The following is a 55,701-nucleotide window of genomic DNA, read 5'->3' as shown; positions in this document are numbered from 1 at the left end:
CGTAGGTTGGGGGTTCGATTCCCTCCTGACCTGCCATTCACCTCAGTGTGATTGGCTTTCTTCTTACAGGATCCTCCCCGATGACTCCCAAAACTGAAGCCCAAGAAACGCGTTTTGATCTGTTCAAGTGGCTGGCTGTAGTGGCTTTGGTTGTTGTTGGTGTCGTGGGTAATCAATATTACTCCGCCTCTCCAATCCTGTACCGCGTTCTCGCACTTCTCGCCCTGGCTGCTGTCGCTGGCTTCGTAGCTCTGCAGACTGCGAAGGGTAAGTCGTTCTTTGCGCTGGCGAAGGAAGCTCGTACTGAGATCCGTAAAGTCGTGTGGCCGACCCGCCAGGAAACCACCCAGACCACGCTGATTGTCGTGGCTGTCGTGCTGGTTATGGCACTGCTGTTGTGGGGTCTTGATTCCCTGCTCGGCTGGGCGGTCTCCCTGATCGTTGGCTAAAGGTGTCCCGTGGCTAAGCGTTGGTATGTTGTGCATGCTTACTCGGGTTACGAGAAGCATGTTATGCGCTCCCTGGTAGAGCGCGTCAAGCTGGCAGGCATGGAAGACGGTTTCGGCGAGATCCTGGTCCCGACCGAAGAAGTCGTTGAAATGCGTAACGGCCAGAAGCGCAAAAGTGAGCGCAAATTCTTCCCTGGCTATGTTCTGGTCCAGATGGAGATGAACGAAGGGACTTGGCACTTGGTCAAGGATACCCCTCGTGTGATGGGCTTTATTGGTGGTACCGCCGACAAGCCGGCGCCGATTACCGATAAAGAAGCTGAAGCTATCCTGCGTCGCGTTGCCGACGGTAGCGACAAGCCGAAGCCGAAGACGCTGTTCGAGCCAGGTGAAGTGGTTCGAGTCATTGACGGTCCGTTCGCTGACTTCAATGGTAGTGTCGAAGAGGTTAACTACGAAAAGAGTCGCCTCCAGGTGGCGGTGCTCATTTTCGGTCGCTCTACTCCGGTAGAGCTCGAGTTCAGCCAGGTCGAAAAGGTCTAGGCGGACGAAGCATCCCATACCCCGCAGCCCTGTGTGCTGCGGGGTTTTGTCGTCACTGGGATAAAACGCAAGTCATCCGGGGAGCCTTCAGGCGTTTGTACCCGATATTGGAGTAGCTCATGGCTAAGAAGATTCAGGCTTACATCAAGCTGCAAGTTAAGGCCGGCCAGGCCAACCCAAGCCCACCCGTTGGTCCAGCACTGGGCCAACACGGTGTGAACATCATGGAATTCTGCAAGGCCTTCAACGCCCGTACTCAGGGTCAAGAAGCCGGCCTGCCGACTCCTGTGATCATCACTGTTTACAGTGACCGTAGCTTCACTTTCGAAACCAAGAGCACCCCTGCCTCGGTTCTGCTGAAGAAAGCTGCTGGCCTGACCAGTGGTTCGGCTCGCCCGAACACCGTCAAAGTCGGTACCGTGACCCGTGCTCAGCTGGAAGATATCGCCAAGGCTAAACAGGCTGATCTGACTGCTGCTGACCTGGACGCTGCTGTACGCACCATCGCTGGCTCTGCCCGCAGCATGGGCCTGAACGTGGAGGGTGTGTAATGGCTAAGCTGACCAAGCGCCAAAAGGCTATTGCTTCGAAAATCGAAGCTGGCAAAGTTTACAACTTCGAAGACGCAGCTGCGCTGCTGGCCGAACTGTCCACCGTGAAGTTCAGCGAATCCTTCGACGTTGCCGTCAACCTCGGCGTTGACCCGCGTAAATCCGACCAGGTCGTTCGTAGCGCTACCGTGCTGCCACACGGCACTGGCAAGACCGTACGCGTTGCTGTCTTCACCCAGGGTCCAGCTGCTGAGGCCGCTCTGGCTGCCGGCGCTGACCGTGTAGGTATGGACGATCTGGCTGCCGAAATGAAAGGCGGCGACCTGAACTATGACGTCGTCATCGCATCGCCTGATGCCATGCGCGTTGTAGGCCAGCTGGGTCAGGTTCTGGGTCCTCGCGGCCTGATGCCTAACCCGAAAGTCGGTACCGTTACCCCAGACGTGGCCACGGCTGTCAAGAACGCCAAGGCTGGTCAGGTTCGCTATCGTACCGACAAAAACGGTATCATCCACACCTCCGTAGGCAAAGTCGGCTTCGAAGCTGGCAAGCTGAAAGAAAACGTTGAAGCCCTGATCGCTGATCTGAAGCGTATCAAGCCGGCTTCCTCGAAAGGTATCTATGTCAAGCGCGTTACCCTGAGCACCACCATGGGCCCAGGTCTGGTCATCGATCAGAGCTCGCTGAGCGCGTAAGACCGCGGCGGCGCGACTTGTCGCGCCCTTCGCAAAAATTGGGGTCCCTGCCTGGCGGGGGCTATCCAAGACCGTAGGCGGCGCAAGCCTTAAACCACAAGCCTACGCAGATGGTGCTCCCGATTCGTTACCGAATCAGACACCAAAACGACATCCGGCCTCGGCCAGATGAAACGGTAAAAACCAGGAGTAAACCCGTGGCAATTAAACTCGAAGACAAGAAGGCCATCGTCGCTGAAGTCAACGAGGCTGCCAAAGTCGCTCTGTCCGCTGTCGTGGCTGATGCCCGTGGTGTGACTGTAGGCGCAATGACCGGACTCCGTAAAGAGGCTCGTGAAGCTGGCGTTTACGTACGTGTCGTACGTAACACCCTGCTCAAGCGCGCCGTTGCTGACACTGAATTCAGTGTCCTCAACGACGTGTTCACTGGCCCGACCCTGATCGCTTTCTCCAACGAACACCCGGGCGCTGCTGCTCGTCTGTTCAAAGAGTTCGCCAAGGGTCAGGACAAGTTCGAGATCAAGGCAGCTGCGTTTGACGGCAATTTCATTGCCGCCAACCAGATCGATGTACTGGCTACCTTGCCGACCCGTGACGAAGCTATCGCACGTCTGATGAGCGTTATTCAAGGCGCTACCAGCAAGCTGGCTCGTACTCTGGCGGCCGTTCGCGACCAGAAAGAAGCTGCTGCTGCCTAAGGCCGCGTAACCTCTTTCAAAATCATATGTTTAATTTGATGGCTGCGTAGGCTGTCACCCCAATACAGGATTTAAGTCATGTCCCTGACTAACGAGCAAATCATCGAAGCAATCGGCCAGAAAACCGTTCTGGAAGTTGTTGAGCTGATCAAAGCAATGGAAGAAACCTTCGGCGTTACCGCTGCTGTTGCCGCTGCTGGCCCAGCTGCTGCTGCTGCCGTTGTTGAAGAGCAGACCGAGTTCAACGTTGTTCTGGTTGAAGCTGGCGAGAAGAAAGTGAACGTGATTAAAGCCGTTCGCGAACTGACCGGTCTGGGCCTGAAAGAAGCCAAAGAGAAAGTCGACGGCGCTCCTCAGGTTGTAGCTGAAGGCGTTTCGAAAGAAGCCGCTGAAGACGCTAAGAAGAAGCTGGAAGAAGCAGGCGCTAAAGTCGAGCTGAAGTAATCTCGACCTTGCGACGCCAGCCGGCGCGTTGAGCGAAGGCTGATGGCTGGTGGCTTATGCCACCGGCCTTTTTCCGTTATTGGTGGCCGATCAGGTCGGCCCCGATAACAAGCTGCAAGACACCCATGTGGGTGCGCAAACCAAGGGGTTTGCACGATTTTCTGGCTGCTCCCGCCGGGAGAAGCCAAACAAGCAGGTGACCAAGCTGGGGAACGCTGATGGCTTACTCATACACTGAGAAAAAACGTATCCGCAAGGACTTTAGCAAGTTGCCGGACGTCATGGATGTGCCTTACCTCCTGGCCATCCAGCTGGATTCGTATCGCGAATTCCTGCAAGCGGGAGCATCCAAGGATCAGTTCCGCGACGTCGGCCTGCACGCGGCCTTCAAATCGGTATTCCCGATCATCAGCTACTCCGGCAATGCTGCCCTGGAGTACGTAGGCTATCGCCTGGGCGAACCCGCCTTCGATGTGAAGGAATGTGTCCTGCGTGGCGTGACCTTCGCGGTCCCACTGCGGGTCAAGGTGCGCCTGATCATCTTCGACAAGGAATCGTCGAACAAAGCGATCAAGGACATCAAAGAGCAAGAAGTCTACATGGGTGAAATCCCCCTGATGACTGAGAACGGTACCTTCGTTATCAACGGTACCGAGCGTGTGATCGTTTCCCAGCTGCACCGTTCGCCTGGTGTGTTCTTCGACCACGACCGTGGCAAGACGCACAGCTCCGGCAAGCTGCTGTACTCCGCTCGCATCATTCCTTACCGCGGCTCCTGGCTGGACTTCGAGTTCGACCCGAAGGACTGCGTGTTCGTCCGTATCGACCGTCGCCGCAAACTGCCGGCCTCGGTACTGCTGCGCGCCCTGGGTTACAGCACCGAAGAGGTTCTGAACACCTTCTACACCACCAACGTGTTCCACATTTCCGGCGAGAAACTCAGCCTGGAACTGGTACCTCAGCGTCTGCGTGGTGAAGTGGCGGTCATGGATATCCATGACGAAACCGGCAAAGTCATCGTCGAGCAAGGCCGCCGTATTACCGCGCGCCACGTCAACCAGCTCGAGAAGGCCGGTGTCAACCAGCTGGACGTTCCAATGGAATACGTCCTGGGTCGCACCACCGCCAAGGCCATCGTGCATCCGGCTACCGGCGAGATCCTGGCCGAGTGCAACACCGAGCTGACCACCGAGCTGCTGATCAAGATCGCCAAGGCTCAGGTTGTCCGCATCGAGACCCTGTACACCAACGACATCGACTGCGGTCCGTTCATCTCGGATACCCTGAAGATCGACACCACCAGCAACCAACTGGAAGCGCTGGTCGAGATCTACCGCATGATGCGTCCAGGCGAGCCGCCAACCAAGGACGCTGCCGAGACCCTGTTCAACAACCTGTTCTTCAGCGCCGAGCGTTACGACCTGTCGGCCGTGGGCCGCATGAAGTTCAACCGTCGTATCGGTCGCACCGAGATCGAAGGTTCGGGCGTGCTGAGCAAGGAAGACATCGTCGAGGTTCTCAAGACCCTGGTCGATATCCGTAACGGCAAAGGCATCGTCGACGACATCGACCACCTCGGTAACCGTCGCGTACGTTGCGTCGGCGAGATGGCCGAGAACCAGTTCCGTGTTGGCCTGGTGCGTGTTGAGCGCGCGGTCAAGGAACGTCTGTCGATGGCTGAAAGCGAAGGCCTGATGCCGCAGGACCTGATCAACGCCAAGCCGGTTGCGGCGGCGGTGAAAGAGTTCTTCGGTTCCAGCCAGCTCTCGCAGTTCATGGACCAGAACAACCCGCTCTCCGAGATCACCCACAAGCGCCGTGTTTCCGCACTTGGCCCGGGCGGTCTGACCCGTGAGCGCGCAGGCTTCGAAGTCCGTGACGTACACCCGACCCACTATGGCCGCGTGTGCCCGATCGAGACCCCTGAAGGTCCGAACATCGGTCTGATCAACTCCCTGGCAGCCTATGCCCGCACCAACCAGTACGGCTTCCTGGAAAGCCCGTACCGCGTGGTGAAGGAAGGCGTGGTCAGCGACGACATCGTGTTCCTGTCGGCGATCGAAGAAGCTGATCACGTCATCGCTCAGGCTTCGGCCGCGATGAACGAGAAGAAGCAACTGATCGACGAGCTGGTAGCTGTTCGTCACCTGAACGAATTCACCGTCAAGGCGCCGGAAGACGTCACCCTGATGGACGTTTCGCCGAAGCAGGTTGTTTCCGTTGCCGCCTCGCTGATTCCGTTCCTCGAGCACGACGACGCCAACCGTGCACTCATGGGTTCGAACATGCAGCGTCAGGCTGTACCCACCCTGCGCGCTGACAAGCCGCTGGTCGGTACCGGCATGGAGCGCAACGTTGCCCGTGACTCCGGTGTCTGCGTGGTTGCTCGCCGCGGTGGTGTGATCGACTCGGTCGACGCCAGCCGTATCGTCGTTCGCGTTGCTGACGACGAAGTCGAGACCGGTGAAGCAGGTGTAGATATCTACAACCTGACCAAGTACACCCGCTCCAACCAGAACACCTGCATCAACCAGCGTCCGCTGGTCAGCAAAGGTGATGTGGTCAAGCGTCACGACATCATGGCCGACGGCCCGTCCACCGACATGGGTGAACTGGCACTGGGCCAGAACATGCGCATCGCGTTCATGGCGTGGAACGGCTTCAACTTCGAAGACTCCATCTGCCTGTCCGAGCGTGTGGTTCAGGAAGATCGCTTCACCACCATCCACATTCAGGAACTGACCTGTGTGGCGCGTGACACCAAGCTTGGCCCAGAGGAAATCACTGCGGACATCCCGAACGTGGGTGAAGCCGCTCTGAACAAGCTGGACGAAGCCGGTATCGTGTACGTAGGTGCTGAAGTAGGCGCAGGCGACATCCTGGTTGGCAAGGTCACTCCGAAAGGCGAGACCCAGCTGACCCCGGAAGAAAAACTGCTGCGTGCGATCTTCGGTGAGAAGGCCAGCGACGTTAAGGACACCTCCCTGCGCGTGCCAACCGGCACCAAGGGTACCGTCATCGACGTACAGGTCTTCACCCGTGATGGCGTCGAGCGCGACAGCCGTGCCCTGGCCATCGAGAAGATGCAGCTGGACGAGATCCGCAAGGACCTCAACGAAGAGTTCCGCATCGTCGAAGGTGCAACCTTCGAACGTCTGCGTTCTGCCCTGAACGGCCAGGTGGTCGACGGTGGCGCGGGCCTGAAGAAAGGCACCGTGATCTCCGACGAAGTACTGGACGGTCTGGAGCACGGCCAGTGGTTCAAACTGCGCATGGCTGAAGATGCACTGAACGAGCAGCTGGAAAAGGCTCAGCAGTACATCGTCGATCGCCGTCGCCTGCTGGACGACAAGTTCGAAGACAAGAAGCGCAAGCTGCAGCAGGGCGATGACCTGGCACCGGGCGTACTGAAGATCGTCAAGGTCTACCTGGCAATCCGCCGTCGCATCCAGCCGGGTGACAAGATGGCCGGTCGTCACGGTAACAAGGGTGTCGTCTCGGTGATCATGCCGGTCGAAGACATGCCGCACGACGCGAACGGTACTCCGGTCGACGTCGTACTGAACCCGCTGGGCGTACCTTCGCGTATGAACGTCGGTCAGATCCTGGAAACCCACCTGGGCCTCGCGGCCAAGGGCCTGGGCGAGAAGATCGACCGCATGATCGAAGAGCAGCGTAAAGCCGCTGAACTGCGCGGTTTCCTGACCGAGATCTACAACGAGATCGGCGGTCGTCAGGAAAGCCTGGACGAGTTCACCGATGCAGAGATCCTCGCTCTGGCGCACAACCTGAAGAAGGGCGTGCCAATGGCTACCCCGGTATTCGACGGTGCCAAGGAAAGCGAGATCAAGGCCATGCTGAAGCTGGCTGACCTGCCGGAAAGCGGCCAGATGGTGCTGTTCGACGGCCGTACCGGCAACAAGTTCGAGCGCCCTGTGACCGTTGGTTACATGTACATGCTCAAGCTGAACCACTTGGTGGACGACAAGATGCACGCGCGTTCCACTGGTTCCTACAGCCTGGTTACCCAGCAGCCGCTGGGTGGTAAGGCGCAGTTCGGTGGTCAGCGTTTCGGGGAGATGGAAGTGTGGGCGCTGGAAGCATACGGCGCGGCATACACCCTGCAAGAAATGCTCACAGTGAAGTCGGACGACGTGAACGGCCGTACCAAGATGTACAAGAACATCGTGGATGGCGATCACCGTATGGAGCCGGGCATGCCCGAGTCCTTCAACGTGTTGATCAAAGAGATCCGTTCGCTCGGTATCGATATCGATCTGGAAACCGAATAACACGTGACGCGAAGGGGGGCGGGGCTGGTATAGCCCGCTTCCTGCTCCGCCAGGAGGAAAGGCCTTGAAAGACCTACTGAATTTGCTGAAAAACCAGGGTCAAGTCGAAGAGTTCGACGCCATCCGCATCGGTCTGGCGTCGCCTGAAATGATCCGTTCGTGGTCGTTCGGTGAAGTTAAGAAGCCGGAAACCATCAACTACCGTACGTTCAAGCCTGAGCGTGACGGCCTGTTCTGCGCCAAGATCTTTGGCCCAGTCAAGGACTACGAGTGCCTGTGCGGCAAGTACAAGCGCCTCAAGCACCGCGGCGTGATCTGCGAGAAGTGCGGCGTTGAAGTTGCCCTGGCCAAGGTTCGTCGTGAGCGCATGGCGCACATCGAACTGGCCTCGCCGGTTGCCCACATCTGGTTCCTGAAGTCGCTGCCGTCCCGTATCGGCCTGCTGATGGACATGACCCTGCGTGATATCGAGCGCGTGCTCTACTTCGAGAGCTACGTCGTTATCGACCCGGGCATGACCACCCTCGAGAAGGGTCAGCTGCTGAACGACGAGCAGTATTTCGAAGCGCTGGAAGAGTTCGGTGACGACTTCGACGCCCGCATGGGTGCCGAGGCTGTTCGCGAGCTGCTGCACGCTATCGACCTGGAGCACGAGATCGGCCGCCTGCGCGAAGAAATTCCGCAGACCAACTCGGAAACCAAGATCAAGAAGCTGTCCAAGCGCCTGAAGCTGATGGAAGCTTTCCAGGGCTCGGGCAACCTGCCTGAGTGGATGGTCCTGACCGTCCTGCCAGTACTGCCGCCGGACCTGCGTCCGCTGGTACCGCTGGATGGCGGCCGCTTCGCGACCTCCGACCTGAACGACCTGTATCGTCGGGTGATCAACCGTAACAACCGTCTGAAGCGCCTGCTCGATCTGTCCGCGCCGGACATCATCGTGCGCAACGAAAAGCGCATGCTGCAGGAAGCGGTCGACGCCCTGCTGGACAACGGCCGTCGCGGTCGCGCCATCACTGGCTCGAACAAGCGTCCGCTGAAGTCCCTGGCCGACATGATCAAAGGTAAGCAAGGTCGCTTCCGTCAGAACTTGCTCGGTAAGCGTGTTGACTACTCCGGTCGTTCGGTAATTACCGTAGGCCCGACCCTGCGTCTGCACCAGTGCGGTCTGCCGAAGAAGATGGCCCTCGAGCTGTTCAAGCCGTTCATTTTCGGCAAGCTGGAAATGCGTGGTCTGGCGACCACCATCAAAGCTGCCAAGAAGATGGTCGAGCGCGAGCTGCCAGAGGTGTGGGACGTTCTCGCCGAAGTGATTCGCGAACACCCCGTACTGCTCAACCGTGCACCGACCCTTCACCGTCTGGGTATCCAGGCGTTCGAGCCTGTGCTCATCGAAGGTAAGGCCATCCAGCTGCACCCGCTGGTCTGTGCCGCGTACAACGCCGACTTCGACGGTGACCAGATGGCCGTTCACGTGCCGCTGACCCTGGAAGCTCAGCTGGAAGCGCGCGCGCTGATGATGTCGACCAACAACATTCTGTCGCCAGCCAACGGTGAGCCAATCATCGTTCCGTCGCAGGACGTTGTACTGGGTCTGTACTACATGACCCGTGAAGCCATCAACGCCAAGGGCGAAGGTCGCGTATTCGCCGACCTGCAGGAAGTCGACCGCGTATTCCGCGCCGGCGAAGCTGCCCTGCACGCGAAAATCAAGGTCCGTATCAACGAGACCGTGAACGACCGTGATGGCACCAGCACCAAGAACACCCGTATCGTCGACACCACTGTCGGCCGTGCGCTGCTGTTCCAGGTTGTACCGGCAGGCCTGCCGTACGATGTCGTCAACCAGCCGATGAAGAAAAAGGCGATCTCCAAGCTGATCAACCAGTGCTACCGCGTGGTTGGTCTGAAAGAGACCGTTATCTTCGCCGACCAGCTGATGTACACCGGTTTCGCTTACTCCACCATCTCTGGCGTGTCCATTGGTGTGAACGACTTTGTCATCCCGGATGAGAAAGCGCGCATCATCAACAGCGCTACCGATGAAGTGAAGGAAATCGAGAGCCAGTACGCCTCCGGCCTGGTAACCCAGGGCGAGAAGTACAACAAGGTCATCGACTTGTGGTCGAAGGCGAACGACGAAGTGTCCAAGGCGATGATGGCCAACCTCTCGAAAGAGAAGGTCATCGACCGCGAAGGCAAAGAAGTCGAGCAAGAGTCCTTCAACTCGATGTACATGATGGCTGACTCCGGCGCGCGGGGTTCCGCAGCCCAGATCCGTCAGCTGGCAGGTATGCGTGGCCTGATGGCCAAGCCGGACGGCTCGATCATCGAGACGCCGATCACCGCGAACTTCCGTGAAGGTCTGAGCGTACTGCAGTACTTCATCTCGACTCACGGTGCTCGTAAGGGTCTGGCGGATACCGCCTTGAAGACCGCTAACTCCGGTTACCTGACCCGTCGTCTGGTGGACGTCGCGCAAGACCTGGTTGTGACCGAGATCGACTGCGGCACCGACCAGGGCCTGCTGATGACGCCGCACATTGAAGGCGGTGACGTTGTAGAGCCGCTGGGTGAGCGTGTACTGGGCCGTGTCATCGCCCGTGACGTGTTCAAGCCAGGCACCGAGGACGTCATCGTTCCGGCTGGTACTCTGGTAGACGAGCAGTGGGTTGAGTTCATCGAGCTGAACAGCATCGACGAAGTGATCGTGCGTTCGCCGATCAACTGCGAAACCCGCTTCGGTATCTGCGCCAAGTGCTACGGTCGTGACCTGGCACGTGGTCACCAGGTGAACATCGGTGAAGCTGTCGGCGTAATCGCTGCACAGTCGATCGGTGAGCCGGGTACCCAGCTGACCATGCGTACGTTCCACATCGGTGGTGCTGCAAGCCGTACTTCGGCTGCCGACAGCGTCCAGGTGAAGAACGGCGGTATGGTCCGTCTGCACAACCTGAAGCAGGTCGAGCGTGCTGACGGCAACCTGGTTGCGGTATCGCGTTCGGGCGAGCTAGCCATTGCCGACGAGTTCGGTCGTGAGCGTGAGCGTTACAAGCTGCCTTACGGTGCTGTGATTTCGGTCAAGGAAGGTGACAAGGTCGAAGCTGGCGCCATCGTCGCCAAGTGGGACCCGCACACCCACCCGATCGTGACCGAGCTGAAAGGTACCGTGACCTTCGTGGGCATGGAAGAAAACATCACGATCAAGCGCCAGACCGACGAACTGACCGGCCTGACCAACATCGAAGTTCTGGACGTCAAGGATCGCCCTGCCGCTGGCAAGGAAATCCGTCCGGCAATCAAGATGGTCGACGCCAATGGCAAGGACCTGTACCTGCCAGGTACCGACGTACCGGCTCAGTACTTCCTGCCGGCAAACGCCCTGGTGGGTGTTGCTGACGGTGCACAGATCGGTGTTGGTGACGTTATCGCGCGTATCCCGCAAGAAACGTCCAAGACCCGTGACATCACCGGTGGTCTGCCACGCGTTGCCGACCTGTTCGAAGCGCGCCGTCCGAAAGAAGCCTCGATTCTGGCTGAAGTCAGCGGCACCATCGCATTCGGTAAGGAAACCAAAGGCAAGCGTCGCCTGGTCATTACTCCGACCGACGGTAGCGATCCGTACGAAGAGCTGATTCCGAAGTGGCGTCACCTGAACGTCTTCGAAGGCGAACAGGTAAACCGCGGCGAAGTTATCTCCGATGGCCCGAGCGATCCGCACGACATCCTGCGTCTGCTGGGTGTGAGCGCACTGGCGAAGTACATCGTCAACGAGATCCAGGACGTTTACCGTCTGCAAGGCGTTAAGATCAACGACAAGCACATCGAGACCATCCTGCGTCAGATGCTGCGCAAGGTCGAGATCTCCGAGTCGGGCGATTCCAGCTTCATCAAGGGCGACCAGATGGAACTGACTCACGTACTGGTCGAGAACGAGCGTCTCGCCGGCGAAGACAAGTTCATCTCGAAGTTCACCCGTGTGCTGCTGGGTATCACCAAGGCCTCGCTGTCGACCGAGTCGTTCATCTCCGCGGCTTCCTTCCAGGAAACCACCCGCGTACTGACCGAAGCGGCCGTAACCGGCAAGCGCGATTACCTGCGCGGCCTGAAAGAAAACGTCGTCGTGGGTCGTCTGATCCCGGCCGGTACCGGTCTGGCCTACCACAGCGAGCGCAAGCGTCGCCGTGATGCCGACAAACCGCTGCGTGTAAGCGCCAGTGAGGTGGAAGCCGCACTGACCGAAGCGCTGAATTCCAGCGGTAACTAAGTACAGGGCAGGGCCCCGGCAAGCCCCGAACGGCCATCGATGACATGAATTGTTGCCGATGACCGGGCGGGGAGGGCCGGGGCCTCGTCTTGACTGGGTGCAAGATCCTCCGTAGACTTTTGTACCCTTAAATTTGGTGAGGCTCCGTCTCGCCAATTTTTGGCTTTCTTGCAAGACAATAGAGTCGCAAGACAATCAGTGGAGCTAGTAGATGGCAACTATCAACCAGCTGGTACGTCAGCCGCGTAAGCGTTCGGTCGAGAAGTCCGACGTTCCTGCGCTGCAGAACTGCCCGCAACGTCGTGGCGTGTGCACCCGCGTGTACACCACCACGCCGAAAAAACCTAACTCGGCACTGCGTAAAGTATGCCGTGTGCGTCTGACCAACGGTTTCGAGGTTTCCTCGTACATCGGCGGTGAAGGCCACAACCTGCAAGAGCACAGCGTCGTCCTGATCCGTGGCGGCCGTGTAAAAGACTTGCCAGGTGTTCGTTACCACACCGTTCGCGGCTCTCTGGATACTTCGGGCGTCAAAGGCCGTAACCAGGGTCGTTCGAAGTACGGTACCAAGCGTCCGAAGTAATCGGCCGTTTGCACACATCCATTTTTTTGAGTCGATAAGAGTAAGGTCGGGCAGGGGTCGAAGACCCACGTCCCGGGCTAACCTGAAGACCGTTTGAGGGCTTATCATGCCAAGACGTCGTGTAGCAGCAAAACGTGAGATTCTGGACGATCCTAAATACGGATCCCAAATCCTCGCCAAGTTCATGAACCACGTGATGGAAAGCGGCAAGAAGGCTGTAGCCGAGCGCATCGTTTACGGTGCCCTGGATACCGTCAAAGCCCGCAAGAACAGCGACCCCCTGGAAATCTTCGAGAAAGCTCTCGACGCCATCGCTCCGCTGGTCGAAGTAAAGTCCCGCCGTGTCGGCGGTGCCACTTACCAGGTCCCGGTTGAAGTTCGTCCATCCCGTCGTAATGCTCTGGCAATGCGCTGGCTCGTAGACTACGCCCGCAAGCGCGGCGAGAAGTCGATGGCTCTGCGCCTGGCTGGCGAACTGCTGGATGCTGCCGAAGGCAAGGGTGCTGCAGTCAAGAAGCGTGAAGACGTTCACCGTATGGCCGAAGCCAACAAAGCGTTCTCGCACTACCGCTTCTAATTCAAGCATCAATCATTTTGCGAGGGCTTTATGGCTCGTACTACAGCTATTAACCGCTACCGTAACATTGGTATCTGTGCCCACGTTGACGCGGGCAAGACCACCACTACCGAGCGGATCCTGTTCTACACAGGTCTGAGCCACAAGATGGGCGAGGTGCATGACGGCGCCGCGACCACCGACTGGATGGTGCAGGAGCAGGAGCGGGGTATCACCATTACCTCCGCTGCCGTTACCACCTTCTGGAAAGGTTCTGTTGGTCAGTATGACAACTACCGTGTAAACGTCATCGATACCCCCGGCCACGTTGACTTCACCATTGAAGTAGAGCGTTCGCTGCGTGTACTCGACGGCGCGGTCGTTGTGTTCTGCGGTACCTCCGGCGTTGAGCCTCAGTCCGAAACCGTATGGCGTCAAGCCAACAAGTACGGCGTTCCACGTGTTGTCTACGTGAACAAGATGGACCGTGCCGGTGCAAACTTCCTGCGCGTCGTAGGTCAGATCAAGAACCGTCTGGGTCACACCCCGGTTCCGGTTCAGCTGGCCATCGGTTCGGAAGATAACTTCCAGGGTCAGGTTGACCTGATCAAGATGAAGGCTATCTACTGGAACGACGACGACAAAGGCACCACTTATCGCGAGGAAGAAATTCCTGCCGATATGCTGGAGCTGGCTCAAGAGTGGCGCTCCAACATGGTTGAAGCGGCTGCCGAGTCCAGCGAAGAGCTGATGAACAAGTACCTGGAAGGCGAAGAGCTGACCGTCGAAGAGATCAAAGCCGGTCTGCGTGCTCGCACCCTGGCCAGCGAAATCGTACCGGCCGTCTGCGGTTCGTCGTTCAAGAACAAGGGCGTTCCCCTGGTTCTCGACGCCGTCATCGACTACCTGCCTGCTCCGACCGAGATTCCTGCCATCCAGGGTATCAACCCGGATGACAAGGAGCTGGACAAAGAAGATCCGGCTGTTCGCAAGGACGAGCGTCACGCAGACGACAACGAGCCGTTCTCGGCTCTGGCCTTCAAGATCGCGACCGACCCGTTCGTAGGTACTCTGACCTTCGTTCGCGTCTACTCGGGTGTTCTGAAGTCCGGTGACTCCGTGATCAACTCGGTCAAGGGCAAGAAAGAACGCGTTGGTCGTATGGTGCAGATGCACGCCAACCAGCGTGAAGAGATCAAGGAAGTGCTCGCTGGCGACATCGCGGCGCTGATCGGCATGAAAGATGTGACCACCGGCGAAACCCTGTGCGACATCGACAAGCCAATCATCCTTGAGCGTATGGACTTCCCTGAGCCGGTTATTTCGCTCTCCGTCGAGCCGAAAACCAAGGCTGACCAGGAGAAGATGGGTATCGCTCTGGGCAAGCTGGCCCAGGAAGACCCGTCGTTCCGCGTCAAGACCGACGAAGAGACTGGCCAGACCATCATCTCGGGCATGGGTGAGCTGCACCTGGACATCCTCGTTGACCGCATGAAGCGCGAGTTCAACGTCGAAGCCAACATCGGTAAGCCTCAGGTTTCGTACCGCGAGAAGATCACCAAGTCCAACGTCGAGATCGAAGGCAAGTTCGTTCGTCAGTCGGGTGGTCGTGGTCAGTTCGGTCACTGCTGGATCCGCTTCTCGGAGCCAGATCAGGACGAGAAAGGCAACATCACCGAAGGTCTGGTGTTCTCCAACGAAGTCGTTGGTGGCGTGATTCCTAAGGAATTCATCGCACCGATCCAGAAGGGTATCGAAGAGCAGATGAAGAACGGCGTTGTTGCCGGCTATCCTCTGATCGGCCTGAAGGCCGCGGTATTCGACGGTTCGTACCACGACGTCGACTCCAACGAAATGGCGTTCAAAATCGCTGCTTCGATGGCAACCAAGCAACTGGCCCAGAAGGGCGGTGGCGTGGTCCTCGAGCCGATCATGAAGGTCGAAGTTGTAACCCCGGAAGACTACCTGGGTGACGTGATGGGTGACCTGAACCGTCGTCGTGGTCTGGTCCAGGGTATGGATGAGTCGGTCTCCGGCCGCGTCGTCCGTGCTGAAGTACCGCTCGGAGAGATGTTCGGTTATGCGACCGACGTTCGTTCCATGTCTCAGGGTCGCGCAAGCTACTCCATGGAATTCTCCAAATACGCCGAAGCTCCGTCGAACATCGTCGAAGCACTCGTTAAAAAACAAGGCTAATCCCCTTTAGGCAAGAGGTTCACTGTCGTGGCTAAAGAAAAATTTGATCGTTCCCTTCCCCACGTTAACGTCGGCACTATCGGCCACGTTGACCACGGTAAGACCACTCTGACCGCAGCTCTGACTCGCGTTTGCTCCGAAGTTTTCGGTTCGGCAATCGTTGAGTTCGACAAGATCGACTCGGCTCCGGAAGAAAAAGCGCGCGGTATCACCATCAACACCGCTCACGTTGAGTACAACTCGACCATTCGTCACTACGCTCACGTTGACTGCCCAGGTCACGCTGACTACGTGAAGAACATGATCACCGGTGCTGCCCAGATGGACGGCGCGATCCTGGTTTGCTCGGCCGCCGATGGTCCGATGCCACAAACCCGTGAGCACATCCTGCTGTCCCGTCAGGTAGGCGTTCCGTACATCGTGGTCTTCCTGAACAAGGCTGACCTGGTAGACGACGCTGAGCTGCTGGAACTGGTCGAGATGGAAGTTCGCGACCTGCTGTCCACCTACGACTTCCCAGGCGACGACACTCCGATCATCATCGGTTCCGCTCGTATGGCCCTGGAAGGCAAAGACGACAACGAAATGGGCACTACCGCTGTCAAGAAGCTGGTAGAGACTCTGGACAGCTACATTCCTGAGCCAGTTCGTGCCATCGACCAGCCGTTCCTGATGCCGATCGAAGACGTGTTCTCGATTTCGGGTCGTGGTACCGTTGTTACCGGCCGTATCGAGCGTGGTATCGTCCGCGTTCAAGACGCCCTGGAAATCGTTGGTCTGCGTGACACCACCACCACCACCTGCACCGGTGTTGAGATGTTCCGCAAGCTGCTGGACGAAGGCCGTGCTGGCGAGAACTGCGGCGTTCTGCTGCGTGGTACCAAGCGTGACGACGTTGAGCGTGGCCAGGTTCTGGTCAAGCCAGGTTCGGTCAAGCCGCACACCAAGTTCACCGCAGAAGTCTACGTTCTGTCGAAGGAAGAAGGCGGCCGTCACACTCCGTTCTTCAAAGGCTACCGTCCTCAGTTCTACTTCCGTACCACTGACGTGACCGGTAACTGCGAACTGCCGGAAGGCGTTGAAATGGTAATGCCAGGTGACAACATTCAGATGACTGTTACCCTGATCAAGACCATCGCAATGGAAGACGGTCTGCGCTTCGCTATCCGTGAAGGCGGTCGTACCGTCGGCGCCGGCGTCGTAGCCAAAATCATCGAGTAATCACTCGACCGATTGAAAAAACCCCCGCTCAGCGGGGGTTTTTTTTATTGGGTTGACACTAAATTGGGGCGTCTATAGAATCACGCCTCCTTTTAGCGGGCGTAGTGCGTCCGTTGGGAACAGCCTGGAGTCTGAAATCCAATGCAAAATCAGCAAATCCGTATCAGGTTGAAGGCTTTCGACCATCGCCTGATCGACCAATCCACCCAGGAAATCGTGGAAACCGCGAAACGTACTGGTGCACAAGTGCGTGGTCCAATTCCACTGCCTACCCGCAAAGAGCGTTTCACCGTTCTGGTTTCCCCGCACGTCAACAAAGACGCGCGTGACCAGTACGAGATCCGCACTCATAAGCGTGTTCTGGACATCGTCCAGCCAACGGATAAAACCGTTGACGCGCTGATGAAGCTTGATCTGGCGGCAGGTGTGGAAGTGCAGATCAGCCTCGGCTAAGACTTCGGTCTTAACCGTGTAACGCTCTGAAATGGGCGGCCATAGCGGGTGAAAGCCCCGTACACTCATGAGGTTACAACATGACTATTGGTGTAGTCGGTCGCAAGTGCGGTATGACCCGCATTTTCACCGAAGAAGGTGTCTCCATTCCGGTCACGGTCATTGAGATCGAGCCGAATCGTGTCACCCAGTTCAAAACCGAAGAAACCGATGGCTACCGTGCAGTGCAAGTCACTGTCGGCGAGCGTCGTGCTTCGCGTGTGACTGCCGCTCAGGCAGGTCACTTCGCCAAGGCCAACGTTGCCGCTGGTCGCGGTGTCTGGGAGTTCCGTCTTGAAGAAGGCGAGTTCCAGGCTGGCGACTCGATCAAAGCTGAACTCTTCACTGCAGGCCAGCTGGTAGACGTTACTGGTCAGTCCAAAGGTAAAGGCTTCGCCGGTACCATCAAGCGCTGGAACTTCCGTGGCCAGGACAACACCCACGGTAACTCCGTGTCGCACCGTGTCCCAGGCTCCATCGGCCAGTGCCAGACTCCTGGTCGTGTGTTCAAGGGCAAGAAAATGTCCGGTCACATGGGCGCCGAGCGCGTGACTGTTCAGTCCCTGGAAGTAGTTCGCGTAGACGCTGAGCGCAACCTGCTGCTCGTCAAGGGTGCCGTTCCTGGCGCTACTGGCGGCGACGTGGTTGTACGTCCGGCTGTCAAGGCTCGCGGTTAAGGGGAAACTGACATGCAACTTAATGTAAATGACGCTCAGGCGATCGAAGTTTCCGAACTGACTTTCGGTGGCGAATTCAACGAGACGCTGGTACACCAAGCAGTCGTGGCCTACATGGCCGGCGGCCGTCAGGGCACCAAGCAGCAAAAGACCCGTTCCGACGTGGCTGGTGGCGGTAAGCGCCCATGGCGTCAGAAGGGTACTGGCCGTGCTCGTGCTGGTACCACTCGTGGTCCGATCTGGCGTGGCGGTGGTGTAACCTTCGCAGCTCGTCCTCAAGATCACTCGCAGAAGCTCAACAAGAAGATGTACCGCGCAGCCCTGCGCTCCATCCTCGCTGAGCTGGTGCGTAGCGACCGTCTGGTCGTGGTTCAGGACTTCGCTGTTGAAGCACCGAAAACCAAAGATCTGCTGAACAAGCTGAACGGCATGGGTCTGACCGACGTTCTGATCGTTTCGGACGCAGTTGATCAGAACCTGTACCTGGCTGCTCGTAACCTGCCGCACGTCGATGTACGTGACGTTCAAGGTTCCGACCCGGTCAGTCTGATCGCATACGAGAAAGTGTTGATCACTGTCTCGGCCGTGAAGAAATTCGAGGAGCTGCTGGGATGAACCAGGAACGCGTATTCAAAGTCCTCCTTGGCCCGCACGTTTCCGAGAAGGCTACCGTTCTGGCTGAGAAAAAAGGCCAGTTCGTATTCAAGGTTGCTACTGATGCAACCAAGCTGGAAATCAAGAAAGCTGTCGAAGGCCTGTTCAACGTAAAAGTTGAAAACGTGTCGACCGTTAACGTTCTGGGTAAAACCAAGCGTACCGCACGTGGTCTGGGCAAGCGTAATGACTGGAAGAAGGCGATCGTCTCCCTTCAGCCAGGCCAAGATCTCGATTTCAGCAGCAGTGCTGAGTAAGGAAGGGGTGCATCATGGCAATCGTTAAATGCAAACCGACTTCCCCTGGCCGCCGTTTCGTGGTCAAGGTGGTCAACCAGGAGCTGCACAAAGGCGCTCCTCACGCACCGCTGCTCGAGAAGAAATCGAAGTCTGGTGGTCGTAACAACAATGGCCGCATTACCACTCGTCACGTTGGTGGTGGTCATAAGCAGCATTACCGTCTGGTCGACTTCCGTCGCAACGACAAAGATGGCATCCCAGCCACTGTCGAGCGTATCGAATACGATCCAAACCGTACTGCTCACATCGCCCTGCTGTGCTACGCAGACGGTGAGCGTCGCTACATCATCGCCCCTAAAGGCGTGAGCGCTGGCGACCAGCTGATCGCAGGTGCTCTGGCCCCAATCAAGGCCGGTAACTCCCTGCAGCTGCGCAACATCCCAGTAGGTAGCACCATTCACGGCGTCGAACTGAAGCCGGGTAAAGGTGCTCAGATCGCTCGTTCCGCTGGTGCTTCGGCTCAGCTGATCGCTCGTGACGGCGTCTACGTGACTCTGCGTCTGCGCTCCGGTGAGATGCGTAAAGTACTGGCTGAGTGCCGTGCGACCCTGGGCGAAGTCTCGAACTCCGAGCACAGCCTGCGCTCGCTGGGTAAAGCGGGTGCCAAACGCTGGCGCGGCGTTCGCCCAACCGTTCGTGGTGTTGCCATGAACCCGGTTGACCACCCGCATGGTGGTGGTGAAGGTCGTACCTCCGGTGGTCGTCATCCGGTATCGCCATGGGGCTTCCCAACCAAGGGTGCTAAAACCCGCGGTAATAAGCGTACCGACAACATGATCGTCCGTCGTCGCAAGTAACTAGAGGGATACGACAGTGCCACGTTCTCTGAAAAAAGGTCCTTTTATCGATCTTCACCTGTTGAAGAAGGTCGAAGTGGCGGTGGAGAAGAACGATCGCAAACCAGTTAAAACCTGGTCGCGTCGCTCGATGATCCTGCCACAAATGGTCGGTCTGACCATCGCGGTTCACAACGGTCGCCAGCATGTCCCAGTTCTCGTGAACGAAGACATGGTCGGCCACAAACTGGGCGAGTTCGCCGGTACCCGCACCTATCGCGGGCACGTGGCTGACAAGAAAGCCAAGCGTTAAGGGGTAAGGAAATGGAAGTAGCCGCTAAGTTGTCGGGCGCTCGCATCTCCGCCCAGAAAGCCCGCTTGGTCGCCGACCAGATCCGCGGGAAGAAGGTGGGCGAAGCGCTCAACCTGTTGGCCTTCAGCAGCAAAAAAGCCGCTGAAATCATGAAGAAAGTCCTCGAGTCGGCCGTTGCCAACGCCGAACACAACGAAGGCGCAGACGTTGATGACCTGAAGGTCTCCACCGTCTTCGTCAACGAAGGGCGTTCGCTGAAGCGCATCATGCCACGTGCCAAAGGCCGTGCTGATCGCATCGTCAAGCGGTCTTGCCATATCACTGTCAAGGTTGCGGACAAGTAACGGAGTCGATCAGATGGGTCAGAAAGTACATCCCACTGGCATTCGCCTGGGAATCGTCAAGGAGCACACCTCCGTCTGGTACGCAGACGGTGCTACTTACGCAGATTACCTGTTGAAGGATCTGAAAACGCGTGAGTACCTCCAAGACAAACTAAAAAGCGCGTCCGTAAGCCGTATCGATATTCATCGTCCGGCTCAAACTGCACGCATCACCATCCACACCGCTCGTCCCGGTATCGTTATCGGTAAGAAAGGTGAAGATGTCGAGAAGCTGCGTCAGGACCTGACCAAGCAGATGGGTGTGCCTGTGCACATCAACATCGAAGAGATCCGCAAGCCGGAACTCGACGCCATGCTGGTTGCGCAGAGCGTAGCTCAGCAGCTGGAACGCCGCGTAATGTTCCGTCGCGCCATGAAGCGCGCCGTACAGAACGCCATGCGTATTGGTGCCAAGGGCATCAAGATCCAGGTGAGCGGTCGTCTCGGCGGTGCTGAGATTGCTCGTACCGAGTGGTATCGCGAAGGTCGTGTGCCCCTGCACACCCTGCGTGCCGATATCGACTACAACACCTACGAAGCTCACACCACTTATGGTGTGATCGGTGTGAAGGTTTGGATCTTCAAAGGCGAAGTTATTGGTGGTCGCCAAGAAGAACTGAAACCACAAGCACCAGCGCCTCGTAAAAAAGCTGCTAAGTAAGGGGTACGCCAAATGTTGCAACCAAAGCGTACAAAATTCCGCAAGCAGATGACTGGCCACAACCGTGGTCTGGCACTGCGCGGTAGCAAAGTCAGCTTCGGCGAATTCGCCCTGAAAGCTGTTGCTCGCGGTCGACTCACCGCCCGCCAGATCGAGTCGGCGCGTCGTGCTCTGACTCGTCACGTAAAACGTGGCGGCAAGATCTGGATCCGTGTCTTCCCGGACAAGCCGATCTCCAAGAAACCTCTCGAGGTTCGTATGGGTAAAGGTAAGGGCTCCGTGGAATACTGGGTTGCCCAGATCCAGCCAGGCAAAGTCCTGTACGAGATCGAGGGTGTTTCTGAAGAGCTGGCGCGCGAAGCTTTCGCCCTGGCTGCTGCAAAGCTGCCTCTCGCCACCTCCTTTGTTAAGCGGACGGTGATGTGATGAAAGCGAATGAACTTCGTGAAAAATCTGCACAGCAACTGAATGAGCAACTGCTCGGCTTGCTGCGCGACCAGTTCAATCTGCGTATGCAGAAAGCAACTGGCCAGTTGGGGCAGTCGCACCTGCTCTCGCAAGTTAAGCGTGACATCGCTCGCGTGAAAACTGTGCTTAACCAGCAGGCAGGTAAGTGATCATGGCTGAAGCTGAAAAAACCGTCCGTACGCTGACTGGCCGTGTCGTCAGCGACAAAATGGACAAGACCATCACCGTTCTGATCGAGCGTCGCGTAAAGCACCCGATCTACGGTAAATACGTTAAGCGTTCGACTAAGCTGCACGCGCACGACGAATCCAACCAGTGCAAAATCGGCGACAAGGTTTCCATCCGTGAAACCCGTCCGCTGGCCAAGACCAAGTCCTGGGCACTGGTTGAAGTCCTCGAACGCGCTGTTGAAGTCTAAGGGCTAGGGGTCGGAGAAATTTTATGATTCAGACTCAATCCATGCTCGATGTGGCCGATAACAGCGGCGCTCGTCGCGTCATGTGCATCAAGGTGCTCGGCGGTTCGCACCGCCGTTACGCCGGCATCGGTGACATCATCAAAGTAACCGTCAAGGAAGCAATTCCGCGCGGTAAGGTCAAAAAAGGCCAGGTGATGACTGCTGTTGTCGTCCGTACCCGTCACGGTGTACGTCGCGCTGACGGTTCCATCATTCGTTTCGACGGCAACGCTGCTGTTCTGCTGAACACCAAGCAAGAGCCGATCGGCACTCGCATCTTCGGGCCAGTGACCCGTGAACTTCGTACTGAGAAGTTCATGAAGATCGTCTCGCTCGCCCCTGAAGTGCTGTAAGGAGATCCGACATGCAAAAGATTCGTCGTGACGACGAGATCATCGTGATCGCCGGCAAAGACAAAGGTAAGCGCGGTAAGGTGCTGAAGGTTCTCGCTGACGACCGTCTGGTCATCGGTGGTGTGAACCTGGTCAAGCGTCATACCAAGCCTAACCCGATGGCGGGCGTTCAGGGCGGTATCGTCGAAAAAGAAGCGCCTCTGCACGCTTCCAACGTTGCCATTTTCAACGGCGAAACCAACAAGGCTGACCGCGTTGGTTTCAAAGTAGAAGACGGTAAGAAAATTCGTGTCTTCAAGTCGACCCAAAAAGCGGTTGATGCTTGAACACTGCTAGGTAGAAGACCATGGCACGACTGAAAGAGATTTACCGGAACGAAATCGCTCCTAAGCTTAAGGAAGAACTTAAGCTGTCGAACGTGATGGAAGTTCCGCGCGTTACCAAGATCACCCTGAACATGGGTCTGGGCGAAGCGATCGGCGACAAGAAAGTCATCGAGCACGCTGTTGCTGACCTGGAAAAGATCACCGGTCAAAAGCCGGTTGTGACTTTCGCTCGTAAATCCATCGCGGGCTTCAAAGTCCGTGAAGGATGGCCGATCGGCGTCAAGGTGACCCTGCGTCGCGAAAAAATGTACGAGTTCCTGGACCGCCTGCTGGCGATCTCCCTGCCTCGGGTCCGCGACTTCCGCGGCCTGAATGCCAAGTCCTTCGATGGTCGTGGCAACTACAGCATGGGCGTGAAAGAGCAGATCATCTTCCCGGAAATCGATTACGACAAGATCGATGCTCTGCGCGGTTTGGACATCACCCTGACCACCACTGCTCGTTCGGATGACGAAGGCCGCGCTCTGCTGCGTGCATTCAAATTCCCGTTCCGCAACTGATTGGAGTAGGAAAATGGCCAAGAAGAGCATGAAAAACCGCGAGCTGAAGCGTCAGCTCACGGTCGCCAAGTTCGCCAAAAAGCGTGCTGAGCTGAAAGCGACCATCGTCAACGTGAACGCCTCTCCTGAAGAGCGTTTCGCTGCCGTTGTCGCTCTGCAGAAGCAGCCACGTGATGCCAGCGCTGCGCGTCTGCGCAACCGTTGCCGCCTGACCGGTCGTCCTCACGGTGTATACCGTAAGTTCGGCCTGGGCCGTAACATGCTGCGTCAAGCGGCAATGCGTGGCGACGTACCAGGTCTGGTCAAGGCCTCCTGGTAATCGCTGCCGGTGTGATCCCGGTGGAAGGGGAGCAATCTTCCGACCGCCGGTGACCTCGCCAACAAACAAGCCCCTATATGGGGCTTGTTTCGTTTCTACCTTGTGTCTAGAATGACCGGCTCACCCGAGCCTGGGTTTTTTTCCCTGCCTGCTTTGGTGGTTGTGATAGCCGCAAGGCTAATAATTCTTGTATCAGGAGCATCTAGCCCATGAGTATGCAGGACCCGTTAGCGGACATGCTAACTCGCATCCGTAATGCCCAGATGGCTGAAAAGTCCGTCGTAAGCATGCCTTCCTCCACGCTGAAGGTCGCGGTTGCCAAAGTTCTGAAAGACGAAGGTTACATCGCTGGCTACCAGGTTACTGGTGAAGCCAAGCCGTCCCTGTCGATCGAACTCAAGTACTTCGAAGGCCGTCCGGTCATCGAGGAACTGAAGCGTTCCAGCCGTCCTGGCCTGCGCCAGTACAAGTCCGTCACAGACCTGCCGAAAGTTCGTGGCGGCCTGGGCGTGTCTATCGTCTCCACCAACAAAGGTGTGATGACTGACCGCGCTGCGCGCGCTGCCGGTGTCGGCGGCGAAGTTCTGTGCACAGTGTTCTAAGGGGAGATAGGCATGTCTCGCGTCGCTAAGAACCCCGTTAAGCTGCCAGCTGGTGTCGAAGTCAAATTCGCCGGCCAACAGCTTTCGGTGAAGGGTGCCAAAGGCACTCTCGAACTGAACGTTCACTCGTCTGTTGAAGTTACCGAAGAGTCCGGCGAACTGCGTTTCGTCGCCCGCAACGGTGATCAGCAAGCTCGCGCCATGGCCGGTACTACCCGTGCTCTGGTCAACAACATGGTCCAAGGCGTAAGCCAAGGCTTCGAGCGCAAGCTCCAGCTGGTCGGTGTTGGTTACAAGGCACAGGCCAAAGGCACCGTCCTGAACCTGGCTCTGGGCTTCTCGCATCCAGTGGACTACGAACTGCCAGCCGGCATCACTGCTGAAACTCCCAGCCAAACCGACATCCTGATCAAGGGTATCGACAAGCAGCTGGTAGGTCAGGTGGCCGCTGAAATCCGCGACTTCCGTCCGCCAGAGCCTTACAAAGGTAAAGGTGTGCGTTACGCGGACGAAGTAGTCCGTCGTAAAGAAGCCAAGAAGAAGTAGGGCCTAGCAAATGACCGACAAAAAAGTTACTCGACTGCGTCGCGCTCGCAAAGCACGTCTCAAGATGCACGAACTCGAAGTCGTGCGCCTGTGCGTGTTCCGCTCCTCGCAGCACATCTACGCCCAGGTCATTTCGGCCGACGGCAGCAAGGTTCTGGCAAGCGCCTCGACCTTGGACAAAGACCTGCGTGATGGCGCCACCGGCAACATCGACGCGGCCACTAAGGTTGGCAAGCTGGTAGCTGAGCGTGCGAAAGCCGCCGGTGTATCTCAAGTTGCCTTTGACCGTTCCGGCTTCAAGTACCATGGCCGCGTCAAAGCGCTGGCTGATGCTGCTCGTGAAGGCGGGCTGGAGTTCTAAGTTATGGCAAATAACGATCAAAAGCGCGACGAAGGCTACATCGAGAAGCTGGTTCAAGTTAACCGCGTAGCTAAAACCGTTAAAGGCGGCCGTATCTTCACCTTCACCGCGTTGACCGTGGTTGGTGATGGTAAGGGTCGTGTCGGCTTCGGCCGTGGCAAATCGCGCGAAGTACCTGCCGCGATCCAGAAAGCCATGGAAGCTGCTCGTCGCAACATGATCCAGGTTGACCTGAAGGGCACCACCCTGCAGTACGCCACCAAGGCTGCCCACGGCGCCTCGAAGGTTTACATGCAGCCTGCCTCGGAAGGTACCGGTATCATCGCCGGCGGCGCTATGCGTGCTGTCCTGGAAGTTGCTGGTGTTCAGAACGTCCTGGCCAAGTGCTACGGTTCGACCAACCCAGTGAACGTGGTTTACGCCACCTTCAAGGGTCTGAAAGCCATGCAATCTCCTGAGTCCATTGCTGCCAAGCGCGGCAAGAGCGTTGAGGAGATCTTCTGATCATGGCAACCGTAAAAGTAACGCTGATCAAGAGCGTCTCGGGCCGTATTCCTAACCACAAACTGTGCGTTAAAGGTCTGGGTCTGCGTCGCATCGGTCACACTGTAGAAGTCCAGGATACTCCCGAGAATCGCGGGATGATCAACAAGGCTTACTACATGCTGCGCGTCGAGGGTTAATCGATGAAACTCAATGATCTGAGTCCAGCGCCGGGTTCCCGTCGCGAAAAGCATCGTCCGGGTCGTGGTATCGGTAGCGGTCTGGGTAAGACCGGCGGCCGTGGCCACAAAGGTCAGACTTCCCGTTCGGGTGGTTCGATCGCTCCGGGCTTCGAAGGCGGTCAACAGCCGCTGCACCGTCGCCTGCCGAAATTCGGCTTCGTTTCCCTGAAGGCCATGGACCGCGCAGAAGTGCGTCTGTCCGAGCTGGCTAAAGTGGAAGGCGACGTGATCTCCGTGCAATCCCTGAAGGATGCCAACGTGATCAACCAGCACATTCAGCGTGTGAAAATCATGCTGTCTGGCGAAGTTACTCGCGCAGTCACCATCAAGGGCATCGCAGCCACCAAGGGTGCGCGTGCGGCTATCGAAGCAGCTGGCGGCAAATTCGAGGAATAAATGGCTAAGCAAGGTGCTCTCTCTTCGCTCGGTAAGGGCGGGATGTCGGAACTCTGGGCTCGTCTGCGCTTTCTGTTCATGGCGATCATCGTCTATCGGATAGGTGCGCATATCCCGGTTCCCGGCATCAATCCGGACCGTCTGGCGGATCTGTTTCGGCAGAATGAGGGGACCATTCTTAGCTTGTTCAACATGTTTTCCGGTGGCGCGCTCGAACGCATGAGCATCTTTGCACTGGGGATCATGCCGTACATCTCGGCATCGATCATCATGCAGCTGATGACAGCGGTCAGCCCGCAACTGGAGCAGTTGAAGAAGGAAGGTGAAGCTGGCCGTCGCAAGATCAGCCAGTACACCCGCTACGGCACCGTTATCCTGGCGCTGGTCCAAGCCATTGGCATGTCCATTGGCCTGGCCAACCAGGGCGTGGCGTTTTCTGCAGGCCTCGGCTTCCATGTCGTCGCCGTCTCCACCTTTGTGGCAGGCGCGATGTTCATGATGTGGCTGGGCGAGCAGATCACCGAGCGCGGTGTGGGCAACGGTATCTCGATGTTGATCTTCGCAGGTATCGTTGCCGGTCTTCCGAGAGCAATCGGGCAGTCTTTCGAGTCTGCGCGCACAGGCGATATCAACATTTTCGCCCTGGTCGCTATCGGTTTGCTGGCAGTAGCGATTATCGGTTTCGTGGTGTTCATTGAGCGTGGTCAGCGTCGTATCGCCGTTCACTACGCCAAGCGTCAGCAGGGCCGCAAGGTCTTCGCTGCGCAGACCAGCCACTTGCCGCTGAAAGTGAACATGGCGGGGGTTATCCCGGCCATTTTCGCGAGCAGCATTCTGCTGTTCCCGGCTTCGTTGGGTGCCTGGTTCGGTCAGTCCGAAGGTATGGGCTGGCTGCAGGACATCTCGCAGTCGATCGCTCCTGGTCAGCCGTTGAACATTCTGCTGTTTAGTGCAGGGATCATTTTCTTCTGCTTCTTCTACACAGCGTTGATGTTCAACCCGAAAGACGTAGCGGAAAACCTGAAGAAGTCCGGTGCCTTTATTCCGGGTATCCGTCCTGGTGAGCAGTCGGCGCGCTACATTGATGGCGTTCTGACCCGTTTGACCATGTTCGGTGCTCTATACATGATGGCCGTATGCCTTCTGCCCCAGTTCCTGGTGGTGGCAGCAAATGTGCCGTTCTACCTTGGCGGGACCTCGTTGCTGATTGTGGTAGTGGTTGTGATGGACTTCATGTCCCAAGTACAATCGCACCTCGTTTCGCACCAGTACGAATCCCTGATGAAGAAAGCCAACCTGAAAGGCTACGGTGGCAGCGGTCTGCTGCGCTGATACGCCCCTAAGGTTCGAGGAGTCGGTAATGAAAGTTCGTGCATCGGTGAAAAAGCTGTGCCGTAACTGCAAGATCATCCGTCGCGAAGGCGTCGTACGAGTGATCTGCAGCGCGGAACCGCGTCACAAACAGCGCCAAGGCTGAGTGTGATCTGCGTTTCAAACCCAGCAGCTAGTGTGCTGCTGGGTTGATTATTCGTTTCTACAGCGATATTATCTCGCGCCCTATTTCTTGGCTTCCGGGGCGTAGGTAGCTGTCAATTGGAGTCCCACTGAATGGCCCGTATTGCAGGCGTCAACATTCCAGATAACAAGCATACTGTTATCTCGCTGACCTACATCTATGGTGTCGGTCGCACAACTGCACAGAAGATCTGTGCAGACGCTGGCGTAAATCCAGCCGCAAAGATCAAGGATCTGAGCGACGAGCAAATCGAAACCCTGCGTGGCGAAGTTGCGAAGTTCACCACCGAAGGTGACCTGCGTCGTGACATCAACATGAAGATCAAGCGCTTGATGGACCTGGGTTGCTACCGCGGCCTGCGTCATCGTAAAGGTCTGCCGGTTCGCGGTCAGCGCACCAAGACCAACGCACGCACCCGTAAGGGCCCGCGTAAGCCGATCCGCAAGTAATCGCCCAGGAATATAGACATGGCAAAACCTGCTGCTCGTCCTCGTAAGAAAGTCAAAAAGACAGTGGTTGATGGCATCGCCCACATCCACGCTTCTTTCAACAACACCATCGTGACCATCACCGACCGTCAGGGCAATGCTTTGTCCTGGGCGACCTCCGGTGGTTCGGGTTTCCGTGGTTCGCGCAAATCCACCCCGTTCGCAGCACAGATCGCTGCTGAGCGTGCTGGTCAAGCTGCGCTGGAATACGGTCTGAAAAACCTCGACGTTAACGTCAAGGGTCCAGGTCCAGGTCGTGAGTCCGCCGTTCGTGCATTGAACAGCTGCGGGTACAAGATCGCCAGCATCACCGACGTGACGCCAATCCCGCATAACGGGTGCCGTCCGCCGAAGAAGCGCCGCGTGTAATCAGGAGACAGAAGAATGGCACGTTACATTGGTCCAAAATGCAAACTGTCTCGTCGTGAAGGCACTGACCTGTTCCTGAAGAGCGGCGTTCGCGCTCTGGAATCGAAGTGCAACATCGAAGCAGCCCCAGGTATCCACGGCCAGCGCCGTGGCCGTCAGTCCGACTACGGTACCCAGCTGCGCGAGAAACAAAAAGTCCGTCGTATCTACGGTGTTCTGGAGCGTCAGTTCCGCGGTTACTACCAAGCTGCTGCCTCGAAAAAAGGCGCAACCGGTGAGAACCTGCTGCAACTGCTCGAGTGCCGTCTGGATAACGTCGTTTACCGTATGGGCTTCGGCTCGACTCGTTCCGAGTCCCGTCAGCTGGTTTCGCACAAAGCGATCAGCGTCAACGGTAAGACTGTAAACATTCCATCCTACCAAGTTCGTCCGGGTGACGTGGTCGCGGTTCGCGAGAAGTCGCTGAGCCAGCTGCGCATTGTTCAAGCCCTTGAACTGTGCGCCCAGCGTGGCCGCGTTGAGTGGGTAGACGTTGATACTGCCAAGAAGTCGGGCGTTTTCAAGAACGTTCCTGCTCGTGGCGACCTGTCTGCCGACATCAACGAAAACCTGATTGTCGAGCTCTACTCCAAGTAAGGGCTAGAAAATAGGTGCATCCATGCAGATTTCGGTAAATGAGTTCCTGACTCCCCGCCACATTGATGTGCAGGTAGTCAGTCCGACCCGCGCCAAGATCACGCTCGAGCCTCTCGAGCGTGGCTTCGGCCATACCCTGGGCAACGCGCTGCGCCGCATCCTGTTGTCCTCCATGCCTGGCTGTGCAGTAGTCGAGGCCGAGATCGATGGCGTACTCCATGAGTACTCCGCGATCGAAGGTGTACAGGAAGACGTAATTGAAATCCTGTTGAACCTGAAAGGCCTGGCTATCAAGCTGCACGGTCGTGACGAAGTTACGCTGACCTTGTCGAAAAAGGGTTCGGGGGTGGTTACCGCTGCCGATATTCAGCTGGATCACGATGTCGAGATCGTCAACCCCGATCACGTAATCGCGAACCTGGCGTCGAATGGCGCCCTGAACATGAAGCTCACTGTAGCTCGTGGTCGCGGTTACGAGCCGGCTGACTCCCGTCAAACCGACGAAGACGAAAGCCGTAGCATTGGCCGTCTGCAGTTGGACGCTTCGTTCAGCCCTGTGCGTCGTATCGCCTATGTGGTCGAAAACGCCCGTGTTGAACAGCGTACCAACTTGGACAAGCTGGTCATTGATCTGGAAACCAACGGCACCCTGGATCCTGAAGAGGCAATCCGTCGCGCTGCGACCATCCTGCAACAGCAGCTGGCCGCGTTCGTCGACCTCAAAGGTGACAGTGAGCCTGTCGTAGTCGAGCAGGAAGACGAGATCGATCCGATCCTGCTGCGTCCGGTTGACGACCTGGAACTGACTGTACGTTCGGCCAACTGCCTCAAGGCGGAGAACATCTACTACATCGGCGACCTGATTCAGCGTACCGAAGTAGAGCTGTTGAAGACTCCTAACCTGGGTAAGAAGTCCCTGACTGAAATCAAGGACGTCCTGGCCTCTCGTGGTCTGTCTCTCGGCATGCGCCTCGACAACTGGCCGCCTGCAAGTCTTAAGAAAGACGACAAGGCGACCGCCTGATCGTCGTAATCACCGAACGTAGTGTTTGGTAAGGAATGAATCATGCGTCATCGTAAAAGTGGACGTCACCTGAGCCGTACCAGCTCTCACCGCAAAGCTATGTTCCAGAACATGGCTGTGTCGTTGATCGAGCACGAGCTGATCAAAACCACCCTGCCGAAAGCCAAGGAACTGCGCCGCGTTGCCGAGCCGCTGATCACCCTGGCCAAGGAAGACAGCGTTGCTAACCGTCGTCTGGCCTTCGACCGTACCCGTTCGAAGACCGCTGTTGGCAAACTGTTCAACGATCTGGGCAAGCGCTACGCCACCCGTCAGGGCGGCTACCTGCGCATCCTGAAGTGCGGTTTCCGCGCTGGCGACAACGCGCCTATGGCGTACGTCGAGCTGGTTGATCGTCCAGTCGGTGGTGCTGTAGAAGCTGCCGAGTAAGACGTTCTGTCTGCTACAGAAAACCGGGCCTAGTGCCCGGTTTTTTGTGTCTGCAGGTATTGTTTATTTCTATTGATACAACTCATGTAATGAATTTGTTCTGAAACGACCGCTCGTCAATACTCCTGTCCAAGCCGATTTAGCCGGCAGTTCAAGACCGATAAGGAGAGCCCATGAGCAAGATTCTCACCACCGCCAGCGGTGCCCCAGTAGCTGACAACCAGAATTCCCGCTCTGCCGGCCCACGCGGCCCGCTGCTACTCGACGATTTCCACCTGATCGAGAAGCTCGCCCACTTCAATCGCGAGAACATTCCCGAGCGTCGCGTTCACGCCAAGGGTTCAGGCGCCTATGGCACCTTTACCGTTACTCGCGACATCACTCAATACACCAGTGCCAAGCTGTTCGAACAGATCGGCAAGCAAACCGAAACGTTCCTGCGGTTCTCTACCGTCGGTGGCGAGCGCGGTTCGGCTGATACCGAACGGGACCCTCGCGGCTTTGCGGTCAAGTTCTACACAGAAGAAGGCAACTGGGACATCGTGGGCAACAACACCCCGGTGTTCTTTATCCGTGACCCGCTCAAGTTCCCGGACTTTATCCACACCCAGAAGCGCCACCCGCAGTCCAACCTGAAGAGCGCACAGATGATGTGGGACTTCTGGTCGCATTCGCCCGAGGCGCTGCACCAGGTCACCATCCTGTTTTCTGATCGTGGCATCCCGGACGGCTACCGTCACATGCACGGTTTCGGCAGCCACACCTACAGCCTGATCAGCGCTGCTGGCGAGCGTACTTGGGTCAAATGGCACTTCAAGACCCAGCAGGGCATCAAGAACCTGGCGCCTGCCGATGCCGCACGCCTGGCCGGTACTGACCCGGACTACGCCCAGCGTGACCTGTTCGAGGCCATCGAGCGCGGCGATTACCCACGTTGGACCGTGTGCATTCAGGTAATGAGCGAGGCCGAGGCGGCGAGCCGCGACGAAAACCCGTTCGATGTCACCAAAACCTGGTCGCAGAAAGACTACCCCCTGATCGAAGTAGGCGTGCTGGAACTCAACCGTAACCCGCTCAACTATTTCGCAGAGGTCGAGCAGGCTGCATTCGGGCCGAGCAACATGGTGCCGGGCGTGGGCCTGTCGCCCGACCGTATGTTGCAAGGCCGTGTGTTTGCCTATGCCGATGCGCACCGCTACCGCGTGGGTACCAACCACCAGCAGCTGCCGGTCAATGCGCCGCGTTGCCCGGTGAACAGCTACCAGCGGGACGGTTCGATGGCGGTGGGCAGCTACGGCAGTGCGCCCAACTATGAACCCAACAGCTATGGCGATGCGCCAAAGCAGTCGCCACGCCACGCGGAACCTGCGCTGGCCCTGAACGGTTCTGCGGATCGCTATGATCACCGCGAGGACAACGACTACTACAGCCACGCCGGTGCGCTGTTCCGCCTGATGAGTGACGAACAACAGGCACTGCTGATCAGCAACATTGCAGGGACCATGGCAGGCGTCAGCGAAGACGTCATCCAGCGGCAATTGCAATACTTCTTCAAGGCCGACCCGGCCTACGGAGAAGGGATCGCGAAGGCCTTGGGTGTGAATCTCGCCTGACTCGAAGTGATAAGAAGAACCGCCCTCATTTGGGCGGTTTTTCAATGAATATCACTACTGTTTAACCGATTTTTTGCTTCTAATTGCGCGGTTTTCAGTGACCGCCAGCAATTCCTGGTTCACACTATGTTCCCTATAGACGTATCCACAGGGAGAAGCAGGGCGATGCAAGGTCACCCGGACGTAATCAATTACCTCGTCATGTTGCTGAAGGGCGAACTGGCAGCACGCGACCAATACTTCATTCACTCGCGCATGTACGAAGACTGGGGCCTGGCCAAGCTCTACGAACGTATCAACCACGAGATGGAAGAAGAGACTCAGCACGCCGACGCGCTGATGCGCCGTATCCTGATGCTCGAAGGCACCCCCGACATGCGCGCGGATGACCTGGAAGTAGGCAGCACCGTGCCGGAAATGATCGAGGCCGACCTCAAGCTTGAGTACAAGGTCCGCGCTGCATTGTGCAAAGGCATCGAGCTGTGCGAGTTGCACAAGGATTACATCAGCCGCGACATCCTGCGCGCGCAATTGGCCGATACCGAAGAAGATCACACCTACTGGCTGGAGAAGCAGCAGGGCCTGATCAAGGCCATCGGCCTGGAAAACTACCTGCAATCGCAGATGTAAGTTATCCACAGCCCACGAAAAAGCCCCTGGCACCATCGGTACCAGGGGCTTTTTCATGCACAGGCTTTTCAGGCCCGGTCACGCTCCAGCAGTGGTTTGAGGTAATGCCCTGTATAGGACTGCTTCATCTTGGCCAGTTCCTCCGGGGTGCCACTGGCAATGATCTGCCCACCCTTGGAGCCCCCCTCCGGTCCCAGGTCCACCAACCAGTCGGCTGTCTTGATCACGTCCAGGTTGTGCTCGATCACCACCACGGTGTTGCCGTGATCGCGCAGGCGGTGCAGGACATCGAGCAACTGCTGAATATCGGCGAAGTGCAGGCCTGTGGTCGGCTCGTCGAGGATGTACAGGGTCTTGCCGGTGTCGCGCTTGGACAGCTCGCGGGACAACTTGACGCGCTGCGCCTCACCGCCGGACAAGGTTGTCGCCGACTGCCCCAGCTTGATGTACGACAGGCCGACGTCCATCAGCGTCTGCAGCTTGCGCGCCAACGCTGGCACCGCGTCGAAGAACTCGCGGGCATCCTCGATGGTCATTTCCAGCACCTCGTGGATGTTCTTGCCCTTGTACTTGATCTCCAGGGTTTCGCGGTTGTAGCGCTTGCTCTTGCACACATCGCACGGCACGTAGATATCCGGCAGGAAGTGCATTTCGACCTTGATCAGGCCGTCGCCCTGGCAAGCCTCGCAACGCCCACCTTTGACGTTGAAGGAAAAACGGCCTGGGCCGTAGCCGCGTGAGCGCGACTCCGGCACACCGGAGAACAGCTCGCGGATGGGCGTGAAGATGCCGGTATAGGTCGCCGGGTTCGAGCGCGGGGTGCGGCCGATCGGGCTCTGGTCGATATCGACCACCTTGTCCAGGTGCTGCAGGCCATCCATGTTGGTGTGTGGCGCGGCTTCCAGGCTGCTTGCGCCGTTCAGGGCGGTGGCGGCGAGGGGGTAAAGCGTGTTGTTGATCAGCGTCGATTTGCCGGAGCCCGATACACCCGTCACGCATGTCAGCAGGCCGATCGGGATTTCCAGGTCGACGTTCTGCAGGTTGTTGCCGCGGGCACCCTTGAGCTTCAGCGACAGCTTCTTGTTACGCGGTGTACGTTTGGCCGGCACGGCGATCTTCTTGCGACCGGATAGGTATTTGCCGGTCAGCGAGTCAGGATGGTCCATGACCTCCTGCGGTGTCCCCTCAGCGACGATCTGGCCACCATGCACACCGGCACCCGGGCCGATGTCCACAACGTAGTCAGCCAGGCGGATGGCGTCTTCATCGTGCTCGACCACGATCACCGTGTTACCCAGATCGCGCAGGTGGTTGAGGGTGGCGAGCAGGCGGTCGTTGTCCCGTTGATGAAGACCGATGGACGGTTCATCAAGGATGTACATCACGCCGACCAGGCCTGCGCCGATCTGGCTGGCAAGGCGGATCCGCTGTGCTTCGCCGCCCGACAGCGTGTCGGCACTGCGGTCGAGGGTGAGGTAATCCAGGCCCACGTTGACCAGGAACTGCAGGCGTTCGCAGATTTCCTTGAGAATCTTCGAGGCGATTTCGCCCCGACGCCCGGTCAGTGTCAGTTCGCCGAAATAATTGCTGGCTTCGCCAATTGGCAGGTTGGTTACCGCCGGCAGGGTCTTCTCGCCAACCCAGACGTGACGCGCTTCACGGCGCAGGCGGGTGCCGCGGCAGTCGGGGCAGGGCTGGGTGCCGAGGAACTTGGCCAGCTCCTCACGCACGGTGGCCGACTCGGTCTCGCGGTAGCGTCGCTCCAGGTTTGGCACGATGCCTTCGAACGGGTGCGTGCGTTTGACGATGTCGCCACGGTCGTTGAGGTACTTGAAGTCGACGCTCTGCTTGCCGCTGCCTTGCAAAATCACCTTCTGGTGGTCGGCAGGCAGCTCGCCGAACGGTTCTTCCAGGCTGAAGCCGTAATGCGCGGCCAGCGAGCCGAGCATCTGGAAGTAATAGACGTTGCGCCTGTCCCAGCCGCGGATCGCCCCTTCGGCCAGGGTCAGCTCAGTGTTGACCAGTCGCTTGGTGTCGAAGAACTGCTTCACCCCCAGGCCATCGCAGGTCGGGCAGGCGCCGGCGGGGTTGTTGAAGGAGAACAGCTTGGGCTCCAGCTCACTGATCGCGTGGCCGCAGACCGGGCAGGCGAAGCGGGCGGAGAAGATCGTCTCTTCGCCTTCCTCGTCGTCCATCGGTGCCACCAGGGCAATACCGTCGGCCAGCTTGAGCGCGGTCTCGAACGACTCGGCCAGGCGCTGCTGCAGGTCGGCGCGCACCTTGAAGCGGTCCACCACCACATCGATGCTGTGCTTCTTCTGCTTGTCCAGCTTGGGCAGTTCGTCGAGCTCGTACAGCTTGCCGTTGACCCGTGCGCGCACGAAGCCCTGGGCGCGCAGCTCGTCGAACACCGCCAGGTGCTCACCTTTGCGCTCGCGGATAACCGGCGCCAGCAGCATCAGCTTGCTGCCCTCGGGCCGCTCCAGCACCAGGTCGACCATCTGGCTGATGGTTTGCGCTTCCAGCGGAATATCGTGGTCTGGGCAACGCGGGGTACCCACGCGGGCATACAGCAGGCGCAGGTAGTCGTAGATCTCGGTGATGGTGCCGACGGTGGAACGCGGGTTGTGCGAAGTCGACTTCTGCTCGATGGAAATGGCCGGCGACAAGCCTTCGATGGTGTCGACGTCGGGCTTTTCCATCATCGACAGGAACTGCCGGGCGTAGGCCGACAGCGATTCCACATAGCGGCGCTGGCCTTCGGCGTACAACGTATCGAACGCCAGGGACGACTTGCCGGAACCGGACAAACCGGTGATCACGATCAGCTTGTCCCGCGGCAGGGTCAGGTCGATGTTCTTCAGGTTGTGGGTACGTGCCCCACGAATCAGGATCTTGTCCACTGCGGCCTCGCTCGGCGGGCATAAACAAGGAAGTATACGGCGCGCTGCCAGTACGCGGCAAAGCGTCGCGTAGATGCCGTCAAGCTGTCGGACTGATAGAATCGCCGCCGGTTCACACGAGGTTAATCCATGCACGACACCCACAACGAACGCATGAGTGGCAGCGAAACCCGCGCCGCTAGCGGCCTTGCCCTGGTCTTTGCCTTTCGTATGCTGGGCATGTTCATGGTCTTGCCGGTGCTGGCCACCTACGGCATGGACCTGGCCGGCGCCACGCCCGCGCTGATCGGCCTGGCCATTGGCGCCTACGGCCTGACCCAGGCGTTCCTGCAGATCCCGTTCGGGGTGATCTCCGACCGCATCGGCCGCCGCCCGGTCATCTATGTGGGCCTGGTGATCTTTGCCCTCGGCAGTGTACTGGCGGCCCAGGCCGACTCCATATGGGGCGTGATCGCCGGGCGCATCCTGCAGGGCGCGGGGGCGATTTCCGCTGCGGTGATGGCGCTGCTGTCCGACCTTACCCGCGAACAGCACCGCACCAAGGCCATGGCCATGATCGGCATGAGCATCGGCCTGTCGTTCGCCGTGGCGATGGTCGTCGGCCCGCTGCTCACCAGTGCCTTCGGCTTGTCAGGATTGTTCCTGGCAACTGCAGGACTTGCCCTGGTCGGCATCCTGCTAATCGCCTTCGTCGTGCCCAACACCCACAGTACCTTGCAGCACCGCGAATCGGGGGTCGCCCGCCAGGCCCTAGGCCCAACCCTGCGCCATCCGGACCTTCTGCGCCTGGACATCGGTATCTTCATCCTCCATGCCATCCTCATGGCCAGCTTCGTCGCGCTGCCCCTGGCGTTCGTCGAACGCGGTGGCCTGCCCAAGGAAGAGCACTGGTGGGTATACCTGACCGCGCTGTTCGTCTCATTTTTTGCAATGGTCCCGTTCATCATCTATGGCGAAAAAAAGCGCAAGATGAAACGCGTGCTGGCTGGGGCGGTCAGTGTGCTGCTGCTGGTGGAGGTGTTCTTCTGGCAGTGGGCTGACAACTTGCGCGGACTGGTGATTGGCACCGTGGTATTCTTTACTGCATTCAACCTGCTGGAGGCATCGCTGCCTTCGCTGGTGAGCAAGGTGTCACCTGCTGGTGGCAAAGGGACGGCGATGGGGGTGTATTCCACCAGCCAGTTCCTTGGCGCCGCGCTGGGAGGAATCCTCGGTGGCTGGTTGTTCCAGCACGGTGGGCTGAACACGGTGTTCCTCGGTTGTGCAGTGCTGTGTGCCGTATGGCTGGTGGTCGCTTTGCGCATGAACGAGCCGCCGTATGTGACCAGCCTGCGCATGCCGCTGACGCCTGAGGCAGTCCGGGAAGCCGGCCTGACCGAACGCCTGCTGGCCGTGCCGGGTGTGACCGACGCCGTTGTGGTGGCAGAAGAAGCTGCCATCTATATCAAACTGGATACGAAAATTTTGGACCGTGCGACCCTCGAGCGTCTGGTAAACCCAGCCTCTTCGGCGTGCGAAGCCTAGGAGAACGTTATGGCCCGTGGGGTTAACAAAGTCATTCTGGTCGGCACCTGTGGCCAGGATCCCGAAGTCCGCTACCTGCCCAACGGTAACGCCGTGACCAACCTGAGCCTGGCTACCAGCGAGCAGTGGACCGACAAGCAGTCGGGCCAGAAGGTCGAGCGTACCGAGTGGCACCGTGTGTCGATGTTCGGCAAGGTTGCCGAAATCGCTGGCGAATACCTGCGCAAGGGTTCGCAGGTGTACATCGAAGGCAAGCTGCAGACCCGCGAGTGGGAAAAAGACGGTATCAAGCGTTACACCACTGAGATCATCGTCGACATGCAGGGCACCATGCAGCTGCTTGGCGGCCGTCCGCAAAACCAGCAAGGTGGCGGCGACCAGTACAACCAGGGTGGTGGTAACAACTACAACCAGGGTGGCCAGCAGCAACAGTACAACCAGGCCCCGCAACAACAACGTCAGCAGGCCCCGCGCCCGCAACAGGCCCAGCAGCGCCCAGCGCCGCAACAGCCAGCACCGCAGCCGGCGGCTGACTTTGACAGCTTTGATGACGATATTCCGTTCTGATAAAAACGGTCAGGCGTCGCGCTACACCAGAAACCCAGGGCATTTGCCCTGGGTTTTTTCATGCGTGAGTTCAGGCCCCGCTATCCAGCGCGGCCTGGGCAAATTCCGCGTCCAGCTCAGGCGTTGCACCGCTGATACCGATACCGCCAATGTGTTCGCCGTTCGCGTCCAGGATCGGCAGGCCGCCACCCAGTAGCGTGAAACCTGGCAGTGACGCATATGGGTTTGCTGGCAGTGCAGCGCTTCGCGCTGCGAGCGCGCTGGACGAAAAGGGGAAGCGGGCGGAGGTCGACGCCTTGAGTTGTGCGACTTTTATGCTGCCGCTGCTGGTGCCGTCCATGCGGTGGAAGTGCTTCAAGTTGCCATGGTTGTCGACAATGCTGATGACAATGGCAAACCCCTGAGCGCGGGCTGCTCGTTCTGCGGCAGCGGCCATTGCTCGGGCCGCTTCTGCAGTGATGGCTGGCGCTGGTATGGGTTTTACAGCTTCAGCCAGCGCCGGTGCTGCCAGTAACAGCCAAAACATGAAGAGTGTGACACGGCCGTAGTTCGTATTCATGTGAGCACCATCCCTAGGTTTTTTCGCGAACCTAGCAAGGGGTTAGCGCTCTTGGATGTAGTCCGTTTCCGAAATTGATGTGCGGTTACTGGATGGCAGCTGATGGCCCAACCGCCGACAAGCGAGCGATCGGGCCCTTGGGGTCAATGCAGCCTGTTCTTGGCTATCTCGATATCGTTCATCAGCGCCTTTGCCAACGCGCTCAGATAATCCGCCGCGCCCAGCAACTTGTGGTCATCCTCCATATCCCCTTCACGAACAAGATGCCTGATGTAGCCCAGCAGCACGGAGACCTGTTCGTACGCACCGTCGATGGGAACACCAGGCTGCACGCGTAGGAGGTCGATCGGTGGGTTGCCCACATCGAGAAAGGTCGCCACGCCGACGGTTGTAAGCGGTTTGGGTTGGTCCGCCATGTCGTCAATCCTCGCCCCGTTGGCTGTAGAGCCGATCGTGAACGTGCTCCACCAGTGAGTGGGCGATCTCGCTGGCATGCATGGCATTGCTCAGCATGTTCATGCCGGGTTCGCCCGCCCGAGCTCTGCAGTGTTCGTCGATGGTTTCGATGACGCCGCGTAACAGTTCGCTCACGTGGGCCAGGGCGTCGGGTGGGTACATGTCGGCTTGGACGGTGAAGAATGGGGTGGTGATGGGTTTGCGGCGGGGTGGGTCGGGGACGATCTTTTTCATGGCGTAATTCCGGAGTTCTCAGTAATAAACTGCCGCCTGAATCTTTCTCACGGGCTAGGTGGCAGCCGTACGTGGGGTGAGAAACCGAGGAGAATTACGCCAAAAGACTCGGCCAGGACGAAGCCTGCCCACGTACGGCCACCATAACGGTGCTGCGTAAATATCTCTGTCGGGTTCTCACGCCCGGTCGCCTAAACGACCCGAAAACGTTATCCCTGAGGCGTTTCCCCGACAACAGCGACACTTCAGCAGCGCGCGTAGGATAATTCGCAAGCATGCTAATCCTGAAGCATTTGGTTTCAGGTTCAGAAATGTCTTACGGAAGATGGATTTTTTGCGTGTGGTCGCATGGCAGGAAATGGGGTGGGGGCCGATGTGTTTGGCTCAAAACATTCAGCGCCCATGAAATCGAGCGCCGCCCGCGCGGCGCATCGCGGGCAAGCCCGCTCCTACATTTGTTGCAACGTGCCGTTCCAGTCGGGCCATGGTTGCTCGCCTTGGCGCATGGCCCAAGACTGGCGGGGCGGCGGCAGCGCCAGCCGAAAAATCGCGTCGTGCCGACAAGGCTGACAACTATGGCCTGTCAGGCCATGGCACGTTGCAACAAATGTAGGAGCGGGCTTGCCCGCGATGCGCCGCGCGGGCGGCGCTCGATTTACGCATCACCCTAAAACCCAAGCCATGCACCTGGCGGCCATAACGCCCCCATCACCAACCACCCACGTGACCCAAGTCACCACACCTTCCCGATTCTTGACTAGTCTTACCCATTGGCGGCCAGCAAAAACCCGCCACCGTGACTACCAAGAGGCGCCGGCCATGTTCCGTGCGTCCACCACCTGATCAGGAGTGCACGATGGACCTCAACCGTCGGCAGTTCTTCAAGGTCGCCGCCGTCGGCCTTGGAGGCTCTAGCCTGGCGGCGTTGGGCATGGCCCCGACGCCGGCCTTCGCCGAGCAGGTGCGCCACTTCAAGCTGGCGCATACCAAAGAAACCCGTAACACCTGCCCCTACTGCTCGGTCGGCTGCGGCCTGATCATGTACAGCCAGGGCGATGCGGGCAAGAACGTCAAACAGAACATCATCCACATCGAAGGCGATGCCGACCACCCGGTCAACCGCGGCACCCTGTGCCCGAAAGGCGCGGGCCTGCTGGACTTTATCCACAGCCCTAGCCGCCTGCAGTACCCCGAGGTACGCAAGGCAGGCAGCAATGAATGGGTGCGGGTGAGTTGGGACGAGGCGCTCGACCGCGTCGCCGACCTGATGAAACAGGACCGGGACGCCAACTTCATCGAGAAGAACGCCCAGGGGCAGACCGTCAACCGCTGGCTCACCACCGGTTTTCTCGCTGCCTCCGCCGCCTCCAGCGAGGCAGGCTACCTGACCCACAAGGTCGTACGCGCAACTGGCATGCTGGGGTTCGATAACCAGGCTCGTGTCTGACACGGCCCGACGGTGGCAAGTCTTGCCCCGACGTACGGCCGTGGCGCCATGACCAACCACTGGTCAGATATCGCCAACGCGAATCTGGTCCTGGTGATGGGTGGCAACGCAGCAGAAGCGCATCCGTGCGGCTTCAAATGGGTGACCGAGGCCAAAGCGCACAACAAGGCGCGGCTGATCGTGGTCGACCCACGGTTTACCCGTACCGCCTCGGTGGCGGATTACTACGCGCCGATTCGTACCGGCAGCGACATCGCCTTCATGGGCGGGCTGATCAACTACCTGCTGAGCACTGACAAGATTCAGCACGAGTACGTGCGCAACTACACCGACGTGTCGTTCATCGTCAAAGAAACCTATGGCTTCGAGGACGGGCTGTTCAGCGGCTACGACGCGGCCAAACGTGTGTATGCCGACAAGTCCGGCTGGGGTTATGAGCTGGGCGAGGATGGCTTCGCCAAGGTCGACCCGACCCTGCAGCACCCGCGTTGCGTGTTCCAGCTGATGAAGCAGCACTACAGCCGCTACACCCCCGAACTGGCGAGCATGACCTGTGGCATGCCGCAGGACGCCATGATGAAAATCTGGGAAGAGATCGCCACTTGCTCGGTACCGGGCAAGACCATGACGATCCTCTACGCGCTGGGCTGGACGCAGCATTCGATTGGCGCGCAGATCATCCGCAGTGCGGCCATGGTCCAGCTGCTGCTGGGCAACGTCGGCATGCCGGGTGGCGGGGTCAACGCCTTGCGTGGGCACTCCAATATCCAGGGCCTGACCGACCTCGGCCTGTTGTCCAACTCGCTGCCGGGCTACCTGACGCTTGCCGGCGATGCCGAGCAGGACTACGCCACTTTCATCGACAAGCGCGCCTCCAAGCCGCTGCGCCCGGGGCAGCTTTCCTACTGGCAGAACTACGGCAAGTTCCACGTCAGCCTGATGAAGGCCTGGTACGGCGCCAACGCCACGGCGGAAAACAACTGGGGCTACGACTGGTTGCCCAAACTCGACGTGCCGGCCTATGACGTGCTGCGCATGTTCGAGATGATGGGCCAGGGCAAGGTGAACGGTTACATCTGCCAAGGCTTCAACCCGATCGCCGCGCTGCCGGATAAAAACCGCGTCACCGCGGCACTGGCCAAGCTCAAGTGGCTGGTCATCATGGACCCGCTGGCCACCGAGACGTCGGAGTTCTGGCGCAACGCCGGGCCGTTCAACGACGTCGACACGGCCAATATCCAGACCGAAGTGATCCGCCTGCCCACCACCTGCTTCGCCGAGGAGGACGGCTCGCTGGTCAACAGCAGCCGCTGGCTGCAGTGGCACTGGAAGGGCGCCGACGGCCCGGGCGAGACGCGCACCGACGTGCACATCATGAGCGAGCTGTTCCTGCGCATGCGCCAACGCTACCAGACCGAGGGCGGCGCTTACCCCGATGCCATGATGAACATCAGCTGGCCGTACAAAGTCCCTGAAGAGCCTTCACCTGAAGAGCTGGCCAAGGAAATGAACGGCTGGGCCGTGGCCGACGTCACCGACCCGAGCGGCGCGGTGATCAAGGCTGGCCAACAGCTGGCGGGCTTCGGCCAGCTCAAGGACGACGGCAGCACGGCGTCTGGCTGCTGGATCTTCGCCGGCAGCTGGACCGAGCAGGGCAACCAGATGGCGCGTCGCGACAACAGCGACCCGTATGGCATGCACCAGGTGCAGAACTGGGCCTGGGCCTGGCCGGCCAACCGCCGCATCCTCTACAACCGCGCCTCCAGCGACCCGCAAGGCAAGCCCTGGGACCCGGAGAAGAAGCGCCTGGTGTGGTGGAACGGCAAGGCCTGGACCGGTACCGACGTGCCCGACTTCAAGGTCGACTCGCCACCGGAAGCAGGGATGAACCCATTCATCATGAACCCCGAAGGTGTGGCGCGGTTCTTTGCCATCGACAAGATGGCCGAAGGCCCGTTCCCCGAACACTATGAGCCGTTCGAGACGCCCATCGGCATCAACCCGCTGCATCCGCAGAACAAGAAGGCCACCAGCAACCCGGCCGGGCGGATCTTCGATTCGGTGTGGGACACCCTCGGCACGCACGACGAATTCCCCTACGCGGCGACTACCTATCGGCTGACCGAGCACTTCCACTTCTGGAGCAAGCATTGCCGGCTCAATGCGATCGCCCAGCCCGAGCAGTTCGTCGAGATCGGCGAGGTGCTGGCCAACGAGAAGGGCATCACGGCTGGCGACCGGGTGCGGGTGTCGAGCAAGCGCGGGCATATCGATGCGGTGGCGGTGGTGACCAAGCGGATTCGCCCGCTGCAGGTCAACAACCAGACCGTGCACCAGATCGGCATCCCGCTGCACTGGGGCTTCACCGGTGCCACCCGGCATGGCTACCTGACCAACACCCTGGTGCCATTCCTGGGTGACGGCAACACGCAGACGCCGGAGTCCAAGTCGTTCCTCGTCAAAGTGGAGAAACTCTGATGGCCAGCCAAGACATCATTGCCCGCTCGGCCACCACCACCGTACCGCCCTCGGTACGCCAGCAGCAGGAAGTCGCCAAGCTGATCGACACCACCAAGTGCATCGGCTGCAAGGCCTGCCAGGTGGCGTGTTCGGAGTGGAACGAACTGCGTGACGAGGTCGGTCACAACCACGGCACCTACGACAACCCCCAGGACCTCACCGCCGAGACCTGGACCCTGATGCGCTTCACCGAGCACGAGCGCGACGACGGTAACCTGGAGTGGCTGATCCGCAAGGACGGCTGCATGCACTGCGCCGACCCCGGTTGCCTGAAGGCCTGCCCGAGCCCGGGGGCGATCATCAAGCACGCCAACGGCATCGTCGACTTCAACCAGGACCACTGCATCGGTTGCGGCTACTGCATCACCGGCTGCCCGTTCAATATCCCGCGCATCTCGCAGAAGGACCACAAGGCATACAAGTGCACGCTTTGTTCCGACCGCGTGAGCGTGGGCCTGGAGCCCGCCTGCGTGAAAACCTGCCCGACCGGGGCGATCGTGTTCGGCAGCAAGGACGAAATGAAGGTGCATGCCGCCGAGCGCATCGTCGACCTCAAGTCGCGCGGCTACGACAACGCCGGGCTGTACGACCCGGACGGGGTCGGCGGTACGCATGTGATGTACGTGCTGCACCATGCCGACACGCCCAGGTTGTATGCCGGCTTGCCGGACCAGCCGGTGATCAGCCCGCTGGTGGGCCTGTGGAAAGGCCTCACCAAGCCGCTGGCGCTGCTGGCCATGGGCGCAGCGGTGCTGGCCGGCTTCTTCCACTACGTGCGGGTCGGCCCGCAGCGGGTCGAGGAGGACGAGCACCCTACGCCGCCCGATGCCAGCGTGCACCAGGTGGACCCGGCAGTGCATGTCTACGATCCGAAGCAGCCCGGCGGGCAAGGGGAGCAGCGGCCATGAACGACGACAAACCCATCCTGCGTTACAACGCCAACGAACGCACCAACCACTGGCTCGTCGCCATCTTGTTCTTCATGGCCGGGCTTTCCGGGCTGGCGCTGTTCCACCCGGCGCTGTTCTGGCTCAGCCATCTGTTCGGCGGTGGGCCGTGGACGCGCATCTTGCACCCGTTCATGGGCGTGGCGATGTTCGTGTTCTTCCTGTTCCTGGTTTTCAGGTTCTGGCGCGCCAACTTCATTACCGCCAACGACCGCCTGTGGCTGCGCCGCATCGACCGGGTAATGGTCAACCGCGAGGACGGCGTGCCCCCCATCGGCAAGTACAACGCCGGGCAGAAGCTGCTGTTCTGGACCCTGCTGCTGTGCATGCTGGTGTTGTTGCTCAGTGGCGTGGTGATCTGGCGCGCGTACTTCAGCCATTTCTTCGACATCGGCTCGATTCGCCTCGCGTCGCTTGCCCATGCGTTGGCGGGCTTTGTGCTGATCCTCAGCATCATCGTGCACATCTATGCCGGCATCTGGATCAAGGGCTCGATCGGCGCCATGCTGCATGGTTGGGTCAGCCGTGCCTGGGCACGCAAGCACCATGAGTTGTGGTACCGCGAAGTGACCGGTGACAAGCCGCCGAGCAATCACCGACGTAAAGAAGGATAAGCGCTTGAGCACGATACTCGAACCCGGGCAGATCGAAGCATCGGCGGTGATGCCGCCCTTTCTGCACCTGCCGCCCAAAAACCTGTTCGCCCTGCGCGCCGAGCGGCTGGAGCAGCTGGCCGAAGGCAATGCCCTAGGCGATTACCTGCGGTTTATCGCGTGGCTGTGTCGCTTCCAGCAACAGCTTGTGGATAACCCGCCTGGTGGTTTACCGGTGGCCGAAGAGCGTCAGCGCCTCTGTACAAGCCATGGCCTCCCCCCGCTTGCGGCCGATAGCCTGGTGCGCGAAGGGCCGTGGCTGGTCTGGATGCAGGCGTTGATCGATCATTTTGACGAAGAGACCAGCGGCCCGCTCGCGGCGGCGTTGCATACCCTGCGTGAAAGCGAGGCCAGCCAGCGAAAGGCGTGGGGGATCGCATTGCTTGCCGGGCAGCTCGACGCCGTGCCTGCGGCGTTGGTGCCATTCCTTGGCGCCGCGCTGCAAGCTGCCTGGTTCAGTTGGCTGCTGGCGCTGCCGTCACCCGAGCTCAAACCTTCCGCCAGCTTGGCCCAGTGCCCGGCCTGCGGCTCACCGGCCATGGCCGGGGTGGTGCGCAATCGCGGCAAGCATAATGGTTTGCGCTATCTGGCATGCTCCCTGTGTGCCTGCGAATGGCACGTGGTGCGGGTCAAGTGCGTGTACTGCGAGTCCAGCAAGGACCTGCGCTATAGCAGCCTTGAAGATGACCGCCATGCACCCGGCAAGGCGCCGCTGCGGGCGGAGTGCTGCCCGGGGTGCAATACCTACCTGAAGCAGCATTACCTGGAGAACGATGCCGCAGCCGAGCCACTGGCCGATGACCTGGCCAGCCTGGCGCTGGACATCCGGCTGGACGGGGAGGGCTTTCACCGGCTGGCGCCGAACCTGATGCTGGCGCCGGGTGGTGGGTGAGTGTCTACACTTCACAACTGAGTTGCCCTTATCGCCGGCAAGCCGGCTCCTACAGGTACTGCACCGTTCCTGCGACCGGTGCAGCCTTTGTGGGAGCCGGCTTGCCGGCGATGAAGCCCGAACAGACAATGGATAAGGTCGTACCTGATGTCTTCAAGCCTCGCCGATAACAACCCGCGCCTGCCTTCCATCGACACCCTCCTGCGCCACCCGGCCTGCCTCCCGCTGATCGACCGCCACGGCCGTGACGCCGTGCTCGCCACCCTGCGCCAGCTGCTCGACGACCTGCGCCAACCCACCCGCCTGGGCCAACTCAGCAGCGCCGAACTGGCCGCCGAAGTATTGCTTGGCCGCACCGGCGAGCGCCTGGCCATCCAGCAACGCAGCCAGGTGCGTCGCGTGTTCAACCTCACCGGCACCGTATTGCACACCAACCTCGGCCGCGCGCTGTTGCCGGAGGAGGCCATCGAAGCCATGCAGGCCGCCGCCCGCTACCCGCTCAACCTGGAGTTCGATCTGGCGACCGGCAAGCGCGGTGACCGTGACGACCTGATCGAAGGCCTGATCCGTGAGCTCACCGGCGCCGAAGCCGTCACCGTGGTCAACAACAACGCCGCCGCCGTTCTGCTGGCGCTCAACAGCCTGGGCGCACGGAAAGAAGGCATCATCTCGCGCGGCGAACTGATCGAGATCGGCGGCGCCTTCCGCATCCCCGACATCATGGCCCGCGCCGGTGTGAAACTGCACGAAATCGGCACCACCAACCGCACCCACGCCCGTGACTACGAAGCCGCCATCGGCCCCCGCACTGGGTTGTTGATGCGGGTGCATTGCAGCAATTACAGCATCCAGGGGTTCACCACCCAGGTACCCACTGCCGAGCTGGCACGCATCGCCCATCAACATGAACTGCCGCTGCTCGAAGACCTGGGCAGCGGCAGCTTGCTCGACCTTACCCGCTGGGGCCTGCCCGCCGAGCCGACCGTGCGCCAGGCCCTGGCTGATGGTGCCGACATCGTGACCTTCAGCGGTGACAAGCTGCTGGGCGGCCCGCAGGCCGGGATCATCGTCGGCCGCAAGGCGCTGATTGCCAGAATCAAGAAGAACCCGCTCAAACGTGCACTGCGTGTCGACAAGATCACCCTCGCCGCACTCGAAGCGGTGCTGGCGCTGTACCGCAACCCCGATCGGCTGGCCGAGCGCTTGCCAAGCCTGCGCCTGCTGACCCGCAGCCAGGCCGAGATCCAGGCCCAGGCCGAGCGCCTGGCACCCGTACTCAAAGCCCGTCTCGATGGGCAATGGGCGGTCAGTGTGGAGCCGGCGCTAGGCATGATCGGCAGCGGCAGCCAGCCGGTAGCCCGCTTGCCCAGCGCCGCGCTGTGCCTGCGCCCGCAGGTATCGAAGAAGCTGCGCGGGCGCAGCCTGCATGTGCTGGAGCGCGCCTTGCGCGAGCTGCCGGTGCCGGTACTCGGGCGCATCGACGATGACGCGCTATGGCTCGACCTCCGGCAGCTGGACGACGAAGCCCAATGGCTGGCGCAGCTGCCCGCCTTGCGGCTGGGGCCAGTGCAGTGATCGTTGGTACCGCCGGCCACATCGACCATGGCAAGACCGCGTTGCTCCTGGCCCTGACCGGGCAGGCCGGCGACCAGCGTCAGGAGGAGCGCGAGCGTGGCATGACCATCGACCTGGGATATCGCTATGCAGCCCTGGCCGAAGGTGCGCCACTGACCGGCTTCATCGATGTGCCGGGCCATGAGCGGTTTATCCACAACATGCTGGCCGGCGCCCACGGCATCGACGTGGTGTTGCTGGTGGTGGCGGCAGACGATGGGGTCATGCCACAGACCCGCGAGCACCTGGCGATCATCGAGCTGTTGGGCATTCCACAGGCGCTGGTGGCAATCAGCAAATGCGACCGGGTAGCGCCGGCGCGGGTAGCCGAGGTGCAGGCGCAAGTTGCCGAGCTGTTGGCGCCAGGGCCTTACGCTGATGCGCTGCAGCTGCCCCTGTCGAGCGTGACCGGCGAGGGGGTCGAGGCCCTGCGCCAGGCACTGCTCGAGGCTGACGGGCACGTGCAGCAACGCAGTTCGCGCGGTGGTTTCCGCCTGGCAGTGGACCGCGCGTTTGCCGTGACCGGTGCCGGCGTGGTCGTTACCGGCACCGCGCTGGCGGGGCGGGTCAGCGCCGGTGACACGCTGCTGTTGGGCAAGGCCGGCAAACCGGTGCGGGTACGCGGCCTGCACGCGCAGAACCAGGCGGCGCTGGTGGCGGAGGCGGGGCAGCGGGTGGCGCTGAATATCGCCGCCGAGCGCCTGGCGGTGGAGCAGGTGCACCGTGGCGACTGGTTGCTGCCTGAGTGGTTGCATGCGCCCAGTGTGCGGGTCGATATCGAGCTGCATCTGCTGGCGAGCGAGACCCGGCCTTTCGAGCACTTCAGCGCCGTCCATGTGCACCTGGGTACCCAGGATGTCACCGCCCGCGTGGCGCTGCTCGAAGGCGAGCGCCTGGTGGCAGGGCAGCGCATGTTCGCCCAGTTGATGCTCAACGCCCCGCTACAAACCGTACACGGCGATCGCCTGGTGCTGCGCGACCAGCGTGCCCAGCGCACCCTCGGCGGCGGCACGGTGCTCGACCCATTCGCGCCGAGCCGGCATCGCCGCAGTGAGGCGCGCCTGCGCCAGTTGCAGGTATTGCGCGATAGCCAAAACCTGGAGCAGGCGTTGATGGCATTGCTCGCCACCGCGCCAGGCGGGCTCGATCCGCAGCGCCTGGAGCGCCAGTTCAACCGCCTGCGTGAAACCTGGCAGTTACCGGCGCACGTGCTGGTGGTTGCCACCCGGCAGGGGCAGTTGCTGTTCGCCAAACCCCAGTGGCAAGCCCTGAAGCAACAGGTGTTGGAGCAACTGGCGCAGTTTCACGAGCAAGAGCCCGATCAGCTGGGCCCGGACCGTGACCGCCTGCGCCGCTTCGCCGCCTTGCCGATGGAGCGCCCAGCGTTCGTCAGCCTGCTGGATGAGATGCTCGGCGAAGGTACGATTGCCAGCAGTGGGCCGTGGCTGCACCTGCCTGGCCACAAGGTGCAGTTGAGCGAAGCCGACAGCGCCTTATGGGCACGGCTGCAGCCAAGATTGCAGGAAGGGCAATTCGACCCGCCCTGGGTCAGGACGCTGGCCAGCGAAGCGCAATGTGCCGAAGCGGATGTGCGCCTGCTGCTGCGCAAGTTGGCCAGGCTCGGCGTCGTGCATCAGGTAGTGCGCGACCTGTTCTACCCTGAGGCGACGCTACAGCGCATGGCAGAGCTGCTGCTGGCGCAAGCAAGTGATACGCCGATAGTGCAGGTGGCTGCGTTTCGCGATATGTTGGGCATCGGTCGCAAACGCAGTGTGCAGATTCTCGAATACTTCGACCGTATCGGCCTGACCCGCAGGGTCGCCGATCAGCGTCACATCCGCGCCGACAGCGCGCTGGCCCAGCAGCAGGCCAGGCCCTGAGTTCAAGGAAGGCAATCGCGCCCGGTGGCGCGGCCGGGCTTCAAACCCGGTTGGGGACGGCAGCCGTTCCCGGGCAGGTTCGACTCCCGCTGCCTTCCGCCAATTTCTGTGACGGTGCCGGCCTATCGCCGGCAAGCCGGCTCCCACCGGTGTCAGGCAGCACTTCAGGCCAGCGCCGTCCCTGTAGGAGCCGGCTTGCCGGCGATAGGGCCGCAACTGGCAGAATTCAGGCCCGCTCGCCGCACAGGTCCAAGGCAAACCACTGTTCTGCGGCCTCTGCATCCAGCCCGGCGCCCAGCAGCGCAAACATCTTGGCCAACGCCGCTTCACGGGTCATGCCGCCGCCACTGACCAGGCCGGCGCCGCGCAGGCGGTTGCCCGCTGCATAGGTATCGAACACCACCGAACCCTCCGGGCACTGGCTGATGGCAACCAGCAACACGCCACGCTCGCGTGCCGCGCGCAGCACGTCGAGCAAGGCTTGGTCGTCCGACGGCCCGGTGCCGCTGCCGTAGCATTCCAGCAGCAGCCCTTGCACGCCAGTGTCGAGCAGTGCGCGCAGGTGCTCGGCGTGCAAGCCGGGGAATACTGGCATCACGGCAAGGTTGACTGGCTGGCGCTGCTGACGATAACCGAGGGCGGCAGGTACCTCGGTCGCCCGCTCGCCTTCACGGTGGCGCGGCAAAGCGGCAAACGCATCGAACGCTTCGCTGCGCAGCTTCGAGGCGCGGCAGCCGTGCAGCAGCTGGCCGTGGAAGTACAGCTGCACGCCGTCCTCAAGGCCCTGCTCGAACTGGCGCAGGGCGCCGCACAGGTTGTCCCAGGCGTCGCTGCCTGGTGCGCCTGCCGGCAGCATCGAACCGGTCAGCAGCACCGGCACCGGCAACCCCAGCAACAGCAACGCCAATGCCGCGGCGCTGTACGCCAGGGTATCGGTGCCATGCAGTACCAGCACGCCGTCATGCCCGCCAACCTCTACCGCAGCCACAATGGCATCGCGCATGGCCAGCCAGTTGTGCTGCTGCATGTTGGCGCTGTCGAGCAACGGGTTCAGTTCCTGCAGCGTCCATTGCACCTGGGGTGCATCGCTCAGCTGGGCAAAGTGTTCGCGCATCCGCGCGTCGAAGCCACCGGCCGGTGCCAGGCCTTCGGCGGTTTCGAGCATGCCGATGGTGCCCCCGGTATAGAGGACGAGGAGATTCTTGACTGCACGCATGGAAAGCATCCGTAGCGGTGAGCGGATAGAAAGCAGCCGCCCACGGACGGGGCGGCTGGGCAGGGCAGGATATCAGCGCTGCGGCTGGGCTTGGCCCACGGCTTTGTCAGCGGCTGTTTCGGCCTGAGGATTGGCAGGCCAGGCATTGCGGTCCAGGTCCAGGTCGGTGAACTTGGCCGAATCGAACACGGGCTGCTTGATACCCGCCTTGCGCTGATCATCGTAGTCGCGCATCACCCGCAGGCCGACCTTGAACAGCAGGGCCAGGGCCACCAGGTTGACGAAGGCCAGGCAGGTCATGGTGATGTCGGCGAAGGCGAACACGGTCGACAGGTCCTGCATCGAGCCCCACACCACCAGTGCCAGCACCAGGCCGCGGAACACCATCAGTACAGCGCGGTTGCGGGTGAGGAACTGCAGGCTGTTTTCGCCCAGGTAGTAGTTGTAGAGGATGCAGGTGAAGACGAACAGCGACAGCGCGACGCTGACGAACAGGCGGCCCCAGTCACCGACCACTGCGGCCAGGGAGTTCTGGGTCAGGACGATGCCATCCCCTTCGAAGCCCGGGGTGTAGAAGCCCGACAGCAGGATCAGCAGCGCGGTGCAGGTGCAGATCACGAAGGTGTCGAGGAACACGCTGAACGCCTGGACCACGCCTTGCGCGCCCGGGTGCTTCACGGCCGCCACGGCCGCCACGTTAGGTGCACTGCCCAGGCCCGCTTCGTTGGCGAATACGCCACGCTTCACGCCCATGACGATGGCGCTGCCGAGCAGGCCGCCGAACGCCGGGTCAAGGCCGAAGGCGCTCTTGAAGATGGTTTCCAGCATGGCTGGCACGTGCTCGATCTGCGTGCCGATCACGTACAGGGTCACGCCGATGTAGGCCAAGGTCTTGACCGGTACCAGCAGGTCCGACACGGCGGCGATGCGCTTGATGCCGCCGAGGAAGGTGATGGCCAGCAGCACGGCCAGGACGATACCGGTGTGCTTGGGGTCGAAGGCAAAGGCGTTCTGCAGCGAGTGGGTCACGGTGTACGACTGCAGGCCAATGAAGGCGAAGCCATAGGTGACCAGCAGCAGGATCGAGAACACGATGGCCATGTTCTTGCGCTTCAGGCCATGCTGCATGTAGTAGGCCGGGCCACCACGGTACAGGCCGTCGCCGTCGGCGCGTTTGTAGACCTGGGCCAGCGTGCATTCGAAGAAGCTGCTGGCCATGCCTACCAGGGCAGTGACCCACATCCAGAACACCGCGCCTGGGCCGCCCAGGGTGACGGCGATGCCGACGCCTGCGATGTTACCGGCGCCAACTCGGCCGGCAAGGCTCAGCATCAGGGCCTGGAAGGAGCTCAGCTGGCCTGCCTGGCCACGCAGCGATTCCTTGAACACACCGAACATGTGGCCGAAATGGCGGAACTGGACGAATCGCGAGCGGATGGTGAAGTAACCGCCGAGACCGACGATCAACACGATGAGGAGCTTCCCCGAAAGGAAATCGTTGAGTACTTCGAGCATTGGAAAATGACCTCGATTCTTATTCTTCGTATGAAAAGACCAGCGGCCGGCAGGCGCACCGCTATCGTTGGGCGCATGGTTGGCCATGACAAGAGTGGTTACAATTTCGCGGGTTGCTCTGACTTGATGCGACTTGATGCTACACTTGCGTCATTCGCGTCACCTGGATTCTGAACATGAGCGATCATTTCGCTACCAACCTCAAACTGGCCTGCAGCCACTACCGCTCTATCTCCGAAGTTTGCCGCCAGCTGTCGATCAACCGCGCCCAGTTCAACAAGTACTTGAGCGGGCAGAGCCGTCCGACGGCGTTCAACCTCAAGCGCATCGGCGATTTCTTCGGGGTCGAGGATTACGAGCTGAATTTGCCGCCCGAGCAGTTCGCCCGCCTGATTGGCGCGCGAGTGTCGACGGTAAGCGACCAGCCCAGCGACCCCATCAGCGAGCTGTTCCGCCCGCTGCACGAGCATGCCGGCAACCTGTCGCGCTACTGCGGCTATTACTTCGAATACTCCAATTGCATGTCGGTACCCGGCACCATCCTGGTGTCGCTGGTGCACCTGCGCGAAGAGCGCGGCCGCTTCCTGTTCGAGCGCCAGGAGCGCCAGGAACGCTCCAGCGCCACCGATCAGCATGCCGAGGTACGCTGCCGCTACCTCGGCGCGGCGTTCCAGCTGCAGGACCGGATGTTCCTCATCGACTACGAGTCGCTGACCTTGAACGAGATGAGCCAGACCATCCTCATCCCCAGCTTCAAAAGCCGCATTACCCGCTTGAATGGCCTGAAGACCGGCGTCTCCAGCGGCGACCGGCGCAACCCGGCCTGCACACGCGTGGTGTGGGAGTTTCTGGGGGAGGAGATCAACCGCATCAACGCCTACCGGCAGGTCAAACTCTACCGACCGGATGATCCGCGCATTGATGACGATGTGCGCGAGCGGTTGAGCGTGGGGCCGTTGAGTAATGGCTTGTTCGAGATAGAGTAATGCGCTTTTCGCACGTGCAACGAAGTGTCAGTTGACCTGCCAGTAATTGCTGTACGTTACCCAGTTTTGCTGAAGCCACTCTCCGATGGGATTGCCGTCGTCCAACAAGAGCTTGATCGCCATCAGTCCACATACTGAAATGAGAAGTGGTTTGATCAGTCTCGACCCGAAATAAAGTGCGCATCGCGCACCTGCTTGTGCGCCAATAATGGCGCACGCGGCCATTGAGAGCGCAAGTGGCCAGATAACCGAGCCGCTCAACGCGAACACGGACAAGGCCCCCAGGTTGCAGGCTGCGTTGAGCAGTTTGCTGTTGGACACTGCCTGCAGGATGTTTTGCCCCATCAACAGGGTAAAGGCGATCATGAAAAATGAGCCAGTACCAGGTCCGAAGATGCCATCGTAAAAACCAATCAACGGAACAACCGTCGCTGCAAAGCAGGCTGTCGATACTTTGCGTTTGCGTTCTTGTTCATCGAGTTTGGGGCTAAGTGCAAAATAGCCCGCGACAGCGATCAACAAGACCGGTGCGCAAGCTTGCAGGATGGCTTTGTCGAGCAAGCTGATCGATAAAGCGCCCCCCACACCGCCGGCGAATGACAGTGCAGCCATCGGCAGCCCATCCCGCCAGCGGATCATGCGTTTGCGTGCAAACGCCCAAACCGCTGAGACACTGGCCGATGATGCTTGCAGTTTGTTGGTCGCCATGGCCGCCAGCGGATCGACCCCAGAGATAAAGAGGGCGGGTAAGGTCAGCAGCCCACCGCCGCCTGCAATCGCGTCAAAAAATCCTGCAAGCAGCGCGATCAATGCCAGGGCCAGGAGCGTGGATAATTCAATTTCCATACTGACATTTCCTGTTTAGCCGCGAACGACAAGTGGGTCTTCTTGAAGTACCACCGGCTGCGCTTGAGGTGAGTACGCAAACAGGCGAACCAACAGTCGTCGGTTGTCCTTGATGATTTCGCGTGCGTGAAGTGTCTGGTTGTTGTTGATCAGGAGAGCGGTATCTGATTGCAGTTTGAATACGTCGGGCTTGGCCACGTCAGGGATTTCAGGCATGGGCTCGCAGTAACTTCCTGTCATTATTTTCACTTTGTATATAGGGGTAGTCGGAATATTTGTTGGGCTGCAGACTATTGAATCAAGATTTCTTCATTTGCGATGCAGGATTGGGCCAGTCCTGTGTGTAGGAGAGTTCCGGCTGGCTGGTAGGATCGGCCTATGCAAGTTCCGTCAGCCCCTAGGGTTGGACTTCCCGGGCAGGAAACCGCAAAATGGCCCCTTTCCCTCATCAACCTGTTCGGATCTGCTGACTCTATGCGTATGCGCCTGATGCTGTTGGGTGGTGGCAATGCCCTCGGGCAAGCGCTGATTCGTCTCGGGGCCGAGGAGGACATCGCTTTCCTGGCGCCGCGCCCGCCGGAAGATGGCTGGACGCCGGCCAACCTGACCCAGCTGCTTGACGATCACCGTCCCGATGCCCTGGTCAACCTGGCTTACTACTTCGACTGGTTCCAGGCCGAGTCGGTCAGCGAGCAGCGCCTGGCTCAGCAGGAGCGGGCGGTTGAGCGGCTGGCGGAGCTGTGCCAGCACCACCAGATCACCCTCGTGCAGCCTTCCAGTTACCGAGTGTTCGATGGTTCGCGGGCCACGGCCTACAGCGAAAAGGACGAACCGGTACCGTTGGGCCTGCGTGGCCAGGCGTTGTGGCGCATCGAGCAGAGCGTGCGTGCGGCGTGCCCGCAGCATGTGCTGCTGCGTTTCGGCTGGTTGCTGGATGAGAGCATCGACGGTGCCCTGGGCCGCTTCCTGACGCGCGCCGAGCAGCCGCAGGAACTGCTGCTGGCTGATGATCGCCGCGGCAATCCAACGCCGGTCGACGATGCTGCGCGGGTGATCCTGTCGGTGCTCAAGCAGCTCGACTGCACAGCGCCGCTATGGGGCACCTACCACTACGCCGGCAACGAAGCGACCACGCCGCTGGCGCTGGGCCAGGCGATCCTCACCGAGGCCGGGCAGCATCGCCAGCTGGCGGTGCAGGCGCCGACCGCGCAGGCGCATGCCGCTCGCCCGGATGCCAGCGAAGAGCCGCAGAACGCGGTGCTGGCCTGCAAAAAAATACTTCACACCTTCGGCATCAAGCCGCGTGCCTGGCGCGCTGGCCTGCCGCCTCTACTGGACCGATTCTACCGCCATGGCTGATGCCCCCATCCTGATCACCGGCGGCGCCGGCTTCATTGGCTCCCACCTGTGCGATGCGTTGCTGGCCAAAGGCTACGCCGTGCGCGTGCTCGACGACCTCTCCACCGGCAAGCGCGACAACCTGCAACTGGGCAACCCGCGCCTCGAACTGATCGAGGGTGATGTCGCCGATGCCGCGCTGGTTCAGCGCGCCGCAACCGGTTGCCGCGCCGTCGTGCATCTGGCTGCAGTGGCTTCTGTGCAGGCCTCGGTGGAAGACCCGGTGAAGACCCACCAGAGCAACTTCATCGGCACCCTCAATGTTTGCGAAGCCATGCGCCTGCAGGGCGTGCGCCGGGTGCTGTTTGCCTCCAGTGCGGCGGTGTACGGCAACAACGGCGAAGGCCAGTCAATTGCCGAGGACACGCCCAAGGCGCCCTTGACGCCCTATGCGGTGGACAAGCTGGCCAGCGAGCAATACCTGGACTTCTACCGCCGCCAGCATGGGCTGGAGCCGGTGGTGTTCCGCTTCTTCAACATCTTCGGGCCGCGCCAGGACCCTTCGTCCCCGTACTCCGGGGTGATCAGCATTTTCAGTGAGCGGGCCACCCAAGGGTTGCCGATCACGGTGTTCGGCGACGGCGAGCAAACCCGTGACTTCCTGTATGTGGGCGACCTGGTGCAGGTGATGGTGCAGGCGCTGGAGCAGCCGCAGGTGGAGGAGGGTGCGGTGAATATCGGCCTGAACCAGGCGACTTCGCTGAACCAGTTGCTCAAGGCGTTGGAAAAGGTGGTCGGCAGCTTGCCGCCTGTCAGCTATGGCGAGGCTCGTTCGGGTGACATTCGCCACTCCCGGGCGGATAACCAGCGTCTGCTGACGCGATTCGATTTCCCGCAGCCGACATCGATGGTCGAAGGGCTGGCACACTTGCTCGGCAAGGCCTGAAACCAGGGCCTCTGCAGGAGCAGGCTTGCCCGCGAGGAAGGCACCGCTCAGCCTTGGCTGATCACCCGTCTCCGGCAGTCTTCCGGCCCCACA

General features: G+C 59.8%; 62 protein-coding genes and 2 tRNA genes (2 of these 64 cut by a window edge). 55 read left to right on the top strand and 9 right to left on the bottom strand.

Annotated features, from left to right (window positions below; all coding sequences use genetic code 11):
• The 43 genes from ABEH27_RS17040 to bfr all read left to right on the top strand — a co-directional run.
• Nucleotides 1–36, top strand: a tRNA-Trp gene (locus tag ABEH27_RS17040); it begins 40 nt to the left of the window's first position.
• A 44-nt stretch (nt 37–80) separates the two neighbouring features.
• Entirely contained in the window at nt 81–449 is a 369-nt protein-coding gene (secE, locus tag ABEH27_RS17035; protein WP_136912669.1) for a preprotein translocase subunit SecE, read from the top strand.
• Nucleotides 450–458: 9 nt separating this feature from the next.
• Entirely contained in the window at nt 459–992 is a 534-nt protein-coding gene (gene nusG / locus ABEH27_RS17030; RefSeq protein WP_346614695.1) for a transcription termination/antitermination protein NusG, read from the top strand.
• 119 nt (nt 993–1,111) lie between these two features.
• Complete coding sequence (gene rplK / locus ABEH27_RS17025; protein WP_003255500.1) at nt 1,112–1,543, top strand: 50S ribosomal protein L11; 432 nt, start codon at nt 1,112–1,114, stop codon at nt 1,541–1,543.
• On the top strand, nt 1,543–2,238 hold the full coding sequence (gene rplA, locus ABEH27_RS17020; RefSeq protein ID WP_346614694.1) for a 50S ribosomal protein L1: 696 nt from the start codon (nt 1,543–1,545) through the stop codon (nt 2,236–2,238). Before rplK ends, rplA begins: the two co-directional genes overlap by 1 nt.
• A 197-nt stretch (nt 2,239–2,435) precedes the next feature.
• Nucleotides 2,436–2,936, top strand: a complete 501-nt coding sequence (gene rplJ / locus ABEH27_RS17015; RefSeq protein ID WP_346614693.1) for a 50S ribosomal protein L10 — start codon at nt 2,436–2,438, stop codon at nt 2,934–2,936.
• 78 nt (nt 2,937–3,014) lie between these two features.
• Complete coding sequence (rplL, locus tag ABEH27_RS17010) at nt 3,015–3,380, top strand: 50S ribosomal protein L7/L12 (RefSeq protein WP_007957596.1); 366 nt, start codon at nt 3,015–3,017, stop codon at nt 3,378–3,380.
• Between the two features lie 218 nt (nt 3,381–3,598).
• Nucleotides 3,599–7,672, top strand: coding sequence for a DNA-directed RNA polymerase subunit beta (gene rpoB, locus ABEH27_RS17005; protein WP_346614692.1), 4,074 nt, complete (start codon nt 3,599–3,601; stop codon nt 7,670–7,672).
• 64 nt (nt 7,673–7,736) lie between these two features.
• A complete protein-coding gene (gene rpoC, locus ABEH27_RS17000) occupies nt 7,737–11,936 on the top strand; it encodes a DNA-directed RNA polymerase subunit beta' (protein ID WP_346614691.1) in 4,200 nt (1,399 codons plus the stop codon).
• Between the two features lie 211 nt (nt 11,937–12,147).
• Nucleotides 12,148–12,519 carry a 30S ribosomal protein S12 gene (gene rpsL, locus ABEH27_RS16995; RefSeq protein ID WP_003255492.1) on the top strand — a complete coding sequence of 124 codons (372 nt, stop codon included), beginning with the start codon at nt 12,148–12,150 and terminating at the stop codon, nt 12,517–12,519.
• Between the two features lie 106 nt (nt 12,520–12,625).
• Entirely contained in the window at nt 12,626–13,096 is a 471-nt protein-coding gene (gene rpsG, locus ABEH27_RS16990) for a 30S ribosomal protein S7 (protein ID WP_003246741.1), read from the top strand.
• 30 nt (nt 13,097–13,126) lie between these two features.
• The gene (fusA, locus tag ABEH27_RS16985; RefSeq protein ID WP_346614690.1) at nt 13,127–15,271 is read left to right on the top strand and encodes an elongation factor G; all 2,145 of its coding nucleotides are present in this window, start codon (nt 13,127–13,129) and stop codon (nt 15,269–15,271) included.
• A 27-nt stretch (nt 15,272–15,298) separates the two neighbouring features.
• Entirely contained in the window at nt 15,299–16,492 is a 1,194-nt protein-coding gene (gene tuf, locus ABEH27_RS16980) for an elongation factor Tu (protein WP_046857347.1), read from the top strand.
• Nucleotides 16,493–16,633: 141 nt separating this feature from the next.
• Nucleotides 16,634–16,945, top strand: a complete 312-nt coding sequence (rpsJ, locus tag ABEH27_RS16975; protein WP_003186070.1) for a 30S ribosomal protein S10 — start codon at nt 16,634–16,636, stop codon at nt 16,943–16,945.
• Between the two features lie 80 nt (nt 16,946–17,025).
• Nucleotides 17,026–17,661, top strand: coding sequence for a 50S ribosomal protein L3 (gene rplC / locus ABEH27_RS16970; RefSeq protein ID WP_012316519.1), 636 nt, complete (start codon nt 17,026–17,028; stop codon nt 17,659–17,661).
• Nucleotides 17,662–17,673: 12 nt separating this feature from the next.
• The gene (gene rplD, locus ABEH27_RS16965) at nt 17,674–18,276 is read left to right on the top strand and encodes a 50S ribosomal protein L4 (protein WP_086974835.1); all 603 of its coding nucleotides are present in this window, start codon (nt 17,674–17,676) and stop codon (nt 18,274–18,276) included.
• Entirely contained in the window at nt 18,273–18,572 is a 300-nt protein-coding gene (gene rplW / locus ABEH27_RS16960) for a 50S ribosomal protein L23 (protein WP_003255484.1), read from the top strand. The genes rplD and rplW overlap by 4 nt, the downstream gene beginning before the upstream one ends.
• Nucleotides 18,573–18,586: 14 nt before the next feature.
• Entirely contained in the window at nt 18,587–19,411 is an 825-nt protein-coding gene (gene rplB, locus ABEH27_RS16955; RefSeq protein ID WP_346614689.1) for a 50S ribosomal protein L2, read from the top strand.
• Between the two features lie 16 nt (nt 19,412–19,427).
• Nucleotides 19,428–19,703: a 30S ribosomal protein S19 gene (gene rpsS, locus ABEH27_RS16950; RefSeq protein WP_003255482.1), complete on the top strand. Its 276-nt coding sequence runs from the start codon at nt 19,428–19,430 to the stop codon at nt 19,701–19,703.
• Nucleotides 19,704–19,714: 11 nt separating this feature from the next.
• Nucleotides 19,715–20,047, top strand: a complete 333-nt coding sequence (gene rplV / locus ABEH27_RS16945; RefSeq protein ID WP_003103908.1) for a 50S ribosomal protein L22 — start codon at nt 19,715–19,717, stop codon at nt 20,045–20,047.
• Between the two features lie 13 nt (nt 20,048–20,060).
• Nucleotides 20,061–20,747 (top strand): 30S ribosomal protein S3, encoded by a 687-nt coding sequence (gene rpsC / locus ABEH27_RS16940; RefSeq protein WP_003255481.1) that lies wholly within the window; start codon nt 20,061–20,063, stop codon nt 20,745–20,747.
• 12 nt (nt 20,748–20,759) lie between these two features.
• Nucleotides 20,760–21,173, top strand: a complete 414-nt coding sequence (gene rplP, locus ABEH27_RS16935; RefSeq protein ID WP_003255479.1) for a 50S ribosomal protein L16 — start codon at nt 20,760–20,762, stop codon at nt 21,171–21,173.
• Nucleotides 21,173–21,364: a 50S ribosomal protein L29 gene (rpmC, locus tag ABEH27_RS16930; RefSeq protein WP_002555481.1), complete on the top strand. Its 192-nt coding sequence runs from the start codon at nt 21,173–21,175 to the stop codon at nt 21,362–21,364. The genes rplP and rpmC overlap by 1 nt, the downstream gene beginning before the upstream one ends.
• Nucleotides 21,365–21,366: 2 nt before the next feature.
• Nucleotides 21,367–21,633 (top strand): 30S ribosomal protein S17, encoded by a 267-nt coding sequence (gene rpsQ / locus ABEH27_RS16925; RefSeq protein WP_008089812.1) that lies wholly within the window; start codon nt 21,367–21,369, stop codon nt 21,631–21,633.
• A gap of 23 nt (nt 21,634–21,656) precedes the next feature.
• Entirely contained in the window at nt 21,657–22,025 is a 369-nt protein-coding gene (gene rplN / locus ABEH27_RS16920) for a 50S ribosomal protein L14 (RefSeq protein WP_008089810.1), read from the top strand.
• An 11-nt stretch (nt 22,026–22,036) separates the two neighbouring features.
• Nucleotides 22,037–22,351, top strand: a complete 315-nt coding sequence (gene rplX, locus ABEH27_RS16915) for a 50S ribosomal protein L24 (protein ID WP_003255476.1) — start codon at nt 22,037–22,039, stop codon at nt 22,349–22,351.
• A 20-nt stretch (nt 22,352–22,371) separates the two neighbouring features.
• On the top strand, nt 22,372–22,911 hold the full coding sequence (gene rplE / locus ABEH27_RS16910) for a 50S ribosomal protein L5 (RefSeq protein WP_012316517.1): 540 nt from the start codon (nt 22,372–22,374) through the stop codon (nt 22,909–22,911).
• A 13-nt stretch (nt 22,912–22,924) separates the two neighbouring features.
• Entirely contained in the window at nt 22,925–23,230 is a 306-nt protein-coding gene (gene rpsN, locus ABEH27_RS16905; RefSeq protein ID WP_008089807.1) for a 30S ribosomal protein S14, read from the top strand.
• 209 nt (nt 23,231–23,439) lie between these two features.
• Nucleotides 23,440–23,832: a 30S ribosomal protein S8 gene (gene rpsH / locus ABEH27_RS16900; RefSeq protein ID WP_008089805.1), complete on the top strand. Its 393-nt coding sequence runs from the start codon at nt 23,440–23,442 to the stop codon at nt 23,830–23,832.
• Nucleotides 23,833–23,844: 12 nt separating this feature from the next.
• Nucleotides 23,845–24,378 (top strand): 50S ribosomal protein L6, encoded by a 534-nt coding sequence (gene rplF / locus ABEH27_RS16895; protein ID WP_009681972.1) that lies wholly within the window; start codon nt 23,845–23,847, stop codon nt 24,376–24,378.
• Nucleotides 24,379–24,388: 10 nt separating this feature from the next.
• Nucleotides 24,389–24,739, top strand: a complete 351-nt coding sequence (rplR, locus tag ABEH27_RS16890) for a 50S ribosomal protein L18 (protein ID WP_008089801.1) — start codon at nt 24,389–24,391, stop codon at nt 24,737–24,739.
• Between the two features lie 3 nt (nt 24,740–24,742).
• The gene (gene rpsE / locus ABEH27_RS16885) at nt 24,743–25,243 is read left to right on the top strand and encodes a 30S ribosomal protein S5 (protein WP_003255465.1); all 501 of its coding nucleotides are present in this window, start codon (nt 24,743–24,745) and stop codon (nt 25,241–25,243) included.
• A 2-nt stretch (nt 25,244–25,245) separates the two neighbouring features.
• A complete protein-coding gene (gene rpmD / locus ABEH27_RS16880; RefSeq protein ID WP_008089798.1) occupies nt 25,246–25,422 on the top strand; it encodes a 50S ribosomal protein L30 in 177 nt (58 codons plus the stop codon).
• Between the two features lie 3 nt (nt 25,423–25,425).
• The gene (rplO, locus tag ABEH27_RS16875) at nt 25,426–25,860 is read left to right on the top strand and encodes a 50S ribosomal protein L15 (protein ID WP_003255461.1); all 435 of its coding nucleotides are present in this window, start codon (nt 25,426–25,428) and stop codon (nt 25,858–25,860) included.
• Nucleotides 25,861–27,192, top strand: a complete 1,332-nt coding sequence (gene secY / locus ABEH27_RS16870; protein ID WP_003255459.1) for a preprotein translocase subunit SecY — start codon at nt 25,861–25,863, stop codon at nt 27,190–27,192.
• 28 nt (nt 27,193–27,220) lie between these two features.
• Nucleotides 27,221–27,337 (top strand): 50S ribosomal protein L36, encoded by a 117-nt coding sequence (gene rpmJ / locus ABEH27_RS16865; RefSeq protein ID WP_002555468.1) that lies wholly within the window; start codon nt 27,221–27,223, stop codon nt 27,335–27,337.
• Nucleotides 27,338–27,468: 131 nt separating this feature from the next.
• Complete coding sequence (gene rpsM, locus ABEH27_RS16860) at nt 27,469–27,825, top strand: 30S ribosomal protein S13 (protein ID WP_003255457.1); 357 nt, start codon at nt 27,469–27,471, stop codon at nt 27,823–27,825.
• Between the two features lie 18 nt (nt 27,826–27,843).
• Entirely contained in the window at nt 27,844–28,233 is a 390-nt protein-coding gene (gene rpsK, locus ABEH27_RS16855; protein WP_003255454.1) for a 30S ribosomal protein S11, read from the top strand.
• Nucleotides 28,234–28,248: 15 nt separating this feature from the next.
• Nucleotides 28,249–28,869 carry a 30S ribosomal protein S4 gene (gene rpsD / locus ABEH27_RS16850; protein ID WP_079226347.1) on the top strand — a complete coding sequence of 207 codons (621 nt, stop codon included), beginning with the start codon at nt 28,249–28,251 and terminating at the stop codon, nt 28,867–28,869.
• Nucleotides 28,870–28,891: 22 nt separating this feature from the next.
• On the top strand, nt 28,892–29,893 hold the full coding sequence (gene rpoA / locus ABEH27_RS16845; RefSeq protein ID WP_003255452.1) for a DNA-directed RNA polymerase subunit alpha: 1,002 nt from the start codon (nt 28,892–28,894) through the stop codon (nt 29,891–29,893).
• 42 nt (nt 29,894–29,935) lie between these two features.
• On the top strand, nt 29,936–30,322 hold the full coding sequence (gene rplQ / locus ABEH27_RS16840) for a 50S ribosomal protein L17 (RefSeq protein ID WP_060478900.1): 387 nt from the start codon (nt 29,936–29,938) through the stop codon (nt 30,320–30,322).
• A 173-nt stretch (nt 30,323–30,495) separates the two neighbouring features.
• Nucleotides 30,496–31,935, top strand: a complete 1,440-nt coding sequence (locus ABEH27_RS16835) for a catalase (RefSeq protein WP_346614688.1) — start codon at nt 30,496–30,498, stop codon at nt 31,933–31,935.
• A 165-nt stretch (nt 31,936–32,100) separates the two neighbouring features.
• Nucleotides 32,101–32,565: a bacterioferritin gene (bfr, locus tag ABEH27_RS16830; protein WP_346614687.1), complete on the top strand. Its 465-nt coding sequence runs from the start codon at nt 32,101–32,103 to the stop codon at nt 32,563–32,565.
• 68 nt (nt 32,566–32,633) lie between these two features.
• On the opposite strand, the gene uvrA is transcribed toward bfr, so the two are convergent.
• Nucleotides 32,634–35,468 carry an excinuclease ABC subunit UvrA gene (gene uvrA, locus ABEH27_RS16825; RefSeq protein WP_346614686.1) on the bottom strand — a complete coding sequence of 945 codons (2,835 nt, stop codon included), beginning with the start codon at nt 35,466–35,468 and terminating at the stop codon, nt 32,634–32,636.
• A 129-nt stretch (nt 35,469–35,597) separates the two neighbouring features.
• Here uvrA and ABEH27_RS16820 point away from each other — a divergent pair, with 129 nt between their 5' ends.
• Nucleotides 35,598–36,992 carry an MFS transporter gene (locus ABEH27_RS16820; RefSeq protein ID WP_346614685.1) on the top strand — a complete coding sequence of 465 codons (1,395 nt, stop codon included), beginning with the start codon at nt 35,598–35,600 and terminating at the stop codon, nt 36,990–36,992.
• A 9-nt stretch (nt 36,993–37,001) separates the two neighbouring features.
• Nucleotides 37,002–37,559 (top strand): single-stranded DNA-binding protein, encoded by a 558-nt coding sequence (locus tag ABEH27_RS16815; RefSeq protein ID WP_346614684.1) that lies wholly within the window; start codon nt 37,002–37,004, stop codon nt 37,557–37,559.
• 70 nt (nt 37,560–37,629) lie between these two features.
• Here ABEH27_RS16815 and ABEH27_RS16810 read toward each other — a convergent pair whose 3' ends face one another.
• The 3 genes from ABEH27_RS16810 to ABEH27_RS16800 form a co-directional block, all read right to left on the bottom strand.
• Nucleotides 37,630–38,085, bottom strand: coding sequence for a heme-binding protein (locus tag ABEH27_RS16810; RefSeq protein WP_346614702.1), 456 nt, complete (start codon nt 38,083–38,085; stop codon nt 37,630–37,632).
• Nucleotides 38,086–38,261: 176 nt separating this feature from the next.
• Nucleotides 38,262–38,534, bottom strand: a complete 273-nt coding sequence (locus ABEH27_RS16805) for a DUF3077 domain-containing protein (protein WP_346614683.1) — start codon at nt 38,532–38,534, stop codon at nt 38,262–38,264.
• Between the two features lie 4 nt (nt 38,535–38,538).
• A complete protein-coding gene (locus tag ABEH27_RS16800; RefSeq protein WP_346614682.1) occupies nt 38,539–38,808 on the bottom strand; it encodes a hypothetical protein in 270 nt (89 codons plus the stop codon).
• Between the two features lie 856 nt (nt 38,809–39,664).
• Here ABEH27_RS16800 and fdnG point away from each other — a divergent pair.
• The 7 genes from fdnG (at nt 39,665) to ABEH27_RS16765 (ending at nt 48,863) form a co-directional block, all read left to right on the top strand.
• A complete protein-coding gene (gene fdnG, locus ABEH27_RS16795) occupies nt 39,665–42,733 on the top strand; it encodes a formate dehydrogenase-N subunit alpha (protein ID WP_346614681.1) in 3,069 nt (1,022 codons plus the stop codon).
• Entirely contained in the window at nt 42,733–43,683 is a 951-nt protein-coding gene (gene fdxH, locus ABEH27_RS16790) for a formate dehydrogenase subunit beta (RefSeq protein WP_346614680.1), read from the top strand. Before fdnG ends, fdxH begins: the two co-directional genes overlap by 1 nt.
• Nucleotides 43,680–44,336, top strand: coding sequence for a formate dehydrogenase subunit gamma (locus ABEH27_RS16785; protein WP_346614679.1), 657 nt, complete (start codon nt 43,680–43,682; stop codon nt 44,334–44,336). Before fdxH ends, ABEH27_RS16785 begins: the two co-directional genes overlap by 4 nt.
• A gap of 4 nt (nt 44,337–44,340) precedes the next feature.
• The gene (gene fdhE, locus ABEH27_RS16780) at nt 44,341–45,267 is read left to right on the top strand and encodes a formate dehydrogenase accessory protein FdhE (RefSeq protein ID WP_346614678.1); all 927 of its coding nucleotides are present in this window, start codon (nt 44,341–44,343) and stop codon (nt 45,265–45,267) included.
• Nucleotides 45,268–45,414: 147 nt separating this feature from the next.
• Nucleotides 45,415–46,842, top strand: coding sequence for an L-seryl-tRNA(Sec) selenium transferase (selA, locus tag ABEH27_RS16775; protein ID WP_346614677.1), 1,428 nt, complete (start codon nt 45,415–45,417; stop codon nt 46,840–46,842).
• Nucleotides 46,839–48,761, top strand: a complete 1,923-nt coding sequence (gene selB, locus ABEH27_RS16770; RefSeq protein ID WP_346614701.1) for a selenocysteine-specific translation elongation factor — start codon at nt 46,839–46,841, stop codon at nt 48,759–48,761. Before selA ends, selB begins: the two co-directional genes overlap by 4 nt.
• A gap of 6 nt (nt 48,762–48,767) precedes the next feature.
• Nucleotides 48,768–48,863: transfer RNA gene (locus ABEH27_RS16765), tRNA-Sec, on the top strand.
• Between the two features lie 124 nt (nt 48,864–48,987).
• Here ABEH27_RS16765 and ABEH27_RS16760 read toward each other — a convergent pair.
• Together ABEH27_RS16760 and ABEH27_RS16755 are read right to left on the bottom strand one after the other, a co-directional pair.
• A complete protein-coding gene (locus ABEH27_RS16760; RefSeq protein WP_346614676.1) occupies nt 48,988–49,977 on the bottom strand; it encodes an asparaginase in 990 nt (329 codons plus the stop codon).
• A 72-nt stretch (nt 49,978–50,049) separates the two neighbouring features.
• On the bottom strand, nt 50,050–51,492 hold the full coding sequence (locus ABEH27_RS16755) for an alanine/glycine:cation symporter family protein (RefSeq protein WP_346614675.1): 1,443 nt from the start codon (nt 51,490–51,492) through the stop codon (nt 50,050–50,052).
• A gap of 176 nt (nt 51,493–51,668) precedes the next feature.
• Between ABEH27_RS16755 and ABEH27_RS16750 the strand changes: the two genes are divergently transcribed.
• Nucleotides 51,669–52,478 (top strand): helix-turn-helix transcriptional regulator, encoded by an 810-nt coding sequence (locus ABEH27_RS16750; RefSeq protein WP_346614674.1) that lies wholly within the window; start codon nt 51,669–51,671, stop codon nt 52,476–52,478.
• 27 nt (nt 52,479–52,505) lie between these two features.
• Here the strand turns inward: ABEH27_RS16750 and ABEH27_RS16745 are convergent, their stop codons facing one another.
• Both ABEH27_RS16745 and ABEH27_RS16740 read right to left on the bottom strand, forming a co-directional pair.
• The gene (locus ABEH27_RS16745) at nt 52,506–53,324 is read right to left on the bottom strand and encodes a TSUP family transporter (protein WP_346614673.1); all 819 of its coding nucleotides are present in this window, start codon (nt 53,322–53,324) and stop codon (nt 52,506–52,508) included.
• A 15-nt stretch (nt 53,325–53,339) separates the two neighbouring features.
• Entirely contained in the window at nt 53,340–53,540 is a 201-nt protein-coding gene (locus tag ABEH27_RS16740) for a hypothetical protein (protein ID WP_346614672.1), read from the bottom strand.
• A 258-nt stretch (nt 53,541–53,798) separates the two neighbouring features.
• Here ABEH27_RS16740 and ABEH27_RS16735 point away from each other — a divergent pair, with 258 nt between their 5' ends.
• On the top strand, nt 53,799–54,683 hold the full coding sequence (locus ABEH27_RS16735; protein ID WP_346614671.1) for a sugar nucleotide-binding protein: 885 nt from the start codon (nt 53,799–53,801) through the stop codon (nt 54,681–54,683).
• Nucleotides 54,676–55,608 carry an NAD-dependent epimerase/dehydratase family protein gene (locus ABEH27_RS16730; RefSeq protein ID WP_346614670.1) on the top strand — a complete coding sequence of 311 codons (933 nt, stop codon included), beginning with the start codon at nt 54,676–54,678 and terminating at the stop codon, nt 55,606–55,608. Before ABEH27_RS16735 ends, ABEH27_RS16730 begins: the two co-directional genes overlap by 8 nt.
• A gap of 47 nt (nt 55,609–55,655) precedes the next feature.
• Here ABEH27_RS16730 and ABEH27_RS16725 read toward each other — a convergent pair whose 3' ends face one another.
• A protein-coding gene (locus tag ABEH27_RS16725) for a helix-turn-helix domain-containing protein (protein WP_346614669.1) crosses the window boundary here: on the bottom strand, nt 55,656–55,701 show its end. The gene runs 398 nt beyond the window's last position; 46 of the gene's 444 nt are visible here — the last part of the coding sequence; the start codon falls outside the window, past its right edge; its stop codon occupies nt 55,656–55,658.

Origin of the sequence: Pseudomonas sp. P39-UII1 (assembly GCF_039672635.1) — a bacterium.
Taxonomy (GTDB): Bacteria; Pseudomonadota; Gammaproteobacteria; order Pseudomonadales; family Pseudomonadaceae; genus Aquipseudomonas.
This window is presented reverse-complemented; position numbering and strand designations above follow the sequence as displayed.

Coding starts and splice junctions, on each gene's coding strand:
- secE (WP_136912669.1), top strand. CDS start 81: ATGACTCCCAAAACTGAAGCCCAAGAAACGCGTTTTGATCTGTTCAAG.
- rplK (WP_003255500.1), top strand. CDS start 1,112: ATGGCTAAGAAGATTCAGGCTTACATCAAGCTGCAAGTTAAGGCCGGC.
- rplA (WP_346614694.1), top strand. CDS start 1,543: ATGGCTAAGCTGACCAAGCGCCAAAAGGCTATTGCTTCGAAAATCGAA.
- rplL (WP_007957596.1), top strand. CDS start 3,015: ATGTCCCTGACTAACGAGCAAATCATCGAAGCAATCGGCCAGAAAACC.
- rpoB (WP_346614692.1), top strand. CDS start 3,599: ATGGCTTACTCATACACTGAGAAAAAACGTATCCGCAAGGACTTTAGC.
- rpsL (WP_003255492.1), top strand. CDS start 12,148: ATGGCAACTATCAACCAGCTGGTACGTCAGCCGCGTAAGCGTTCGGTC.
- rpsG (WP_003246741.1), top strand. CDS start 12,626: ATGCCAAGACGTCGTGTAGCAGCAAAACGTGAGATTCTGGACGATCCT.
- fusA (WP_346614690.1), top strand. CDS start 13,127: ATGGCTCGTACTACAGCTATTAACCGCTACCGTAACATTGGTATCTGT.
- rpsJ (WP_003186070.1), top strand. CDS start 16,634: ATGCAAAATCAGCAAATCCGTATCAGGTTGAAGGCTTTCGACCATCGC.
- rplC (WP_012316519.1), top strand. CDS start 17,026: ATGACTATTGGTGTAGTCGGTCGCAAGTGCGGTATGACCCGCATTTTC.
- rplD (WP_086974835.1), top strand. CDS start 17,674: ATGCAACTTAATGTAAATGACGCTCAGGCGATCGAAGTTTCCGAACTG.
- rplW (WP_003255484.1), top strand. CDS start 18,273: ATGAACCAGGAACGCGTATTCAAAGTCCTCCTTGGCCCGCACGTTTCC.
- rplB (WP_346614689.1), top strand. CDS start 18,587: ATGGCAATCGTTAAATGCAAACCGACTTCCCCTGGCCGCCGTTTCGTG.
- rplV (WP_003103908.1), top strand. CDS start 19,715: ATGGAAGTAGCCGCTAAGTTGTCGGGCGCTCGCATCTCCGCCCAGAAA.
- rpsC (WP_003255481.1), top strand. CDS start 20,061: ATGGGTCAGAAAGTACATCCCACTGGCATTCGCCTGGGAATCGTCAAG.
- rplP (WP_003255479.1), top strand. CDS start 20,760: ATGTTGCAACCAAAGCGTACAAAATTCCGCAAGCAGATGACTGGCCAC.
- rpmC (WP_002555481.1), top strand. CDS start 21,173: ATGAAAGCGAATGAACTTCGTGAAAAATCTGCACAGCAACTGAATGAG.
- rpsQ (WP_008089812.1), top strand. CDS start 21,367: ATGGCTGAAGCTGAAAAAACCGTCCGTACGCTGACTGGCCGTGTCGTC.
- rplN (WP_008089810.1), top strand. CDS start 21,657: ATGATTCAGACTCAATCCATGCTCGATGTGGCCGATAACAGCGGCGCT.
- rplX (WP_003255476.1), top strand. CDS start 22,037: ATGCAAAAGATTCGTCGTGACGACGAGATCATCGTGATCGCCGGCAAA.
- rplE (WP_012316517.1), top strand. CDS start 22,372: ATGGCACGACTGAAAGAGATTTACCGGAACGAAATCGCTCCTAAGCTT.
- rpsN (WP_008089807.1), top strand. CDS start 22,925: ATGGCCAAGAAGAGCATGAAAAACCGCGAGCTGAAGCGTCAGCTCACG.
- rpsH (WP_008089805.1), top strand. CDS start 23,440: ATGAGTATGCAGGACCCGTTAGCGGACATGCTAACTCGCATCCGTAAT.
- rplF (WP_009681972.1), top strand. CDS start 23,845: ATGTCTCGCGTCGCTAAGAACCCCGTTAAGCTGCCAGCTGGTGTCGAA.
- rplR (WP_008089801.1), top strand. CDS start 24,389: ATGACCGACAAAAAAGTTACTCGACTGCGTCGCGCTCGCAAAGCACGT.
- rpsE (WP_003255465.1), top strand. CDS start 24,743: ATGGCAAATAACGATCAAAAGCGCGACGAAGGCTACATCGAGAAGCTG.
- rpmD (WP_008089798.1), top strand. CDS start 25,246: ATGGCAACCGTAAAAGTAACGCTGATCAAGAGCGTCTCGGGCCGTATT.
- rplO (WP_003255461.1), top strand. CDS start 25,426: ATGAAACTCAATGATCTGAGTCCAGCGCCGGGTTCCCGTCGCGAAAAG.
- secY (WP_003255459.1), top strand. CDS start 25,861: ATGGCTAAGCAAGGTGCTCTCTCTTCGCTCGGTAAGGGCGGGATGTCG.
- rpmJ (WP_002555468.1), top strand. CDS start 27,221: ATGAAAGTTCGTGCATCGGTGAAAAAGCTGTGCCGTAACTGCAAGATC.
- rpsM (WP_003255457.1), top strand. CDS start 27,469: ATGGCCCGTATTGCAGGCGTCAACATTCCAGATAACAAGCATACTGTT.
- rpsK (WP_003255454.1), top strand. CDS start 27,844: ATGGCAAAACCTGCTGCTCGTCCTCGTAAGAAAGTCAAAAAGACAGTG.
- rpsD (WP_079226347.1), top strand. CDS start 28,249: ATGGCACGTTACATTGGTCCAAAATGCAAACTGTCTCGTCGTGAAGGC.
- rpoA (WP_003255452.1), top strand. CDS start 28,892: ATGCAGATTTCGGTAAATGAGTTCCTGACTCCCCGCCACATTGATGTG.
- rplQ (WP_060478900.1), top strand. CDS start 29,936: ATGCGTCATCGTAAAAGTGGACGTCACCTGAGCCGTACCAGCTCTCAC.
- ABEH27_RS16835 (WP_346614688.1), top strand. CDS start 30,496: ATGAGCAAGATTCTCACCACCGCCAGCGGTGCCCCAGTAGCTGACAAC.
- bfr (WP_346614687.1), top strand. CDS start 32,101: ATGCAAGGTCACCCGGACGTAATCAATTACCTCGTCATGTTGCTGAAG.
- ABEH27_RS16820 (WP_346614685.1), top strand. CDS start 35,598: ATGCACGACACCCACAACGAACGCATGAGTGGCAGCGAAACCCGCGCC.
- ABEH27_RS16815 (WP_346614684.1), top strand. CDS start 37,002: ATGGCCCGTGGGGTTAACAAAGTCATTCTGGTCGGCACCTGTGGCCAG.
- ABEH27_RS16810 (WP_346614702.1), bottom strand. CDS start 38,085: ATGTTTTGGCTGTTACTGGCAGCACCGGCGCTGGCTGAAGCTGTAAAA.
- ABEH27_RS16805 (WP_346614683.1), bottom strand. CDS start 38,534: ATGGCGGACCAACCCAAACCGCTTACAACCGTCGGCGTGGCGACCTTT.
- ABEH27_RS16800 (WP_346614682.1), bottom strand. CDS start 38,808: ATGAAAAAGATCGTCCCCGACCCACCCCGCCGCAAACCCATCACCACC.
- fdxH (WP_346614680.1), top strand. CDS start 42,733: ATGGCCAGCCAAGACATCATTGCCCGCTCGGCCACCACCACCGTACCG.
- ABEH27_RS16785 (WP_346614679.1), top strand. CDS start 43,680: ATGAACGACGACAAACCCATCCTGCGTTACAACGCCAACGAACGCACC.
- selA (WP_346614677.1), top strand. CDS start 45,415: ATGTCTTCAAGCCTCGCCGATAACAACCCGCGCCTGCCTTCCATCGAC.
- ABEH27_RS16760 (WP_346614676.1), bottom strand. CDS start 49,977: ATGCGTGCAGTCAAGAATCTCCTCGTCCTCTATACCGGGGGCACCATC.
- ABEH27_RS16755 (WP_346614675.1), bottom strand. CDS start 51,492: ATGCTCGAAGTACTCAACGATTTCCTTTCGGGGAAGCTCCTCATCGTG.
- ABEH27_RS16750 (WP_346614674.1), top strand. CDS start 51,669: ATGAGCGATCATTTCGCTACCAACCTCAAACTGGCCTGCAGCCACTAC.
- ABEH27_RS16745 (WP_346614673.1), bottom strand. CDS start 53,324: ATGGAAATTGAATTATCCACGCTCCTGGCCCTGGCATTGATCGCGCTG.
- ABEH27_RS16740 (WP_346614672.1), bottom strand. CDS start 53,540: ATGCCTGAAATCCCTGACGTGGCCAAGCCCGACGTATTCAAACTGCAA.
- ABEH27_RS16735 (WP_346614671.1), top strand. CDS start 53,799: ATGCGTATGCGCCTGATGCTGTTGGGTGGTGGCAATGCCCTCGGGCAA.
- ABEH27_RS16730 (WP_346614670.1), top strand. CDS start 54,676: ATGGCTGATGCCCCCATCCTGATCACCGGCGGCGCCGGCTTCATTGGC.